Genomic DNA, 55,698 nt, shown 5'->3' with positions numbered 1-55,698 from the left:
CGATGTTTTCACCTGCACGACCTTCGTCAAGTAATTTACGGAACATTTCTACACCAGTTACAGTCGTTTTCGTAGTTTCTTTGATACCTACGATTTCTACTTCTTCACCTGTACGAATAACACCGCGTTCTACACGTCCTGTTACTACAGTACCACGACCTGAAATTGAGAATACGTCTTCGATTGGTAACAAGAACGGTTGGTCTACTGCACGTTCCGGTTCAGGAATGTATGTATCCAAGTAGTTTGCTAATTCAAGAATTTTTTCTTCCCACGCGGCATCACCTTCTAAGGCTTTTAATGCTGAACCACGTACGATTGGAGTATCATCACCTGGGAAATCATATTGTGATAGAAGTTCACGAACTTCCATTTCTACTAATTCTAATAACTCTTCGTCATCTACCATATCGCATTTGTTTAAGAATACGATGATGTATGGTACACCTACTTGGCGTCCTAATAAGATGTGTTCACGAGTTTGTGGCATTGGACCGTCTGTCGCTGCTACTACTAGAATCGCTCCGTCCATTTGCGCCGCACCGGTAATCATATTTTTTACATAGTCGGCGTGTCCCGGACAGTCAACGTGTGCATAGTGACGAGTTGGAGTATCGTATTCAACGTGTGAGGTGTTGATGGTGATACCACGCGCTTTTTCTTCTGGCGCATTATCGATTTGGTCAAATGCACGAGCTGCACCACCGTAGTGTTTTGCTAATACGGTTGTGATGGCTGCGGTTAAAGTTGTTTTACCATGGTCAACGTGGCCGATTGTACCCACGTTTACGTGCGGTTTTGTACGTTCAAATTTTTCTTTAGACACGATAATTTCCTTTTTAAATTAAAATCTGCAACCCATTAATAGGTTGCAGTTGTTACAATTATTTTGCTTTGCGAGCTTCAATTACTGCAGTTGCTACGCTAGCTGGTGCTTCAGCATATTTCAATGGTTCCATTGAGTAAGAAGCACGACCTTGAGTTTGTGAACGAAGATCTGTTGCATAACCAAACATTTCTGATAATGGTACTTCTGCATTAATCTTAGTAACAAATTCATTACTTTCTTGACCATTTACAAGAGCACGGCGACGGCTTAAGTCACCAATAACATCCCCTACATATTCCGCAGGAGTTTCTACTTCTACTTTCATAATTGGCTCAAGTAATACTGGATTTGCTTTAGCAAACGCTGCTTTAAACGCAATTGATGCTGCTAATTTAAATGCCAATTCTGATGAGTCCACATCATGGTAAGAACCGAAATGTAAGCGAACACCAATATCAACTACTGGATATCCTGCTAACGGACCAGCTTTAAGTTGTTCCTGAATACCTTTATCAACAGCTGGAATATATTCACCAGGAATAACACCACCTTTGATTTCGTTGACAAATTCGTATCCTGGTCCTTCTGGATCCAATGGATACAAGTCGATAACAACATGACCATATTGACCTCGACCACCAGATTGTTTTGCGTGTTTACCTTCAACATCGTTGACACGAGTACGAATAGTTTCACGATAAGCAACTTGTGGTTTACCGATATTTGCTTCCACTTTGAATTCACGACGCATACGGTCAACAATAATATCCAAGTGTAATTCACCCATACCGGAAATAATAGTTTGACCCGACTCTTCATCTGTATGAACACGGAATGATGGGTCTTCTTGTGCTAAACGACCTAACGCCAAGCCCATTTTCTCTTGGTCAGCTTTAGTTTTTGGTTCTACTGCAACAGAAATAACTGGCTCTGGGAATTCCATACGTTCAAGGATAATCGGATTATCTGGATCACATAATGTATCACCAGTTGTAACTTCCTTCAGACCAATTGCGGCTGCAATATCACCTGCACGGACTTCTTTGATTTCTTCACGTTTATTAGCGTGCATTTGAACAATACGACCAAAACGTTCACGCTTTTGTTTTACTGAGTTCATCACAGTATCGCCTGAATTTACTACACCTGAGTAAACACGGAAGAATGTTAAGTTACCTACAAATGGATCTGTTGCAATCTTAAATGCTAGTGCTGAGAATGGTTCATCATCACTCGCATGACGCTCACCTTCGGTATCATCAAGATTAATACCTTTAATTGCTGGTACATCAGTAGGAGCTGGTAAATAATCAATAACAGCATCCAACATTGCTTGTACACCTTTGTTCTTAAATGCAGAACCGCAAGTGATAAGAATGATTTCATTCGCTAATACACGTTGACGTAATGCTGCTCTAACTTCTTCTTCAGTTAGTTCTTCACCGCCAAGGTATTTTTCCATTAATTCTTCAGAAGCTTCTGCTGCTGATTCAATCAAGTTTTGGTGCCATTCATCCGCTAAGTCTTTTAAATCAGCTGGAATATCTTCATAGGTGAAAGTCATACCCTGATCAGCTTCATTCCAGTTGATCGCTTTCATTTTAAGAAGGTCAATAACACCTTTAAAGTTATCTTCCGCACCAATTGGTAATTGGATTGGCACAGCAGTTCCACCTAAACGGGTTTTGATTTGTTCAACAACACGTAAGAAGTTTGCACCTGTACGGTCCATTTTATTTACGAACGCAATACGAGGAACGCCGTACTTATTTGCTTGACGCCATACGGTTTCTGATTGAGGTTGAACACCACCTACCGCACAGTAAACCATTACCGCACCGTCAAGAACACGCATTGAACGTTCTACTTCGATAGTAAAGTCGACGTGTCCCGGAGTATCGATAATATTGATACGGTGTTGTGGGAATTGTTTTGACATACCTTGCCAGAAGCAAGTTGTTGCCGCAGAAGTAATTGTAATACCACGTTCTTGTTCTTGCTCCATCCAGTCCATGGTAGCCGCACCATCGTGCACCTCACCGATCTTATGACTTACACCGGTATAGAAAAGAATACGTTCTGTGGTAGTTGTTTTACCTGCGTCGATGTGAGCACTAATACCGATATTACGATAGCGCTCAATAGGAGTAGTACGTGCCACGATTATTTCCTCTCGCTAGGCTTAAAAAAAGTTAAACCAGCAAGCCTTAACAAGGCTTGCCGCATAATAAATGAAATTACCAACGGTAATGTGCAAATGCTTTATTGGCTTCTGCCATTCGATGAACGTCTTCACGTTTCTTCACTGCAGCGCCTTTATTTTCAACTGCATCTGACAACTCGTTAGCAAGGCGTAATGCCATAGATTTGTCACCACGTTTACGAGCTGCTTCTACAATCCAACGCATACCTAATGCATTACGACGAACCGGACGAACTTCTACTGGTACCTGATAAGTAGAACCACCAACACGGCGAGATTTAACCTCTACAGTAGGACGAACATTTTCCAATGCTGCTTCAAACGCTTCTAAATGTTCTTTACCAGTTCTTTGTGCTAATGTATCTAGAGCAGTATAAACAATTTTTTCAGCGATAGATTTTTTACCATCTACCATTAAAACATTAATAAATTTTGCAAGTAATTCTGATCCGAACTTTGGATCTGGAAGAATCTTGCGTTGACCAATCACACGACGACGTGGCATGGTTTTTTCTCCGTATATTAAATCTTCAGGTTATCCAAAACTCTATTTCTGGAGTCTTGTATGCTATCTATGTTCTAAATTAAACGTTTGGCCTTACTTAACGGAGAACCATTAAGCTTTAGGGCGTTTCACGCCGTATTTAGAACGACCTTGTTTACGATCTTTTACGCCTGCACAGTCTAATGCACCGCGTACGGTGTGGTAACGCACACCTGGTAAGTCTTTAACACGACCGCCACGAATTAATACAACGGAGTGTTCTTGTAAGTTATGACCTTCACCACCAATGTAGGAAGTTACTTCATAACCATTAGTTAAACGAATACGGCATACTTTACGTAATGCTGAATTCGGTTTTTTAGGTGTAGTTGTGTACACACGAGTACACACGCCACGTTTCTGCGGGCAAGCCTCTAATGCAGGAACGTTGCTTTTTACAACCTTTTTCACACGCGGTTTGCGTACTAATTGGTTGATAGTTGCCATTAAAAAGCTCCAGTTTAAATAAAATTATTCACTATTGAATGTTAAATTAACCCCATTCCATAGAAGAATGGACGATGAATTCTATTCTTTAACGATAACTATGTCAAGATTTTGTACAATTAGAATTTAGAGATTAATTTGAGGGTAATAATCCTCAGTGATCTGCACAGTTTGAGATAAATCGATACATTTTGCATTTGTAGCTATTTTACTCAAAACAGAGGAAATACCTCGCGCCATTACATCATTTTCCAATAAGAAATACTGTGTTAATTGATTAAATAATATTGGATACTTCAATGGTAACAATACGCCATCCTGCCATAATAAAATCACATCACATGGGGTTAATTGTTGGAAAATTTGCTGTAACCATTGAATATCATATTCACGATTGGCAAAGGTATAAAGCATAGCATTCCTTAAAATGTTAAAATTTTTTCTGCTTGGTACAATCGTTTAAAAAAATTTTCATTATCTAATACGACAACAGGTAAAGATAACGCTTCTTTTGAACATTGATAATGTTGCAAATCTTCTTCACAGACAAAGCATTGTTCAATTTCATATAACATTAATAATTTACTCATTGCTACCGTGTCTTTTTGTAAAATAGCATCCGCTTGTTGCTGTTTTAATAAAGATAATATGCCATCACGCCAAAAAAACACTCCGATTTCTTTTTCATCACAATAAGCGGACATCGCCAATAACGCATCAAGACCTTCTCTTACTTTGCTACTGCCATAAGGCGGATGGGTAAAAATAAATGCGACTTTCATAGTGTATTATTAAAAAGTAATGACTCGATCAACGGTTAAAACTGCTTGGCTGAATTCCCCCAATCCGGTAAGAACAAACCCTTCTGCCAAATTATTTTGTGTTCCATCTAACGAACAGGCTTCATCAACAATACCTCGACGTTGTGATGCGGCGATACATAGATTTAATGCAAATTGATGTTTTTTCGATAACTGTTGCCACTGCTTGACTAAATTTATTTCGTCATTAGCTGGGTAAACAAATAAATTACCATTTGTTACTCCCGATTGAGAAAAAAAAACCTGATCAATAATATGTCCGGCATTAAGTAATGCTTGTGCAAACTGATAGGCAAGATAACTTGCTTGTGAACCATAAACTGGTTGTGTAACAGAGAGTAGATAACGCATTATTTTAATTCATCCTGCTTAATCTGACGAATGTATAAATAAACTGTATGGCGAGAAATTTCTAACCTTTCCGCCACCTGATTAATAGCGTCTTTTATATCAAAAATCCCTTTCTCAAATAATGAATGAACGATCTGTTTATTTTTATTATTGTTCGACACATTACGATCATTAGTAACATCTTCAATTGTCTGTTCAACCGTTTGCGCTACTAACTCTTCCACTGATGAAGCAAAATTAACTTCCGAAGAACTTTCTTCCTGTTCGTGTGTCGGCATAAATCCTTGTACAAATTCCGCTACCGGTACGCTCAAATTAATATTAATACACAATAAACCGATAATACGTTGCTGAGGGTTTCGAATAGCAATACTAATTGATTTCATCAAACCATTAGTTTTAGCTCGCGTAAAATAAGGTTTAGAGACACTATCCGTTTTCATTTGATGTAATGATCGCAGTGCCAAATCAGTTAACGGAGAACCAACTTTACGATTAGTATTGTGTCCATTAGCGATACAAATGGCCGAATGTTTCAAATTCTCTAAAGAGTGAAGCACTATCTCACAATGTCCGCCGATTAATGCCGCAATGCCTTCCACTACAGGAATATAAGATTGAATAATATTATGATCTTCTTTACTAAATGGTTGTTGTTCCTGTAAAAAAATATCATCATCTAAATTCATTGCTATTGCCTTCCATTCTGTACATTAATACTTCTGATCGCTGATTCTTAAACTAAGAACGGACATTACTGTCCGTTTCTTATTTATTTTGTTTTTAATCACTAAAATTACTTACTATTTGATTTCACATCTAATAATTCAATATCAAAAATCAATGTTGAATTTGGTGGAATCTGACCGGTTTGCTGATCACCATAAGCTAAATTCGGTGGCAATACCAATTGAATTTTACCGCCTTTTTTGATTAAACCAATTCCTTCAACCCAACCTGGAATAAGCTGTCCCAATTGAAACTCAATCGGCTGGTTACGTTTATATGAACTATCAAATTCAGTACCGTCAATCAATTTTCCACGATAATTCACTTTTACCGTATCATTTTCTGTCGGTGAAGCACCTTCACCCATTTTTTCTATACGATAAAGAATGCCACTTTTAGTCTGTTTTACATCTTTTTCTTTCGCATATTTTTCGCGATAAACTTTGCCTTTTTCTTCATTCTCTTTCGCAACTTTTTCCAGCTCTACCTGAGTCGCTTTTGTTAATTGCGCATCCAATTCTTGCAACTGCTTTTGTAGCACTTCATCTGAAAGTGTTGTTTTTCCCATTAAGGTATCGCGCACACCATCCAAAATTTTATTATTGTCATATTCGATCAAGGATTTCTGCCCATCCAAAGATTGTTGAATATTTTTACCTAAAAATACGCCTATAGCATAAGAAGATTGTTCAATAAACTTTTTATCTTTTAATTGAGAATCTTCTGCAAAACTATGGCTGCTTATTGCTAACAACACAAAACCAGAAAGAAAAGCAAGTTTTTGAATAGATCGCATAATTATTTGTTCTCCATAAGAAAATAATAGATTTTTACTTCCATAAAAATTTTATTGAATAGATTAAAATGATTTAAGAAAATATACAATATATATTTAAAATTTAAACGAAATTATTAATTTTCCCTATACTTTATTCAGAATTTGGCATAACTATTCAATTCAACAATACAAAGTAGGTTACTCAAGAGGCAATTAATGAACCAATTTGATGATTTAATAGAAAGAATGAATGAACTAGAAACGAAAGTCACTTTTCAGGAAAACACCATTGAACAACTTAATCAAGCATTGGTTGAACAACAATTCATCATTAATAAAATGCAACTACAGCTTCGCTATCTCGCACAAAAACTAAAAGATGTACAACCATCCAATATCGCAACTCAGACAGAAGAAACACCTCCACCACACTATTAACTATCAAAAAGATAAAAAACCTCTGCAATCAACAGACGCAGAGGTTTTTTCAAGCTATAATTCACTATTCGTCATCTTTCAAAGGAACAACCAACATATCAACATTGATATTGTTCATTACTTGACGAGTTGAGGACATTAATTTACTCCAGAAATCCTGGTGATGTCCGACAATAAGAATATCAACATCATATTTGCTTACGGCATCAGCCAACACTGTACCAAGATCGCCATTACCACATAATGTTTCGGTAACCGGATAACCTGCTTGTTTTGCCAATTCAACAAGGGCATCGTGAGTCTCATCGGAAATACGATCTTGCATAGAAGACATATTTACATCGATTAACCCGGTATAGAGGTCGGAAAAATTAACATCTACGTGAATAATAGAAAGTTTAGCTCCATTGTTTTTAGCTACTTGAACAGCTTTAGCTAGTAAAACATTACTTTCTTCAGAAAGGTCTACTGCGACAAGAACGTGCTTATACATAATGATTCCTCCATTTATAATCAGCTAATCGAATAAGCTATGATGTTATACTAACATTAAAATTAAGTGAAAAATTTGCGGTTGATCACGCTATTAAAAATTCAATACAAATTAATTCTAAAATGGAGTATTAAATGACAACAAAATTAGAAAAATTTGCCAAGATTATCGCTAAATTACGCGATCCGAACGGAGGTTGCCCTTGGGATCTAGAACAAACCTATCAAACAATGCCACCTCATATCCTTGAAGAAGCATATGAGGTTGTCGAAGCCATTAATCAAGATGATCGAAAAGAATTAAAAGAAGAACTTGGCGATTTATTGATGCAAGTCGTATTTTTAAGCCAATTAGCTCAAGAAGAGGGAACATTTACGCTCAATGATGTGATTGACGGCATTACCGATAAAATTATCCGGCGTCATCCACACGTTTTCGGTGAAATAAAAGCAGATAATAGCGAGGAAGTACTGAAAAATTGGGAGAATATCAAACAGCAGGAACGTTATAAAAAAGCACAATATTCCATTTTGGATAATGTGCCGATAGCACTCCCTTCTTTACTTCGTGCTGCTAAATTGCAAAAGCGTTGTGCAAAAGTAGGTTTTGATTGGTCAGAATTGGAACCAACAATACAAAAAGTTGAAGAAGAGTTACAGGAAGTTAGAGATGAGATCTTAAAACAACCTCAAAATCCTCAGGCAATAGAAGAGGAGATAGGTGATCTACTCTTTGCTACCGTCAATGTTGCTAGACATTTAAAACTTAATCCAGAAGAGGCTTTACGCAAAGCAAACTTGAAATTTGAACGTCGTTTTCGTCAAGTTGAACAACGTATTCTTGACTCTGGTCGCCAACTGGAACAAGTATCTTTAGCAGAAATGGATTTAATTTGGGATCAAATAAAACGACAAGAAAAACAAGAGGATCATTAACGTACTATGTTATTAAATCGTATTTATAGCTGGTTTGAACATCGGCTTAATCCTTATCCGGATGAAATGCCTGAAGTACCGAAACACGGATTAATTAAATTTATTTGGTCCTGTACCGAAGGAATGCGTGGTTGGATTTTATTACTCACCATTATGGTCATCGGTATCGGTGCAATGGAAGCCATTTTATTTCAGTTTATGGGGGTATTAGTGGATTGGTTATCACAATATTCACCACAACAATTATGGCACCAAAAACAGTGGCAATTAATCGCAATGGCGGCTTTAATGCTGTTCAGTATTCTTTGGTCATTCATTGCCGCCAATATCCATCTGCAAACTTTACAAGGCGTTTTTCCAATGCGGTTACGTTGGAATTTTCACCGTTTAATGCTAGGACAAAGTTTAGGTTTTTATCAGGATGAATTTGCTGGACGTGTTTCAGCGAAAGTAATGCAAACAGCACTGGCTGTACGAGATACGGTTTTGACGATTTCTGATGTGATGACCTATGTTATCGTCTATTTCATTACTTCCGGTGCAGTACTAATCGCATTGGACGGTTGGTTTGTACTACCATTTATTATCTGGTTAGTACTGTTTATCATAATTCTGAAAATTTTTATCCCAAAATTGGCATACACAGCAGAACGTCAAGCCGATGCCCGTTCTTTAATGACCGGTCGTATAACTGATGCTTACGCCAATATTACTACAGTCAAACTCTTTTCTCACGGTTTACGAGAAGCTAGTTATGCTAAACGCTCAATGAAAGAATTTATGGTAACTGTTCACGCACAAATGCGATTAGCAACCTCTTTAGAAACGCTCACCTATTTAACCAATATTCTATTAACACTCAGCACTGGTTTTTTAGGTTTATGGCTATGGAGCAGAGGCAGCACTGGGGTCGGTGCTATTGCTACTGCTATCGCAATGGCATTGAGAGTGAACAATCTTTCTCGTTGGATTATGTGGGAAGCAGCTCGTCTTTTTGAAAACATCGGTACGGTGAATGACGGTATGCACACACTATCCAAACCGCATACGATAGTTGATAAAATCAATGCGACTGATCTAGTCGTACATAAAGGAGAAATTAAATTTGAACACATTAACTTCTCTTATGAAGCAGATAAACCGTTGCTAACAGATTTTAATCTCACCATTAAACCGGGAGAAAAAGTAGGTTTAATTGGTCGTTCCGGTGCTGGTAAATCCACTATCGTAAACTTGTTATTACGTTTTTATGAAGCAGATCAAGGCAATATCACTATTGATGGGCAGAATATTTGCAATGTCCGCCAAGAAAGTTTACGTAGTCAGATCGGTTTAGTAACACAAGACACCTCATTATTGCACCGTTCCGTGCGTGAAAATATTATCTATGGAAGACCTGATGCCAGTGAAGAAGAAATGATCTCAGCGGCGGAACGTGCCGAAGCAGCTGGGTTTATTCCAACTTTAAGTGATGCACAAGGTCGCCACGGTTATGACGCTCACGTTGGTGAACGAGGTGTTAAGCTTTCCGGAGGGCAACGTCAACGCATTGCCATCGCTCGTGTAATGTTAAAAGATGCACCAATTTTATTATTGGATGAAGCAACTAGCGCATTGGATTCCGAAGTTGAAGCCGCCATTCAAGAAAGTTTAGATAAAATGATGGAAAATAAAACCGTTATTGCTATTGCACACCGTCTTTCCACGATTGCAGCAATGGATCGTCTCATTGTGTTGGATAAAGGTCATATTGTTGAACAGGGAACTCACAGTGAGTTATTGGCTCAAAATGGACTTTACGCTAAATTATGGAAACATCAAAGTGGTGGTTTTCTTAGCGAGAATTAACTCATTTTCAATCAGCAAAAATAAACAGAGGGCTTTGTATCGCCCTCTGTTTTCTCTTACTCTATTCACATCCATCTATTGAAGTTACTGTTTTTTACACTGTGTAATAATATCCAATTCCTTTTTATATACCGAAGTATTCGGGTTCATATCCATTAAACCAAATAAGGTACTGTATAAATTATCGTGTGAATAAGATCGTTGCTGAGCATTTTGCTCTAAACAATCAAAATCAATATTTTCATTCTGTCTAAAGCGATCTGAGAACCACATTATCATTGGAATTCGGGTTTGCTGTTCTGGTGCAATAGCATAAGGAGTGCCGTGTAAATAAACACCATTTTCACCTAATGATTCTCCGTGATCTGATAAATAATAAACAGCAGCTTCCAGTTCTGGATGAGATTCCATTTTCTTAATTACATTATCTAAAAACTGATCAATATATAAAATGCCATTATTATAAGTATTCACTAATTGTTCATTGCTACACTTCTGAATTTCATTAGTATCGCAAGTCGGTGTAAAACGGCGGTACTGTTCGGAATAACGCTCATAATAAGTTGGTCCGTGACTACCAATTGTATGCAAAACTAGCACTGTGTCTTTATGCGTTTTTTTAATTACATCATCAATATACGATAATAAAATATTGTCCAAACATTCACCATCCTTACAATACTGAGGATCATTGGTTGCCGTAATATCTTTATTCAGAACACGTTCACATACTCCCTTACAACCGCTGTCATTATCTAACCAGATCACTTCTACACCAGCACGCTGCAACACATCCAAAATATTATCTTGATGAGATGCCTTAACTGCATCATAACCATCTCTTCCCATACCCGAAAACATACAAGGCACTGAAAGTGCGGTCGCTGTACCACAACTGGAAACATTTCTAAAATTAATTATCTGTTTTCCTCGAGCCGCCAACAATGGTGTAGTTTGTGGTTGATAGCCATTTAACCCCCAATTTTGTGCTCGAGTAGTTTCACCAACAACCAATACTGTAAAGTGACGATAGTCATCCGGTTTTTCCTGTGCTGCATCCAAACCTAATTGTGTATACGGCATATTAGCTTCACGAATTCGTTTAATCTCATTAATACCAGCACTAATAAAATTAGAAGGTACAATTAATGCCGGCACACTTTTGTTATTTCGTACAAATCCAGCGTAATCCTGATAGAAGACTTTTGCAATACCAACAATCACAACTGCTGAAAGCAAAATTAAACCAATGCGATAAGCAATTTCTTTATACCAAACACGATAATCAACTTTCACCAATAAATATAATAATGCCGGCACAACGCCAAAGCCGATAATCCAAGCAATATAAGGCAATGTCATCATTCGGGAGCTTTCAGCAAAATTAGTCTGCAAAACATTTTCCAACATATCGGTTGTAAAATAGACATCTAGAAAAACTTCGCTATAACCAATCGCTGCACTGATGATCAACAACGCTGGTATAAGCACTTTATGCAATAATGGTAGTGCCAAAATTTGAAATACCGCATTCAACACAAAAAAGACAAAGAAAGGTACAGTTAATAAGAAGTAATCCCCTGCCGCACCGGTAAAAGGATGGATTGAAAGCACTTTTGCATAAAATGCATAATTTAAGATCAGTGTAAAATAGAGTGCAACCAAACCAATTAAGCTGGACGATCGCATTGACAATGCTATTTTCTGCATAAAATAAAAATTCCCTAATCTAAATAAATCTGCCACGCTTTGACAATGGTTTTAATCCAATAGTTCTATTGCATAATAAAAAACTGCACACGATGGTGCAGTTTTTTCTAACTATAACTAAAAGAGAGCTTAAATTTCCTGAATAATGCGATAAACCCAATTTTCTAGTGGATCGTTGATTTTTTTCATCTCAAGCCACATTTCTTCCAGCATCTCTTTCTTCACTGAAGTATAACGCTTGTCATAAAAGAGATTTTCCATTTCCTCAGGATCTCTGACGATATCATATAGTTCACAAACATCGCTGGCATTAAAAACTAATTTATAATCTTTACGCCGCCACATTCGCTGTTCAAAATAAACAAAATGTCCGGCTAACTGTGCTAATAAGCCTTTCCGATTATTATTTTTATGTTGCCTTATTATTGGTAATAAACTGGCACCTTCAAATTCGGTAGGTATAGGCTGATTGGCAACATCATATACCGTCGAAGTTAAATCATGCAGGTAGACTAAATTATCATCTCGTTGATTAATTCGATCGGATAATGGGTCTTTAATAATTAAAGGAATATTATAAGTACTATCAAACATAAACTCCCCTTTCTCAATCATTCGATGATGTCCCATTGCATCACCATGGTCTGCCGTTATTACAATAAAGCTTTCTTCATATAATCCTTTTTCTTTTAAAAATTTAAACAATTCGCCTATTGCATCATCAATCAATGTAATATAACCCCAGAATTTTGTGATAACCTCTTTCCAATGTGCTTCACTTGCTTCCCACATTCCCCACATTTTAGAAATAGTTCTATAATGCCCAGGCTTCCCTTCTAGCGGCTTAAAAAAACTTTTATCCAATATCACATCTTTTGGATCATACATAGAATAATAGGGTTCAGGAACAATGCAAGGCGTGTGAGGCCCCCAGAAATTTATCCAAGTAAAGAATGGCTTTCCCTCATCCAAAGACTCTTGAATATAACGCTTTGTTTCATCAAGCAGAAAATATGGAATAGTTTGTTCTTTAGAACCCGATAATAAACCACATAATTCTTGAACTCGTAAATGTGGATTATCACCAAAATAGGCTCGACTAACTTCTGGAATATCAAATCCTTTTTCCATTAGCCATGATTGATAACGATTAGAATGAGTAGGTGGCTGATCAAAAACAAGATTTTTGTAAACTCGACTACCTGGGTATCCATAACCATCAAAATTATGTCCTTTAATACCATAATCAGCAGGTACTGATTTTGTGCCTACATGCCATTTCCCAACCACATAACTATTGTACCCTTCAAGATGAGTAATATTAGGTTGATTAACATCCACTTCACCGCTACCACCTTTTTCACCATTTCTAATAATGCCGTGAGAAGAAGGCATTAATCCTGTGAATAAAGAGGTTCTTGCTGGTCCACATACAGATGCAGGCGTAAAAGCATTATCAAAACAAATTCCCTCTTTCGCCAATTTATCTATATTAGGCGTTTTAACAATGCTATGCCCATAAGGACCTAGCATATCCTTTCTTACTTGATCTAATAAAATATAAATTATATTACGCATATTTAGCCTTCTGTTTATTTTTTCCTACCACCATAAATAAGACAACTTGAAGAATCAAATATCCTCCAATAATCCATAATGGTTTACCATTCATAGAAGCTAGTCCAATAGGAGATAATAGTGCATAAAGTGTTATCAATCCTAAAATGAGCGATGCCACGGTAACATTGACATATTCCCAATTACTTAGGTCAACATTACTTTTATTTTCAGAATTATCTTGATAAGGTGTTTTTCTTCTTAAGAATATACCTAAAAACAACATCACAGCAACATCAAAGACAAATAGTGCAGCCATCACATAGACGAAATTAATTTTTACATTAAATACCCATACGATTAAGAAATATAAAATAACATGGAGAAGCAACGCAATTCTTGCTGCCAAGCCTGAAACAGTTTTATTAAATAATCCTACTGCAAATAAAGCAACAATAGGAATATTCACAAAGCCAGCAAAACGTTTAGTAATTAAGAAAATACCATCTGTACCAAACATTAATAATGGACCAATAATAATGGTAATAATCGCCATAAATGCTGAAACTTTTTTCGCATATGTAATCAATTCTGAATCACTAAATGTTTTTTTGCTAATTGAAGGTAATAAATCCTTACAATAAATTGTTGCTGCTGAATTTAAGAATGAATTAAATGTACTTAAAATAGCACCGAATAATGCAGCAACAAAGAAACCTTGTAATACAGTTGGCAATACTCGGTTGACTAATTCCGGGTAAGATAAATCAATTGGATTCAAACCTTCACCAATAATGTGGAAACTAAGCAGTCCTGGTAAATTTAAAATTATTGGTAACAGTAATAAAAATAAGGCTGCAATTAATATTCCTTTCTGCCCTGCTTTTAAATCTTTAGCCCCTAATGCTCTTTGTACTATTGCTTGATTGGTTGTCCAATAAAAGAAGTGAACTAACATAATACCGGTAAAAATTGTCGGCCAAGGTACGGCATCTGTCGCACTGCCTATTGCATTAAACTTCTCTACATGAGTGGTGCCAATAATATGCACCCCTTCCATAAAACTACCATTTCCTAAATAAATCAAGGCAAAAATAGGAACCAAAATAGCACCAATCACAAGAATAATAGCATTAATTGTGTCTGAAACTGCCACAGCTTTTAATCCACCAAATATCGCATATGCAGCTCCAACAACCCCAATAGCAATTATGGTATAAACAATAGATTCTCCATAACTAATATTAAAAGCCGCTTCCAAATTAAATATTTTATTAAATGCAATGGCTCCAGTATAAAGAGCTGTTGGAATAACAATAAAAAGATAGAAAACTAAAAAAAGACCAGACATAATTAAACGTGTCTGTCTATCAAAACGGTTTTCAAAAAACTCCGGAATAGTAGTATATCCGTTTCTAATATACTTCGGTAACAAATATACTGCTAAAAAGCATAATGGAATTACTGTAGGTACTGTCCAAGCTATAATTGAGAAATTACCAATATAGGAATTGGCATTCACACCTATAATTTGTTCTGTAGATAATGAAGTTAATATCATAGAACAGCCAATGATAAAGCCACTTAATCTCCTTCCAGCAAGGAAATAACCTTTAGAGGTTGACAAATCATCGTGTCTAGTTTTTAACCAAGAAATAAGTGCCACTCCCCCTGTCACTAATAAAAAACTCAATATTGTTAATAACATATTGCCTCCTATCCTTTCCAAAATATACATATTCATATACAAGAATAGAAGTTTTTATTTTTATTAGTTATGATAATAATCATAGTTAATATGTGAGAAAGATCACAAATTCTAAAAGTAAATTTTATAAGTAATATATTTATGTAACAATTTTCTGTTTTTTATTTCGGTTAACGAGATAACATACTCATTATCTCTCTTGTACTTCTACCTTGTCGAATAATATCCCGAATACGTGACATTATTGGAGCACTATGACGGAAAAAGAAGTGGTATGAAGGACATAAATAATTTTGTTTAAATTGTTCTCCTTTCAAAGAAACAATACGATGTTTCGGACATCCACCATAACAAAAATGCCGCACCTCACATTTCTGACATTGTTTTGTTAACGTTTCCAATTTAGCGTTACCAAATCTTATCTGTTTAGGTGAATTAACGATATGAGTTAATGATTGATGATTCACATTACCTATTTTATAGGCGGGGTAAACAAAATGATCACAACTATAAACATCACCATTTGACTCTAATATCATCGCTCTACCACAGGTTTCCTGATGAACACAACTTCTTGATGGAAATCCTAACCATTGACCTAATAAATCATCAAACATATTAATAAAAATATGACCTATATCCTCTTTGATCCATTCATTAAATACATCCAATAAAAATTGCCCATATCCTTCTGCAGGAACAGAAAATGGTGTCATTCGATAGTTTTTACCTGGATTAAAATCTTGTCGTTGTGCTGAATAATTAGCAACTTCCACAATAGGAATAAATTGCATAAAAGTCGAGCCCAATGCTTTTAATGCTTGATAGGTTTCCTTTCCTTTATTCCAATTACGATCATTTACAACAGTTAACGTATTAAAATCAACTTGATATGCTTTTAATAATTCAATAGCGTGCTTTACGCGAGCAAAAGTAGGTTGCCCATTGATAGAAATGCGATATTTATTATGCACCTCCTCTAGCCCATCAACCGAGATTCCAATTAAAAATTTATTATCTTTAAAGAATTCGCACCATTGCCTATTTAAAGCCATCCCGTTAGTTTGAAAACTATTGCTAATTTGTTTAGTTCCAGCAAATTTTGATTGTAGGCTAACCACTTTCCTAAAAAAATCTAATCCCAATAAAGTTGGCTCACCGCCTTGCCACATAAAATCAATTCGTTCACCTGGAAATGAATCAATATAATTTTTAATGTAATTTTCCAATGTCTGTTCCGTCATTGAATTGATATGACGCGTAAACACCTGTTCTTTTTGTAAATAAAAGCAATATTCACATTTAATATTGCAATGAAAACTACTGGGTTTCGCCATCATATGGAAATAAATTTTTTTCTGTTTCGACATAAAATTAAAGCTCTCAAATAACATAATAAATTTAAATGAGTTGTAACAATAACATATATGATGCGATAAGAAGTAGAGTTAAACCTAATAACTTTTGGGATAATTCAGGCTTCAATTTACCTCGAATTTTCATAGAGAAGAAACTCATTACAAATGAGCTAAGCACAACAATTACAACAATACTAAAATTCACATAACCAACTTGCCATGAATGAGGGATAATAATACCTGGCGATTTAGATAAATAGCCATACAAATTACCAATACCTCCAATTACCATCATATAATTTGTATATACTGCGATTTGTCTAATATTGATACTTGGCAATTGAGCAATCAAAGGCGACATAATAGATCCACCGCCAATACCTGTGATACCTGCTATTCCCCCACCTAAAAAGCAAGCTAAAATACCTGGCAATGTATCGTTACTTTGCTCACGTTTTTTTCTGTCTCCTTTTATATCCAACAAGGTTTTAAGTGCTAATAACACTAAAGTTACAACAAAAATAGTCACAATGACGAAATCTGACACATCAAAACTAAGGTAGAAGCCAAGCTGCACCCCTACAATCATAGCCAATGACCAAAAAATCATCTTTTTTTTATCAATCTGAATTTTTTGTTTAATAAAATAGATTAAATTGATCACTGAAGTTCCCATTACAATCGTTAAAGAAGTCGCCGCAACCATCTGCAAAGGCATCTCTGGGAACATCGTATGCAACACTGGTACCATCAAAACGCCGCCGCCAATTCCAAATAAGGCAGACATCAGATTAGACAAAAATCCACATACGACTAATGTAATAATAATCGGTAAAGTCATATTCCATCCTAATAATTTTTCTTTATTATGAATGAGCTTTACACAATAACTTTATGATCATCATCATATTGATAAGTTATAAATATATAACCATTCACAATATAATACCCTATAAAAATTTGTGAAGTATCTCACAATAAGTTTATGATAATTATCATAATTATTTGGCTCCATTGCTTTTTATACTCAAATCATTATTAACTTTCTCACATAGTAGAAAAACTTTATGAAACAGAATCATCTTATGGAATATTATGTTGGTATTGATATTGGAGGCACTAATACTAAAATCGGTATTGTGGATAATCATTGTAATATCCTCATTGAACGCTCTATCAAAACACTATCCATACAAGGTGCACAACAAACATTTGCTCGTATTTGGCAGACAGTACAAGATATGGCAAATGCATTGAATATCTCTACTGATCAGCTACTCTGTATAGGTTTAGGCATTCCCGGTTTAGTCGTAAATCAGGCAATTATCTCGCGCGCCTCAAACTTCTCTTGGGGAGATAACTTTAACGCTAAACAATTAATGGAAGATATTTCTCAAAAATTCGTGAAAGTCGAAAAAGACGTGAATAATATCGCTTTAGGAGAATTATTATTCGGTAGTGGTCGGGGCTTTAATAATATTATTGTCATATCTATTGGTACGGGGTTGTCCGCCGGTATCATTATTGATCAAAAAATCTTATCTGGAGTAAATGGTTGTGCCGGTGAGTTTGGTCATATTGTGGTTAATGAAAAAGGATTAAAATGTGGTTGTGGTTTAACCGGATGTCTTGAAACTTATGCCTCTGCCACTGGAATTCTTAGAGAAACTAAAAGACTAATACTTGAAAAGAAAGTAGGAATGTTGAGTGAACAATTCTATCATCACTTATCTGACTTAGAAGTCAGCCATATATTTGATTTTTACAATAAAAATGATGAAATTGCGATTGAAGTAATAGAAAATTTCTGCAAATATTTAGCTTACGGATTGGGTGTATTGTTAAATACAGTTGATCCAGAACTTGTGATTTTAGCTGGAGGCGTTTCTAAATCAGCAGATTTAATCATACAAAAAGTAAAAATATATCTAACTCGTTATGCATTATCTACATCTTTAGAGAAAATCAAAATAAAACACTGTCAATTACTTGATTCTGCTGGTATAAAAGGCGCTGCATCACTCGTTATTAATGACTATAGGCATAGAACACACAATGAATCAAATATTATCTCCTTATGACTTGAAGTGTTGTCAATGTACCCCTTTACATACAGTACCAAAAGGCACAGTACTTTATCTTCAAGGCGATTCATCACACGAATTTTATTTTGTTGAAAAAGGGTTAGTTGGTCTATATCACATGCTAGAGAACGGCAAAGAAAGCTTAGTTAGAATTTATAAACAAGGCGATTATTTCGGTTTTAGAACGCTCTTTGGCGATGGTACATACCACTGTAGTGCAAGGATCTTAAAAAAATCTGAAATTATTAGGATTACACCTCAAGATTTAGATAACTTTTTTTTAGAAAATCCCCATACTGTCCATATGCTATTTCAAATACTGGCAAATGAACTAAGAGATGCTGAGAGTAGGCTAGCAAAAAGTGCTTATCTAAAAAGTTTAGATAGAATTATTGATAGCATCTGTTTTCTTAATGAAAACTTCCCTGAATATAATTGGACAAACCGTGAAATTGCAGAGTACACAGGTTGTGAAACCGAAACAGCAATCCGAATTACTAAAGAATTACGGCGTAAAAATCTACTCTAAATCATAAAAAACCTGTTTCTTTATAGAAACAGGTTTCTTTTTATTTTTCACTACATACTCTTGGGAAGAAAATCTCATTTTCGAAATAAATATGCTCGTGAAGATCGGCAATAAATTTCTCAATACCGCTGTAAAGCGCTTGCCAAGTGCCACAAGCTCCCTTAGGAAGCGTTAAATTACGCGTTAAAGTTAATAATGTTCTCACATCTTCTTCCGCTTCATCGTGTTCTGCCAACATTACTTGAATCGGCATTCTTGCCATTGCATATTGACCAGCTTTAATCATTTGGAACAGAATCTGCTCTTCTTTCCGCATATGCATATCAAGATCTTGATAAATTTTATCTAAAATAGACGAACTGCCTGCCGGGCAATTCGGACTGTCGGCGTGAACCTGTTCAACAGTTTGTGCCAATTTGATTAACTCCGGCAACTGTTGACGATGACGTTGGTGATAACCGTTTTCCACAAAAGCAATCACTTCGTGATAATCTGCCGTACACCATTTTTGCATATCTGAATCAGAAAAATAATTTTGTTGAGACGCTGCTGTCATAAATCTCTCCTCAGAGGTTATAAGGGCAATATCTGACTAAAATAGTAAGGTTTACTGCTCACAAAAACAATTACCCAATATGGTGTATTTCTTTTACTGCTTAAAATAACCACTTTGCTTAACGATATTCTTTATTCTTTTGATAAATAAAATTGATGAAATTAGCCGATCTCTATCTTTTTCTAGTACAATAGCTTGGTTTTGGTAAGTAAATATTTAAATGTTGATAGGTGTTTTGTGACTATTTTTCAAAATCTTATTGTTATTGTTGCTTTAATTGCCGCTTCAAGTTTTCTTTCCATTTCAGAAATTTCGATTGCCGGTGCACGCAAAATCAAATTAAAGCTTATTGCGGAAAGTGGCGATGAACGAGCAAATAAAGTATTGTTTTTACAAGAAAATTCAGCTGATTTTTTTGCCGCCTCACAAATTGGTTTAAATGCGGTTGCTATTTTAGGAGGTATCTTAGGGGAGTCTGCATTTCGCCCCTATTTTGTCAGCTTAGTTGAAGAGTTTTATCAGGGAGAATGGGCGGAAACAATCGGATTTACCTTATCATTTTCATTGGTAACTTCTCTCTTTATCATCTTTGCCGATTTAATGCCTAAACGTATGGCAATGATTGCACCAGAAAAAATTGCAGTGACATTGATTCACCCAATCAATATTTTTATTCTGATCTGTAAGCCTTTTACTTGGATCATCAATTCTATTGCTAATACTATTTTTCGTCTTTTCAAAATGAATATTAACCGTGAAGATAACATCACTTTCGATGATATTTCTGCGGTTGTAGATGCAGGAGCACAGGCAGGAGTATTACAACAGCAGGAACATCATTTCATTGAAAATGTGTTTGAGTTGGAAGAGCGTACAGTGCCGTCCAGTATGACCACTCGAGAAAATGTGGTCTATTTCACCTTAAAAGAATCTGAACAAAGTATTCGTCAAAAAATTGCTGATTATCCATATTCCAAATTTTTAGTTTGTAACGAAAATATTGATCAAGTCATTGGTTATGTCGATACCAAAGATATTTTGGTAAAAATTTTAAATAATCAATCAATGATCCAACTTAATGAATCAACTATTCGCAATGTTTTGATCATTCCAGATACCTTAACTTTATCAGAACTATTAGACCGTTTCCGTGCAACTAAAGAGAAATTTGCTGTAGTAATGAACGAATATGCATTAGTCGTCGGGGTTATTACATTATCAGATATTATGATGACAGTAATGGGAGACTGGGTTGCTCCTATTGAGCAGGATCAACAAATCATTAAACGTGATGAAAACTCGTGGTTAATTGAAGGATCAACGCCAATTGAGAATGTAAAACACGCTTTATCCATTAATATCGATTTTCCTGAATGGGAAAATTACGAAACCATTGCTGGATTTATGATGTATCGTTTAAGAAAAATTCCTCGTCCGGCGGATGCAGTCGAATTTGAAGGATTTAAATTTGAAGTTGTCGATATTGACCACTATAAAATAGACCAGTTACTAGTAACTCGTATCACACATCCACCATTGAAGATTAAAGAAGTTAGCGAATAATCTCAAAATGCCTACTTTCCGTAGGCATTATTTCTCTATATTCTCTTGATAATTTGACAACTCAATTAAATTACCATCAGGATCACGCAAATAAACAGAATGAATTTTTCCAACCGCACCTGTACGCTCCACAATACCAGCTTCGATGCTTAAATTCTGCTCTTTTAAATAACTCAGCACTTGTTCTAACGGTTCAGATACAATAAAACAAAGATCCGCACTTCCAGCCTGCACTTGTTTAGCCTTTGGCTCAAATTCTTTTCCTAATTGGTGCAAGTTAATTTTTTGTTGTCCAAACTGCAACGCCACTCTGCCACCCAAAAATAACTGCTTCTTCATTCCCAACTTTTGATAAAACGCCACTGAAACATCAATATCTTTAACGGTTAAAACCAAATGATCCAAATGAGTTATTTTGAGCATATATTCTCCTAATATCTATATAAATAATCCGCACATTTTTGTGCGGATTATTTACTTCTAGGGCTTAACCAACCATTTTAGGCTGTTGAAACACCGTAACCGCAGGGGCTTCACCGATGAATTTTTCTACCTGAACAATACAAGTATTTGGCGAGTTACCCTGAGCGAGTTTTGACGTACCTTCATCACGAGTTAGCACATTCGGACAACCGTTTTTACATAATGGTTTATCGGATTGTCCAAGGTCTGCTGGATCGTACCAAGCCCCTTCGTGCAAGGCTACTGTGCCTTTGATAATTCCATCAGTAACCACAGCCCCTGCCAGCACTTGTCCTCGTTGGTTATAAATTCTCACAATATCACCATCAACAATACCACGCGTTGCCGCATCATCTTTGTGGATCAACACTGGTTCACGATCATTCACGGCATATTTTTGACGTAATGAAGTATGCGCAAGCTGGCTGTGCAAGCGGTAATATGGGTGTGGCGTAACTAAAGCTAAAGGTGCTTCTGCGGTGGTGTTGCCAGCAAACTCTGCCGGTTCCATCCAGCTTGGATAGCCTTTGCAATCGTCATAATTCATTTTGGCTACCACATCAGAATAAATTTCAATTTTACCTGATGGTGTACCCAATGGATTCAACAATGGGTCATTGCGGAACGCTTCGTAACGCACCCATTTTTTCGCTTTTTCATTGGCTTTGAAAGTAATCGGTTTATTTTCTTCCCAGAATTTCTCAAATTTAGGCATTAATACACGGTTTTTGCGTGCCGCATCAAATGCGGTTTGGTAGAAACCTTTGAGCCAATCCATTTCTGATTTATTTTCGGTGAATTGTTCTTCAACACCTGCACGCTTCGCTAATTCGGTGAAGATTTCATAATCACTTTTCGCTTCAAATTGCGGTGGCACAACTTGTTTCATTGGGTAGATATTCATCATTGAATAATCGCCTGACATTGTTAAGTCGTTACGCTCATAACTGGTGGTTACAGGCAATACAATATCAGCCATTCGTGCCGTTGGCGTCCAGTTTACTTCATTCACAATAAAGGTATCTGGCTTATGGAAAGCTTTCACTAAAGTATTGGTATCTTGATGATGCACAAATGGATTACCACCTGCCCAATAAACTAATTTAATATCAGGATAGGTAATTTCCGTGCCATTATATTGAATCGTTTTGCCGGGGTTAAGTAAAGCATCTGCAATTCGAGCCACAGGAAATGCCATTTTTGAGGTTTCATCAAGCCACGTTTTTTCCCCTGCTTGTACGGCTGGATTTGCGGTGATCGAACCTAAAATTCCGCCTGTTGCGGTTGGTACGCCACCATTGGCATAGTGATAACTAAAGCCGAAACCGCCGCCCGGTAAACCAATTTGCCCGAGCATAGAAGCTAGCGTTACCATCATCCAGTGGCTTTGCTCACCATGGCGTTGACGTTGCATTCCCCAACCGCCCATTAACATTGTGCGTTTAGTCGCAAAATCATTGGCAAGTTGTTTAATCACCTCTACTGGCACGCCAGTTAATTTACTCGCCCAGGCGACATCTTTTGACTGCCCATCTATTTTGCCTAATAAATATTCTTCAAATTTATCATAGCCTGACGTGTATTTTTTCAAGAAGGCTTTATCGTGCTTGTCTTCACTCACTAATGTATATGCAATCCCTAGCATTAGTGGTACGTCAGTTGCCGTATTAATCGGAATCCACTCTGCACCTAAAAATTCGCAACTTTCGCTACGCACAGGATCAATACAAATAATACGTTTGCCGCTCTCTTTTAATTTTTTGAAATAGGCTAAGCCTTCTTGATCCGTAGATGTCCATGCAATGCGTAAAGTTGTGAGTGGATTTGCCGACCATAACACCACAATCTCTGAGCTTTCTAAAATGGTTTCCCAGCTGGTTTGTTGCTCATAAACTTCAATTGTGCCTAAAACGTGCGGCATAATCACTTGTGCAGCCCCAGTTGAATAATCCCCTTTTGAGCCAACAAAACCACCCGTTACATTAAGGTAACGATGTAGCAAGGTGCGTGCTGCGTGTAGTGAGCCTGAGCTGTACCAGCCATAAGATCCAGCATAAATCCCTGTTGCACCGTAGCTATCTCTCACCCGTTTCATCTCTTTTGCCACAAGATCAAACGCCTGTTCCCAAGATACGCGCACCCATTCATCACGTCCACGCAAAGTAGTATCTTTGTTGCCTTCTAAATAGCCCTTACGCACCATTGGATATTTAACACGGGTTTCGCTATAAAGCTGATCGGCAACCACAGACTGCAACTCATTGGTTAAAGGCGCAGGAATCGCAGGGCCTGATTTCACCACTTTACCCTCTTCCACAACCACGCCTAAAGGCCCCCAGTGTGCCGCAGTAACCACCGTGCTTTGTTCTGCTGCCACTGCTTTAGAAGATACCAACGATCCTACTACCCCACCTGATAAAGATGTTCCAGCAAGACCTAATGAAGAATGTTTAATGAAATCACGACGGCTTACATTGATTTTGTTTTGTTTTCTCATATTGAACCTCGTCAAATGATTTTTCACGTTCCATATACAATAAAAATTTTAACTTGGAAATATAACGTGAATATTAAAGTTGCGACACCTTTCTAAAACGAGTGGCATAATCATTTCTAACTATACCATTGTGCATTAAGCAGGCATTGCTTCCATATCTTTCGACTTAGGATCACAAGCTCGGAGTCAACCCTTTTCAGCTATCGATAAAACCGATAACATCAAAATCTCTCTCATTTCTATGCTTTATTTTTGAGAAACAATCATATCCTTACCATTACGTTGCAAATAAATTGTTAATGTGCGTACATCGTCCCCTGATAAAGAGGTACGATCTTTCATCGAATTTACCACGCCAATCCATTGATTGGCAGTATAATGATCTGCTCCAATCGGTGCGTGGCAACCACTACAATAAGTTTCATTCAAATTTTTACCAAATTGATTAAGTGCTGTTAAATTTGCCGTTAAATTATTTTTCGGTACAGCAACCACAAAGCGGATTTCTTTCCATTCTGACGCAGTTACCTCATCATAAACAGAACGCAAAATCTGAACGCTGTCTTTTGGCACGTCTTCTAACAACGCCACCATAATGCGTTTTCCTAAATTTTGATAAACAATGCTTTCCGCTCCCACTTGCTGCCAGCCTGTTAGCGTAGCTTGCACCTGATAGCCTGTCATTTTCCAATCATTTAGTTCCGCATAAGGCATTAAGCGAACACTGCCTCCGTCAACAATATTAGCATTACTCATCGCAAGGCTATATAAAGTTTTATCCTGCGGACTAAATTCACCACCGTGTTTACTTAATTCACCACTGGCTTCTTGATTATCAATTTCCATCTCAGGCATAAAATGCACTATGCCTTTATGGCAATCAATGCACGTTTGGTTGGTTTCCTGTGCTATTTTATGCATTTTCTGTGCCGCTTCTGACTGCTCTGAAAGCACCATTGCTTCCGCACTATGACAACTTTTACAAGTGGCAGAATCGTTTTCTTTCATCTCCGCCCAAACCTGTTTCGCCATTGCTAAACGATGAGTTTCATAGGCTTCTTGATCTGGCAATTTATCGACCACAACGGTATTCCACACATCTTTTAACGCCATCACCTTGGTTTTCACATAATGAAATGCGGAATCTTGCGGAATATGGCAATCTGCACATTCCGCACGAATGCCTTTACGGTTGGAAAAATGTACACTGCCCTCCCACTCTTCTTTCGGAATATTCATTGAGTGACAACTCACACAAAACGCTGTTGTGCTTGTTTGTTTCATCACATATTGTGTAACAGCTAAAATTACACCACCTAATATCACACCTATTAAACCGACGAACAAAAGTTTTTTATTGAGTTTCACTCCAATCCCTCACATTTAATTAAATACTTATTATAAATATAGGTAATTATATTAATCATTATGATCAACTCAATAAAGTAACATATGCTTTTCCAACAAATAATATAAGATATTGATTCAACTCAAAATTAATGAAATGAAATGTAGACTGGTTAAAGAAAGACTTTTGTCGTGTTGAAAGTAGAAATCTACAACTTGTTGTTTAAAGTTTTAGTTATATTTGGTCATAAAAAATCTGCACCTCTATTGTTGGATAATAAGTCCAACTTTAGGGGTGCAGATCATAGATAAGGCTTTTTTGACAAAATAAAAATCGAAATTGGATTATTCTGCTTCAGAAAGATCTAATTGCTCCGGAGAAAGAATAATGCCGGTTAAATCTGCATATACGAAATCTTCCGGTAAGAAAGAAACACCACCAAAGTTGACAGGAACATCCACTTCACCACTCGTCTGCTCATCTGCAGAAACCGGAATAGGAGCCAATGCCTGAATACCGATATTGATGTTTTCCAACTGGTCAATTTGACGTACTGCACCATAAACAATAATACCTTCCCAGCCGTTATCTGCAGCTAATTGAGCCAATTCAGCATCAATCAACGCTCGACGTACCGCACCACCACCATCGATTAATAACACTCGTCCCTGCCCCTCTTCTTCCAACATCTCAGCGATTAAACCATTACTTTCAAAGCATTTAATGGTTGTAATTTTTCCTGAAAAAGCTGAAACGCCTCCAAAGCTAGAAAAAATCGGGTCTACAACATCAACTTGATCCAAGTAAATATCGCAAAGTTCTGATGTGTCAATTCTCATCGCATTTTCCTTTTTTCAAAATGAACCGGGATTATCCCAAACAAAGTCCTAAACTAAAAATAATATTAAATAATAGTGCTAATTTAGCCATTTGTGCAAGCATTGGACGTAATTGCAGAGCATCTTGATGATTCATCACAAAAACAGCGTGTTTAGCTAATAGTGGGAACACTAAAATAAAAATAAAACTATACCAGTGTTGAAAATGATAAAGTGCAAACAGCAATGCAAACAATGCAGCCAAAAAAATCAGACTAATATGATAATAACGCCCCGCAACAGCACCGATTCTCACAATTAGGGTATTTTTCCCAGATTTTCTATCTTGCTCAATATCTCGTAAGTTATTGATATTTAAAACAGCAACAGCTAAAAGTCCAGACATCATTGCCGGCAATATCATTGCCCAATTTAAAAGATGTGATTGCAAATAAAAAGTACCGCACACACCGAGCAATCCAAAGAAGATGAAGACAGATACATCACCTAATCCCATATAACCATAAGGTTTTTTACCAACGGTGTAAGTAATGGAAGCAATAATCGCCAAAATACCCAACACTATAAATGCCAACACATCATTCCACGTTTGGCAAGCTACTGCAATCAATGCCACACCGGAAATCATACTGGCAAATGTGACTAGAATTAATCCTAACCGCAATTGGGAAAATGTAATTGCTCCTTGTTGAATCCCACGTAATGGTCCAATTCGTTCTACGGTATCTGAACCTTTTATATGATCGCCATAATCATTGGCAAAATTGGACACAATCTGCAATAAAGTTGCAGTAATCAATGCCAATAAAGCAATAGTAGCATCAAATTGATGATAGTAATATGCCAATGCCGATCCAGTAACAATTGAAGCGATTGCCAATGGCAACGTTTTCGGTCTTGCGGTTTCAAACCACATTTTGCATTTATTTGATTCCATTATTTCTCTAAATTTATTTTATAATCATCTCTTATTTCTTAAACGAGTTGGTAATTTTACCTGAATTCCTTTAATTGTAACTACTTATTTATTGGCATAACACAAATATGAGTATTACCTTACAACCAATTGCTACTATTTATACGCCCTATAGTGAAAAATTTTCTGTTCCAAGACAACCTGAACTAGCACCGCACGGTAAAGGTATTTTGCAATTACTTCCTCCTTATAATGTGCCGGAAGCTGTTCGTGGCATTGAGCAATTTTCACATTTATGGTTGATTTTCCAATTTGATCGCATTACCACTGATAAATGGTCACCAACTGTACGTCCACCTCGCTTAGGTGGTAATGAACGCATTGGTGTTTTTGCTTCTCGATCAACACATCGCCCAAATTCGCTTGGTTTATCCAAAGTAAAATTGGAGCGAGTTGAGATTCACGCACAACACATTTTATTACATTTAGGCAGTGTTGATTTAGTTAATGGCACACCGATTTTTGATATTAAGCCTTATATTGCCTATGCTGATAGCCAACCTGATGCTGATTCTGGCTTTGCCCAACAAAAGCCAACTCCCCAATTACAAGTTGAATTTACTTCTTTAGCTCAACAGCAATTAACTGTATTTAGTGTCATTTACCCCGATTTATTGCCATTAATCCAAGAGGTTTTACAACAAGATCCACGTCCGGCATATCAACGCAAACAACTTTCCGAACGGATATATGGAATGACGCTTTGGGACATTAATGTGCAATGGCGAATGAAAAGTAAAAATCTGGTTGAAGTGTTAAACTTAAATAAAAAATAATTACATAAAAATGGGGAGATTTTGATCTACCCATTACTTTGTTATTTTTGACTACAAACTGCAATAAAGTGCATTTTGTTTTGTGGATCATTAAAAAAACTGAACATTTTCTTGAAAGTTTCCCGATTTTCAGAACGCAATGCATTGCGCACAAGTTTTAATGTTCCCAGTACCCCTTCGTCATAGAGCATTCCTTTAGGTGATAACAATGTCATCTCACCAGAATAGGTATCAACATTGCTAAAACCAGCTTGCTTAAAGAGATCTTTCCATCCCTCTTTAGTTAATGGTGTAATGCTGACATTAATCACCTCACGCAAAGTTGCTAAAATTTGAGCCTCATTGTGTTCCAACAACATTACATCGTGAGTTAATAAAAAACCACCCGGTTTTAATACTCGGAAATATTCCGTTACCGCTTTACGTTTTGCTTCTAACGGCAACATTGTTAACATTGCTTCATTAATTACAATATCGAATGAATTATCTGCAAACGGCAATTTCATTGCATTGGCACGCTGTACGTGAATTAAATCATCCAATTTTGCTTCACTAATATTCTTTTGTGCCTTTGCTAACGCCTGCTCATCCAAATCCACACCTTCAATATGACAACCGAACCGCTCAGCTATACCTATTGCTGTCGTCCCCATATTGCAGGCGACCTCCAACACTTTTTTATCTTTATTGAAATCACCGTTTGCAATTAGCCAATCTGTCCCTTTTCTACCACCCGGACGTAAACGCGTTTTGCCTAAACGAGCTAAAAAATTATGCCCAATTTCATCTTTTTTCATTTTCTTTCGCCTTATAAAACTTATCTAGTTCCATAAACAACAATAGTTTTACCATGTGCAGAAATCAAGCCTTGGTCTTCCAGCATTTTTAAAATTCTACCTACCGTTTCACGAGAACAACCAACCATTTGTCCAATTTCCTGGCGAGTAATTTTAATCTGCATCCCTTCCGGATGTGTCATTGCATCCGGCATTCTCGCTAAATGCAATAATGTTTGTGCGATACGACCAGTAACATCAAGAAAAGCCAAATTACTCACCTGCTTTGAAGTGTTTTGCAAGCGACGTGCTAATTGCGAGGTCAAATACATCAAAATTTCAGGATTAACCTGAATCAGTTGACGAAACTTTTTATAAGAAATTTCAGCCACTTCGCAGGTTGTTTTCGCTTTAACCCACGCACTGCGCACTTTTACATCTTCAAATAGACCAAGCTCACCAAAAAAATCTCCTTGGCTCAAATAAGACAAAATCATCTCTTTGCCTTCATCATCTTTGACTGAAACCGCAATAGAACCTTTAATTAAATAATAGAGCGTTTCAGCTTTTTCACCAGCATTAATTAAGGTGCTTTTCGCTGGATATTTATGAATATGACAATGTGATAAAAACCACTCCAACGTAGGATCCGTTGTTGTTTCTTCTTGTTGTACTTCTATTTCTTCTTTCATATCCATACTGCCACCAACACCTATACAAATTACTAAAATGACAAAATTATAATGTTATAGCATATTTCATTTATGCTGTGTTAAAAATTCCCGTTTCAATTTCAAATCAAGCGTTTGATGCAGTTCAGACCAAACAATCACCACTTCCCCCGACTTAATCTGTTTTAGCAAACGAGCTTCTTTTTCTGCTAGCGTCAACTCTCTTGCGCCATAATCCGTACCTTCACGTAAAATAAAACTCTGCGTAATATTATGCAGTGCCGTTTCACTTAATTGTTGCCAAGGAATAATCATAATTAATCAAAAATCGATTCAACTAACTTCCACTGCGTTTCAAAATCCTGACTTGACAAATGCCTAAAGTTAGAACGCACATAACGCATAAACTGCCCCTCACATAATAATACCAAATAACCGGCAATAGCACGTTCATCCATTTTAAAACCTCTGCCCTCACGCAATTTTCGCATTTGTAATACATTAACTAATTGCAATTCTAAACGATCAAAAAAAGTCGCCACTCGCATTTGCAACGATTTATCTTCAAACATCAATGCATGCCCAGTTAAAATCCGAGTTAATCCCGGATTTTTCTGAGCAAAGGTCAACACCATTTGCAAAATATCGTGTACTCGTAATTTAGTATCCGTCTGCATTTTCATTGATTGTGTAATTCTCTGTAACAGTACTGTTTCAATCTGTTCAATCAATGCTTCAAAAATTTTTGTTTTGCTCGGAAAATAACGATATAACGCCGCTTCCGATACACCAACCGCTTCTGCTAATTTTGCCGTAGTAATCCGTTCCATTCCTTGATCTGAATGCAGTAAATGCGTCACAATCGCTAATACTTGCTGGCGACGTGCTTCTATAGAACGTTTTTCAACCTTTTTCTTCGGTTTATTTTCCTGTATGACCAAATCCACCGCTGCCTCTTTCTGTCTGCTCAAAATCAATCACAATGTTAAATTCAGCTTGTACAACAGGCACAAACACAAGCTGTGCAATACGATCTCCAACTTCTATCGTAAAAGGTTGTTGACTCCGATTCCACGCAGAGATCATTAACGGCCCTTGGTAATCTGAGTCAATTAACCCAACCAAATTCCCCAATACAATGCCGTGCTTATGTCCTAATCCGGAACGAGGTAAAATCACCGCCGCTAAATTTGGATCTCCGATATAAATGGACAATCCGGTCGGAATTAACTGTGTTTCACCAGGTTGTAACACAATTTTTTCTTGAGCCAAAGCTCGTAAATCAAGACCAGCAGCTCCTTCAGTAGCATAAGTCGGTAACGGAAATTCATTGCCCAAACGGCTATCAAGAATCTTAACATCAATTTTCTTCATTATTTTTCTTCTCTGCTTGATAAAGTTGCATAATATGTTGTACTAGCTGTTGTGCCAATTCGCTTTTATGGGCTAGCGACAACGATAAACTACCTTGTCGCCAGAAAAGTTGCAATGCATTATTATCACTGCTAAAACCTTGCCCAGCGATTGAAACATCATTAGCACAAATTAAATCTAAATTTTTACACACCAATTTATCTTTTGCATAATTTTCAACATCTTGCGTTTCTGCGGCAAAACCAACCGTAAATGGACGTTGCTGTTTAAGATGACCAACATCAGCAATAATATCTGGATTTTTCACCAATTTTAGTATCAATTCTTCGTCCGATTTTTTAATTTTTTGCGTAGCAATTTCAGCTACACGATAATCCGCAACAGCTGCACAACCGATAAAAATATCATTCAACACTGCTGCCTGCATTGATTTCTGCCACATTTCTACCGCTGTTTTTATCCAAACTACATTCACGCCATTCGGCGCAGCCAAATTCACTGGCCCACTGATTAATGTCACTTCTGCACCTTGTTTGGCAAAAGCTTCAGCAATCGCATACCCCATTTTCCCAGAACTATAATTGGAAATATAACGCACCGGATCAATCGGCTCTTGAGTTGGGCCGGCAGTAATCACTACTTTGATCCCTTGCAACGGTTGCTCAGTGAAAAACTGCTGTGCTAATACTTCAACAATTTTCTGTGGTTCAGACATCCTGCCTGCACCAACGTCACCACACGCCTGCACACCACTGTCCGGTCCAATAATCAACACACCACGCTGCCGTAAACTATGCAAATGTTGTTGAAGAACTGCTTGTGCATACATCTGTTGATTCATTGCAGGTGCAATCGCAATTGGTACTGCGGTCGCTAAACAGAGCGTTGTTAACAGATCATTTGCTAACCCCAAATTAAAACGGGCAATAAAATCCGCCGTTGCTGGAGCAATCACAACATAATCTGCCCATTTTGCCAGTTCAATATGCCCCATCGCTAATTCTGCTTGCGGATCAAACAATGAATGTGACACTGGATTAGTAGAAATCGCTTGTAATGTCAGTGGAGAAACAAAATGAGTAGCGGCATCGGTCAATACTACACGAACTTCCGCCCCCTGTTTACGCAATAAACGAATCAACTCAATAGCTTTATATGCTGCAATACCTCCAGTAATGCCAAGTAAAATTCGTTTATGTTGAAGAGATGAATTCATTAATTGAACGCCTTAGAACATCAAAATGAAAGATACATCATTTTACTGAATATTTGTCACCCTGCCAAATTAAGCACCGCCTATTTTCACTGAAAAATTTTATATTTTCCGATCCTGATCGTAAAAATGGAATCTTGTCACAATTATCAATATGCGAATGATTAAAATAACACTATTTGCAATAAATGAGATACAAGCAATGACAAGGTTAATGCCACGTGAAAAACTTTTACAACAAGGCGCCGATAAATTAAGCGATCAAGAATTATTAGCTATTTTTTTACGCACCGGTTTTAAAAACTGTTCAGTTATGACATTGGCTGAAAACAGCCTACATCATTTCGGATCTCTACGAGAATTATTAGCTGCTTCAAAAGAAAATTTCTGTGAAGTCAAAGGGCTAGGTATAACACAATACATTCAGTTACAAGCTTGTATTGAAATGACGAAACGCTATCTGACACAAGAAATAAAACAACAACCCCTTTTCAATAATATCGAGTTTGCCAAACTTTATATGCAGACAGAATTATCCAATCAACAAAGGGAGCTTTTTATGGTTCTTTTTCTAGACAATCAACATTATTTAATTGAACAGGAAACCTTATTCCAAGGAACCATTAACAGTACACAAGTACATCCACGAGAAATTATTAAATCAGCCTTAAAATATAATGCTGCTGCCATTATTTTGGCTCATAATCATCCTTCTGGCATTACTACGCCTAGTAAAGAAGATATTGCTGTTACCGAACAGATCCAACAGGCGTGCAAACTGATTGATGTCAGAGTATTGGATCATTTAATTATTGGCAAAAACCAGGTTTTCTCTTTTTGTGAAAAAGGCTTAATCGATTTTCGATAAAAGAATCATTCTATGAACAAAATTCAACATTCCGAGCAAGAAAAAATCCGGCAAATGCCGGATTTTGTGGTAATAAATGACTCATCTTTAGCTTAAAAGATGGTTAATACGTTTAATAAATGCGGTTGGATTATCCAAAGTACCGCGTTCCGCTAACATAGCTTGATCCAACAATAACTCAATCCACTCAGCGAATTGCTGCTCATCCGCAATATCTGCCACTTTTTTCACTAAATGATGTTCCGGATTAAGCTCAAATGTATATTTCACTTCCGGCATTTTTTGTCCCGCAGCGGCAAATAATTTCGCCATTTGGGTAGTCATTTGATCGTTATCAGTCGATACAATCGCCGGAGTTTCGCTCAAACGATGAGTTAAACGTACGTCTTTTACTCGATCACCTAACAACTTTTTCACGCGTTCAATAAAAGAAGCAAAAGTTTGTTCTTCTTCTTTTTGCTTACTTTCTTCTTCTTTATCTGCTAAATCACCTAAATCTAAATCTGATTTAGTAATGGTTTGTAGCGGTTTACCATCAAATTCAGTTAAATAGCTTAACATCCATTCATCAATGCGATCAGAAAGCAACAACACTTCAATGCCTTTCTTATTAAAGATTTCCAAGTGTGGACTATTTTTCGCTGCTGTATAACTATCAGCCGTGATGTAATAAATCGCTTTTTGCCCCTCTTTCATTCGTGCAACATAGTCAGTTAACGATACTGTCTGTTCACTGCTATCATTATGTGTTGAAGCAAAACGTAACAACTTCGCAATCTCTTCTTTATTTGCCGGCTCTTCTGCCGGACCTTCTTTCAAGACTAAACCAAATTCTTGCCAAAACTGTTGATATTTGCTTTTATCCTCATCTTTCGCCAATTTTTCCAACATTCCTAACGCACGTTTGGTTAATGCTTTACGCAATGCTGCGGTTACTTTATTATCTTGCAAAATTTCTCGCGATACATTTAACGGCAAATCATTAGAATCAATTAACCCTTTGATAAACCGCAAATAATTCGGCATAAACTGTTCCGCATCATCCATAATAAAGACACGTTGTACATACAGTTTCAAGCCGTGTTTTTGTTCACGATTAAAGAGATCCCAAGGCGCTTTCGCCGGCAAATAAAGCAAGCTGGTATATTCCTGTTTTCCTTCAACTTTATTATGAGCCCATAACATTGGGTCGGCAAAATCGTGGCTTAAATGTTTATAAAATTCCTTATATTCGTCATCACTGATTTCTGATTTTGAACGTGTCCAAAGTGCTTGGGCTTTATTGATTTTTTCCCATTTAACACCTGTTTCTTTACCTTCATCATCATATTCTTTTGTTAAAATTTCTACTGGTAAACCAATATGATCAGAATATTTTCCAATGATTTCGCGTAAACGCCACTCATTCAAAAACTCTTTTTCATCTTCACGCAAATGTAAGGTAATCTCTGTACCCCGATCCTTCTTCTCAATATCGGCAACAGTAAATTCTCCTTCTCCTGCTGATTCCCAAAGTACGCCTTTGTCTGCACTTTCACCAGCAGCACGTGTTTTCACGGTTACTTTATCAGCAACAATAAATGCAGAATAAAAACCAACCCCGAACTGTCCAATTAATTGACTGTCTTTCGCTTGTTCCGCCCCTAATGCGGATAAAAACTCTTTTGTACCTGATTTAGCAATTGTACCCAAATGTTCAATTGCTTGTTCACGCGTCATTCCGATGCCGTTATCACTGATGGTTAACGTACCTTTATCAGCATCCACGCTGATACGCACTTTTAGATCACCATCACCTTCATAAAGCTCTGGAGCAGAAAGTGCTTTAAAACGTAATTTATCCGCCGCATCCGATGCATTAGAAATTAATTCACGCAAAAAAATCTCTTTATTGGAATAAAGTGAATGGATCATTAATTGCAGAAGTTGTTTTACTTCTGATTGGAAACCTCTCGTTTCTTGATTAGTACTCATATTTTTTTCCTCATTAATCAAAAAAGACAAAAATATCTTTTCATTAAAATTGCTTACGATGGCAAAAAATAGGTATAAAAACCGATTTTTCAAGGTTTGGAGGTATAAAAAATGCAATCTATCAAGATCGCATTTGGGAGAAATTAAAAAAGCTCAATTAGAAAGTATATCTTAAACCAGCTTTCATTCCGTATTGTTTAAGTTTTACATCATCTTCCTTACCAAGGATATTATATTCTGCCGCAACATCCACTGCTAAATTCGGCATTAAATCATAAGAGGCACCAACTACTGCACCATAACCCAATTTTGTAGAGCTTTCACTTGCATCTTTTTCTACTTGATTATAAGTCCCACCATTATTCTGTTTGTATACAGAACTACTTGACGATTTCACTTTATTACTTGCTACGCGAACACCAACATATGGCTTGATATTAGATTGTAAATCGATGTCATACAACGCAGAAAAACCGACACCATGAATTTTAAACTCATCCTTACCCTCAGTATATCCATCCGCGTCGTACAATCTATAATGATCATTAATATTGCCATAATGGGAATAGTCCAATGCCAAACGAATATCACCTAATTTATAACCTATCGCCACACTAGGTGTAGCTTTACTTTTATTAAGATTTCCATCTTCTAAACCGGATGTCTTAATCTTGGAATAACCCAAATTACCTTGTACATACCATTCTGCTTGAGCTGTTGAAGCTAAAACTAACGTACCAAGTGCTACAACCAATAATTTTTTCATTTTTGCCTCCATTTGATGTTTCAGTTGCCCTCTCTTTCACTGCCACGACAACCAATAATAACAGTTAAGAAAGAGTAACGAAGTGTAACTGCTTTTTGCACTTTTTACAAAAATATTGTATGCCTTGCTGCTGAATTTTTTGATGACGGCGTGCCGTCAAATGGTGCGTTTGACAAGCACATTGATAAGGAAAAGTTTGCCCCTGAACACTTTTTATCTCAAATTGATGTCTGGTTTCTGCTGGTACACCAAACACATTTTGCATCACATCCTGCCACTCCCTACCGTGCGGTTTCACTCTTCCAAATTGTTGATAAACCAATAAATGCGCCAATTCGTGTGGCACAACTTGCTCAATAAAACGTTGGCCATTTTCCAATAATAAAATCGGATTTAAACGGATTTCCCACTGCTGTAAATAAGCCACTCCTGCTTTTACACCACGCAATTTATAACTAATATTCGGTCGCACAAAGCTACAATTAAAGTGGCTTTCAGCCAATAACAAACATTGTGTTAATTTACAGTTTACTTGAAGATTAAGGTGTCGAAGTTGTTGTTTTTGTTGCTGTTCCATTATCACCTTTTCATTCTTGTTAAAAAGTGAATGATATTAATCTATCCCCTATCTTTTTCAACAATAATAATGTGCTTTCTTTTATATTCAATTTTTTGCATATATTTTTTATTTTCCTCTTGAAACAATTTAAAACGTACCCATTTTATCTCCCGTGAATGACGAAACATCGTCTAGGAGGATTATATGAATTTTGAAAAATTAACAACCAAATTCCAACAGGCATTGGCTGAAGCACAATCTTTAGCATTAGGCAAAGATCAGCAATATATTGAGCCAGTGCATTTAATGAGCGCATTATTGAATCAAGAAGGTGGTTCCGTTGCGCCGTTGCTTACTGCTTCCGGTGTTAATGTTGCTCAATTACGCCAAGCAATTAGCCAAGAGATCGATCGTTTACCTCAAGTTTCGGGTAACGGTGGTGATGTCCAGCTTTCGCCGGCATTAGCCAGAATGTTGAATTTATGTGATAAATTTGCGCAACAACGCAATGATAAATTTATCTCATCTGAACTTTTCGTATTAGCCGCTTTGGAAAGTTCCGACAAACTAAGTGATGTATTGAAGAAAAGCGGTTTAACCAGACAAAATTTATTAGCGAGTATTGATAAAATGCGTGGTGGCGAAAACGTCAATGATGCCGGTGCGGAAGAAACCCGTCAGGCATTACAAAAATATACTATTGATTTAACCGCAAGGGCAGAAAGCGGTAAATTGGATCCGGTTATCGGTCGTGATGATGAAATCCGCCGTACCATCCAGGTGTTGCAACGTCGTACCAAAAATAATCCGGTGTTAATCGGTGAACCAGGGGTTGGTAAGACTGCTATCGTTGAAGGTTTGGCACAACGTATCGTTAATGGGGAAGTACCTGAAGGATTACGACATAAACGTGTACTCTCTTTGGATATGGGAGCATTAATTGCTGGTGCAAAATATCGTGGTGAATTTGAGGAACGCTTAAAAGCAGTACTAAATGAAATCGCAAAAGAAGAAGGTCGAATTATCCTATTTATTGATGAAATTCACACTATGGTCGGTGCTGGTAAAACAGACGGTGCAATGGATGCCGGTAACTTGTTGAAACCATCATTGGCACGTGGTGAATTACACTGCGTCGGTGCGACAACATTGGATGAATATCGTCAATATATTGAAAAAGATGCAGCATTAGAACGCCGTTTCCAAAAAGTGTTGGTTGATGAACCAAGCGTGGAAGATACCATCGCCATCTTGCGTGGTTTGAAAGAGCGTTATGAAATTCACCACCACGTACAAATTACCGACCCGGCGATTGTAGCGGCAGCAACACTTTCTCATCGTTATATTTCGGATCGTCAGCTTCCGGATAAAGCGATTGACTTAATTGATGAAGCGGCTTCAAGCATTCGTATGGAAATCGATTCAAAACCACAACCATTAGATAAATTGGAACGCCGTATTATTCAATTAAAACTTGAACAACAAGCGTTACAAAAAGAAGAAGACGATGCTAGCCGTAAACGCCTTGAAATGTTGGAAAAAGAGTTGGCAGAAAAAGAGAAAGAGTACTCTGAACTTGAAGAGGTTTGGAAGAGCGAAAAAGCAGCACTTTCCGGCGCACAACATATCAAAGCGGAATTGGATAATGCCAAAACTAAAATGGAACAGGCTTATCGTGCCGGTGATATTGCGAAGATGTCTGAATTGAAATACAGCACCATTCCGGCGTTGGAAAAACAATTAGAACAGGCTGAAAGTGCAGAAGGCAAGGAAATGAGCCTATTGCGTTACCGTGTTACCGACGAAGAAATTGCTGAAGTGCTTTCTCGTGCAACCGGTATTCCTGTAGCCAAAATGATGGAAGGTGAAAAAGAAAAATTATTGAGAATGGAAGAAGAGTTACACAAACGTGTTATCGGACAAAATGAAGCGGTTGAAGCAGTAGCAAACGCAATTCGTCGTAGCCGTGCCGGATTATCCGATCCGAATCGTCCAATTGGTTCATTCCTATTCTTAGGACCAACTGGTGTTGGTAAAACCGAATTGTGTAAAACTTTGGCTAACTTCTTGTTCGACAGTGAAGATGCAATGGTCAGAATCGATATGTCAGAATTTATGGAAAAACATTCTGTTTCTCGTTTGGTCGGTGCGCCTCCGGGATATGTCGGTTATGAAGAAGGCGGTTACTTAACCGAAGCGGTTCGTCGTCGTCCATATTCTGTCGTTTTACTTGATGAAGTGGAAAAAGCACACCGTGATGTTTTCAACATTTTATTGCAAGTGCTTGATGACGGACGTTTAACTGATGGTCAAGGTCGTACAGTTGATTTTCGCAACACTGTGGTAATTATGACTTCCAACTTGGGTTCAGATTTAATTCAATCTCAGGCTGGTGATCTTAGTTATGGCGAAATGAAGGAATTAGTGATGTCTGTGGTTGGACAACATTTCCGTCCGGAATTTATCAACCGTATTGACGAAACTGTGGTCTTCCACCCACTTGCCAAAGAAAACATTCGTGCGATTGCGTCAATTCAATTACAACGTTTGATCAATCGTATGAAAGAACGTGGTTACTTGTTGCATTTCAGCGAACAAGCATTGGATTACTTAGGTCAAGTCGGTTACGACCCGGTTTACGGCGCAAGACCATTAAAACGTGCAATCCAAAATATTGTGGAAAACCCACTTGCCCAACAAATCTTATCAGGTGAACTATTGCCAGATAAGACTATTGAAATCAACTTTGTTGATGGAAAAATGGAAGCTAAACAATAATACATAAATCCCTCCTTTTAACCGCTATCCGCAAGATAGCGGTCTGAGTCCGATCAAAGATCGGACTTTTATTTTCTATGAATCGTGTCAAAGTTGCCCAGGCTCACTTACTGAAATCACTATATCCTACTCACCCACAAAGTTGTCTTGATATTTGCAAATACCAGCGTGTTGCTAGCTAGCATCTTCGTAACATATGAAGCTGAAGACCACTTCGATCATTTACGATTGGTTGAATACGTTAAGATACGCCAGCAGTTGGAAATTTTTTTGAATTAAGTCTGTTATGCTAAAAAAGTGCAAGCTTGGGCGGTGGCGGAAATTTATGATGGAACACACCAAACACCTAATTATAAAAAGTCAGGGATAATGCTTTTAAGTGTTGAAAATATTGAAACTATGATTTCTGATAAGTTTATATCAGAAGATGACTTTAAGAGAGAGTTTAAAACATATCCTACTCGCGGTGATGTTTTAATGACAAGAATAGGTGATATAGGAACAACTAATATAGTCAATACAAATCAAAAACTTGCTTATTATGTAAGTCTAGCTTTACTAAAGTCTAAATTAGTTTTATCTGAATATCTAAAGCCATTAATAGAAAGCGATCTAATTCAAAAAGAACTTTGGAAAAGAACGCTACACGTTGCACTTCCTAAAAAAATCAATAAAGGTGAAATTGAAGAAATTCCTATTATTCACCCACCCTACCCGAACAACAAAAAATCGGTGCACTTTTCAGACGGCTAGATCGGCTCATTACTCTTCATAAGAGTAAGTTATTAGAAAAATATAATAAAAATAATACAAAATTCTTGCAAAATGTAACTCATCAACAAAGTGTTCTTAAATTGTGTTGTATAACTTTTAACCCAATAATAGAGAGGACATCATTATGCAATTAACTAATCAAGAACTTTTTCACCGCTATTTCAAACGTTGGATCAGTATTTATAAAGAAGGTGCGATCCGCCCCGTAACCCTCGCTAAATACCAAATGAGCCATACTTGGTTGATTCGCCTCGCTCCCAAATTACGGCTGTGCGATCTCAACCGCATTAGCTATCAACAACTGCTCAATGACTACGCCAACAACCACGAACGCCAAACCGTGATGGATTTTCACCATCAAATCAAAGGGGCTATTTTAGATGCTGTAGATGAGGGGTTAATTATTCGGGATCCTACCCGTAAGGCGATTATTAAAGGTAAAATCCCGCGTGAGAAAAAGCCTAAATATTTAAGCCAATACGAACTACAAACCCTGATCCATCAGCTTAATTTAAATGAAAAACTCAGTTTTGATTGGCTTATTTTGTTAATTGCTAAAACTGGATTACGTTTTTCTGAGGCTCTTGCGGTTACGCCAAAAGATTTTGATTTTGCACGGCAAACACTGACCATCAATAAAACTTGGGATTATAAAAATGAAGGTGGATTTTTACCCACTAAAAATCGCTCTTCCATTCGCAAGGTTCAGTTGGATTGGCAAACCATCATTCAATTTGCACAATTAATTCGCCATTGTCCGGAAAATATTCCGATTTTTCTGCCTAACTACGAAAAAGTTTATAACTCTACAATTAATGATCTCATTGAACGTTATTGTAAAAAAGCAGCGATTCCGATTATTACGGTACACGGATTACGCCACACCCACGCTTCACTACTGCTTTTTGCCGGCGTTTCTATCGCCAGTGTGGCAAGACGATTAGGACACGCCAGCATCACTACCACACAAAAAACCTATCTGCACATTATTCACGAGTTGGAAAATAAAGATGTGGATTTGGTGATGCGATCACTGTCGAGTTTGAATATAGGATAAATGCAAAGTTAATCAAAATATTTTTAATAATTAAATCATCAACTTTTGCTGCAAGGAGAATGTATTTAATATGGAAGAGGTATAACCCCTTCCAAACCAAAATAATTCATAGAGCAATACGTTATGTATTCTTCTGTGAATTGCAACATAAATATGCTTATCCTCTTCCCATTTCCAACCATCACCGCCTATAATTGGGCGGTGATTTTTTACTAAAGAATGAAAAAGTGATGTTAAACCAAACTATTAGCCAAATTATTGCGGATGAGCTAAATGTTCAAAGCAGACAAATTCTTGCCGCCATCAATTTATTGGATGAGGGCAACACCATTCCTTTTATTGCGCGTTATCGTAAAGAGGTAACCGGTGGCTTGGATGACACCCAATTACGCCATTTTGAAAGCCGTTTAACTTATTTACGTGAGCTGGACGACCGTCGTCAAACTATTCTTAAATCTATTGAAGAACAGGGGAAATTAACTGATGACTTACGCCAAGCTATCGAACAGACGCAAAGTAAAACTGAATTAGAAGATCTTTATCTTCCTTATAAACCTAAACGCCGCACTCGTGGGCAAATTGCAATTGAAGCAGGGCTTGAACCCTTGGCAGAATTATTATGGAATGAACCACAATATCATCCTGAAAACGAGGCGGAAAAATATATTGATGATACTAAAGGCATTACTGATGTGAAATCAGCTTTGGACGGGGCTAGATATATTTTAATGGAACGTTTTGCAGAGGATGCACAACTGTTAGCAAAAGTACGTCACTATCTCAGTAATAATGCAGAGTTGGTATCAACAGTTATTACTGGAAAAGAAAAAGAGGGTGAGAAATTCCAAGATTATTTTGATCATCGTGAATTATTGAAAAATGTGCCTTCTCATCGTGCATTGGCTATGTTGCGTGGTCGTAACGAAGGCATTCTAGCTTTATCATTGAATGCTGACCCGATGCAGGAAGAGGGTAATTATAGTTATTGCGAAGACATTATTCGTACCCATTTAAATGTTCAGTTTAACGGACAGCCTGCTGATAGTTGGCGACAACAGGTTATTGCTTGGACGTGGAAAATTAAAGTTGCACTTCATTTGGAAACTGAATTAATGTCCGCTCTACGTGAGCGTGCTGAAGAAGAAGCAATTAATGTTTTTGCAAAGAACTTATCCGCTCTATTAATGGCTGCTCCCGCAGGTGCGAAAACTACAATGGGGTTGGATCCCGGTTTACGAACCGGTGTAAAAGTGGCTGTAATTGATAATACCGGGAAATTGTTAGATACCACTGCGATTTATCCACATACAGGACAAGAGAGCCAAGCAGCAGCATCGCTTTATCAGCTTGGTAAAAAATATAATGTTGAATTGATTGCTATAGGTAATGGAACTGCTTCTCGAGAAACAGAACGTTTTGTTGAAACATTATTAAAAGCAAAACCAGATTGGAAAGCACAAAAAGTGATTGTCAGTGAAGCCGGTGCTTCTGTCTATTCCGCCTCTGAATTCGCTGCACAAGAATTTCCTCAACTTGATGTCTCTTTACGCGGAGCAGTTTCAATCGCTCGCCGTTTACAAGATCCGTTAGCTGAATTAGTAAAAATTGAACCAAAAGCGATTGGTGTCGGTCAATATCAACACGATGTTAATCAAACACAATTGGCCCGTAAACTTGATGCTGTTGTAGAGGATTGTGTGAATGCTGTTGGTGTTGATCTCAATACTGCTTCTTCCCCACTACTAGCTCGAGTTGCGGGAATGAGCAAAACATTAGCACAAAATATTATTAATTATCGTAATGAAAACGGACGTTTTTCCAATCGAGAACAATTAAAGAACGTGCCTCGTCTAGGGCCGAAAGCCTTTGAGCAATGTGCTGGATTTATGCGCATTATCGATGGGAATAATCCGCTTGATGCTTCTAGCGTTCATCCAGAAGCCTACCCTATCGTTGAGAAAATTTTGCAAGCAACAAATTCATCTTTAGGAGAATTAATGGGTAACTCCTCTGTATTACATCAATTAAGTGCGACACAATTCACTGATGAGCGCTTTGGTTTACCAACTGTAACCGATATTTTAAAAGAATTGGAAAAGCCGGGACGTGATCCTCGTGGTGAATTTAAAACCGCAACTTTCTTAGAAGGAGTAGAACAAATTAGCGATCTCAAACCGGGAATGGTCTTAGAAGGAACCGTTACCAATGTTACCAACTTTGGGGCATTCGTAGATATTGGTGTCCATCAAGATGGCTTAGTGCATATTTCTTCTTTAAGCGATAAATTCGTTGAAGATCCGCATAATGTAGTAAAAACTGGCGATATTGTTAAAGTTAAAGTATTGGAGATTGACGTAGATCGCAAACGTATTGCTTTGACAATGCGTTTAGATGAGCAAACAAACCGTTCTCATACAACGCATAAAAGCAGTATACCCCAATCAACTGCAAAACGCCGTCATTCACCATCTGTTTCAACAATGGGCAACGCCTTTGCTAATGCCTTGAAAAATTGGAAGAAATAATCATCTGGAACATAACCTTGTCCGAAAAGATAAGGTTATGTTTCTCCTAGCTAGTTAAATTTTCTTTGACGCACTTCAAATTTTTAAATTCCCTCGCTTTACCCATTACCCAATTCCCTTATAATTCTTGCGTCTTTAACCTTGGTTAAGACAATTAAAATTTAATTTTAGTTATTTTGATCTCGACAACTGCTTTGTCCTCCCCAAAATAACGTCCATTTTTCTGATATCACAAGGGTCTAATTATGAAAATTTTCACTTGGCCTGTGGTTGCAGGTGCTGCACTTGGTATCATTGCTCCACTTCTAACCTATGAAGGCAATCCCGGCAATATGGGGTTCTGCGCTGCTTGTTTCTTACGAGATACATCCGGTGCTTTAGGGCTTCATCGTTCCGCTCCTCTGCAATATATCCGTCCGGAACTTATCGGCTTGGTTTTCGGTGCGCTAATCAGTGCATTTTTTGCCAAAGAGTTCAAACCTCGAGCTAGCTCCGCGCCAATCACTCGAATTTTGCTCGGTTTTTTCGCTATGCTTGGTGCATTGATTTTCCTAGGCTGTCCGTGGCGAGCATTTCTACGTTTAGGCAGCGGCGATTTAACCGCAGTTGCCGGCATTGCCGGACTTATTGCTGGTATTGTTGGTGGGATTTTCTTTGCTAATCGAGGATTCTCTTTAGGCAAAGTTAGCGAACAAAGCAAATCTTCTGCTATTATTCCAATCCTATTTGTTGTCGCCTTGTTTATTTTCTTAATCACTGAATTTAAATTTGGCGAGAATCTTCCTATTTTCTTCTCTGAAAAAGGTCCAGCCGCCCAACACGCCAATCTTTGGCTATCACTTGGTGGTGGTGTAATTATCGGCATTGTAATGCAAAAATCCCGTTTCTGTTCTATCGGCGCATTCCGCAATTTTATTCTGTTCCGCGACAGTCATTTACTAAACGGCGTTTTGGCGCTTATTCTCTTCACGGTTATTACCAATGTAATTCTGGGGCAATTCCATCTTGGTTTTGATAAACAACCAATTGCACATAATGATGTTATTTGGAATTTCCTTGCAATGGCATTATGTGGTCTCTGTTTCTCCTTAGGCGGCGGTTGCCCGGGTAAACAGTTGGTACATATCGGCGAAGGTGATAATGATTCAGCTCTGTTCATTCTCGGAATGTTACTCGGTGCTGCAGCTGCTCACAATTTCTCCCTTGCAGCTTCCGGTGCCGGTGTCAGCCAATTTACACCGTATGTGGTGATCATCGGATTTATCTTCTGCATTTATGTCGGTTTAAGTAACCGCATTAAAGTCTAATTAAAAAAGTACGATGTTTCTAAAAACATCGTACTCTATTTTTCACTATATTATTTAGCACTAACCATTGAATCGCACCTCAAATAATCCTAAAATTAGGCAATTTTTGCCCTGTGAGGCAGGAAGCTATTATTCTAGTTTTAATGATGTTGCCAGTGAGCAACAAAAGGACGATTTATGATACAAAAAGTTAATGCCTATGGCTGGAAAGCCTTGCTTGGTTCTGCCGTCGGTTATGCTATGGACGGTTTTGATCTTCTTATTTTGGGCTTTATGCTCACCGCTATTTCCTCCGATCTACTTCTCACTCCAGCACAAGCCGGTTCATTAGTCACTTGGACACTTATTGGCGCTGTCGCTGGTGGTATTATTTTCGGCGCATTGAGTGACCGCTATGGACGTATTCGAGTTTTAACGTGGACAATCGTGTTATTTGCAGTTTTTACTGGTCTATGTGCCTTTGCACAAGGTTATTGGGATTTATTGATTTATCGTACTATTGCCGGCATTGGTTTAGGTGGTGAGTTTGGTATCGGGATGGCATTGGCAGCAGAAGCGTGGCCGGCTCGTCATCGAGCTAAAGCCTCAGCTTACGTGGCACTAGGCTGGCAAGTTGGCGTATTAGCAGCCGCCCTGCTAACTCCGCTATTATTACCCTATATAGGTTGGCGCGGAATGTTTTTAGTCGGTATCATCCCTGCTTTTGTGGCGTGGTATTTACGTTCACACCTGCACGAACCGGAAATTTTTGTACAAAAACAAAACCCACAAACACAAACCTCTTTATTCACATCGTTCAAGCAATTAATTAAAGACAAAGCAACCACTAAGGTAAGTTTAGGCGTGGTTGTACTGACTTCCGTACAGAATTTCGGCTATTACGGCATAATGATTTGGCTACCGAATTACCTTTCCAAACAGCTAGGTTTCAGTTTAACAAAATCCGGTTTATGGACAGCTGCTACTATTATCGGAATGATGTTCGGCATTTGGTTATTCGGACAATTAGCAGATCGTTTTGGACGCAAACCAAGTTTTCTATTATTTCAGCTTGGAGCAATTATCAGTGTCGTGCTTTATTCTCAGCTCACCACACCGGAATTAATGTTGATTGTTGGTGCATTTTTGGGAATGTTTGTTAATGGAATGATGGGTGGGTATGGTGCCTTGATGTCTGAAGCTTATCCAACCAAAGCACGTGCAACTGCACAAAACGTACTTTTCAACTTGGGGCGTGCCGTTGGTGGCTTTGGACCTGTTGTAGTTGGCGCATTGGTTGCTACCTACTCATTTAAGTTCGCTATCGCCTTCTTGGCATTAATCTATTTTATCGATATGCTCGCCACGTTATTCCTTATTCCGGAATTGAAGGGGAAGGTGTTGGAGTAATTAAACAAAAATCCGTACCTCTACATACCCACTTATTGAGGTACGGAATTCTTGAACATTTATCTTAAATACTGCCGCCAATTCCTTTAAATTTCTCAATAAAAGCAACAATCTTCTCAAAAACAGTCTGTTTTTTAGTACGATATGCAGGATTAAGCGGACTGAGTTTTGGTAAAGTTTCATTTAGTTCTGTACCATTTTCACTCGCATAACCACGTTTTAATGAGATAGCAATATAGCGTTTTGCCGCATCCTTATTTAAACTTTCATCAGTAATAAGCGCATTAGCCTCCTTTTCTTGCTCTATCTGTGCAAATTTAAAGAAAGCCTCAATAATACTCACCTTATCACCAATTTCATTAAGATCGGTTTGATTAATAAAATCAACAATCAGACTTTCTTTAGCCCGATTACCAACGCTGGCTCTAATAGTCCGCCTAATTTCCTCAATTAAAGCCTCTTTATTATTTAATTTTTTATTCTGCTCAAAAATTAATTCCAAAATATAATCTAAATTAATTTCTTGAGATTTTAATAAGTCCACTTCAAAAACAACGTCATCCCAATCAATAGTGGATTGTTCTTCTCCTTTTCTATCACGCCTTAACCAATCACGAATATCATTGTAGGTTGAAAGATAATTTTGTAGATGCTGTCCCGATAATATACTCGGTTGCTCGGTGCCTGAGTAAGTGCCATTTTCTTCTTTTGCTGTTGTTATCTCGGCTAAATTTTCATTTATCAAATCAGCGTATTCATCATAATTCTGTAACACGTTATCAATACGCAAATATTCACCAAATAATTTAACAAAGGCTTTCTTATCCGCTTCTTTTTCGATGGCAGCAGGATCAGGAAATTTACTTTGTAACTCTCGCACAATATCCTGATAACCTCTCACAAATTCACCACTACTATTCACATAACCATTCATATAATCTTGATAACTACGTTCCAACACAATATTCCGCGTATTCGCATTACCGAACAGCGTCAAAGCATCAATTGTGGCTTGTTCCAAATCACGGAAAGTAACAATATTACCGAATTTTTTCACATCATCAAAAATACGGTTGGTACGGGAATAGGCTTGAATAAGACCGTGATAACGCAAGTTTTTATCAACAAATAAGGTATTTAAACAAGGTGCATCAAAACCGGTTAAGAACATACCAACCACAATCAATAAATCAATTTCTTGATTTTTGACACGCTTGGCTAAATCTCGGTAATAATTTTGAAATGCTTTACTTTCTACACTGTAATTAGTCTGAAAATAGGAGTTATAGTCATTAATGGCTGCCTGTAAGAACTCCTTTGCCGAACTATCCATTGCGGTAGGTTCAAAACTTTCATCAGCAATATCACCTTTGGCATTTTGTTCCTCATTAGCCGCAAAAGAGAAAATAGTAGCAATTTTTAATGAATTCGGACTATCTTTTTGTAAATCTTTAAAAATTTCATAATACAGTTTGGCAGCATCCACACTGTTCACCGCAAACATCGCATTAAAACCTTTTCCGGAAACATTTAAGCGGTGGGTTTTCTGCTTGAAATTTCGCAAAATATATTGAGCGATTTCTCGTAACCGTTGCGGATGCAATAAGGCTTGTTTATTTTCCAATGCGGATAATTTTTCCAAATTTTGTTCTTGTTCCAACGATTTAAATTGCGGACGCACATCGTTGTAATCCACCTTAAATTTCAGCACTTTTTCATCACGAATCGCATCAGTAATCACATAAGAGTGCAATTCCCGGCCAAAAACACTAGCGGTTGTTTCTGAACCCAGTGCATTTTCTGGAAAAATCGGCGTGCCGGTAAAACCAAATTGGCAGAATTTTTTAAAGTTCTTTTTCAGATTTTTTTGTGCTTTACCAAATTGTGAACGATGACATTCATCAAAGATAAAAACAACTCGCTTTTGATAAAGCTCCAAATTTTCTTCCGACTTAATTAAGTTATTAAGTTTTTGAATGGTGGTTACAATGATTTTATTATCATCACGCTCAATATTACGTTTTAAGCCTGCCGTACTTTCCGAACCGTTGACGCTATCAGGAGAAAATCGCTGATACTCTTTCATGGTTTGATAGTCCAAATCTTTGCGATCAACCACAAAAAACACTTTATCAATAAATGGTAATTCAGTTGCCAAGCGAGCTGCCTTAAAACTGGTGAGCGTTTTACCCGAACCGGTAGTATGCCAAATAAAACCACCGCTCTCGGGTTTGCTCCAATTTTTATTTTCGTAAGTGCTTTTAATTTTCCATAAAATCCGCTCGGTGGCAGCAATTTGATAAGGTCGCATAATCAGCAAGGTGTCACTGACATCAAAAACGGAATAATGCAATAACACGCTTAACAAACTGTTTTTACTAAAGAAAGTGGCAGTAAAATCTTTTAAATCTTTAATAAGACTGTTATCCGACTTCGCCCAATTCATCGTAAAGTCAAAACTGTTTTTATTGCGCTTAGTGGTGTTGGCAAAATAACGGGTATCGGTGCCGTTGGAAATCACAAAAATTTGCAGGTATTTATATAAAGACGCTTCGCTGTTGAAACTCTCTTTGCTGTAGCGATGTAACTGATTAAATGCCTCTCGAATAGCAACACCACGTTTTTTCAACTCAATTTGTACCAACGGCAAGCCATTGACTAAAATAGTGACATCATAACGGTTGCTGTGTGTGCCGGTTTGCTCAAACTGGTTGATCACTTGCAACACATTGCGGTGAATATGCTTTTTATCCAGTAGATAAATATTTTGGATATGCCCGTCATCAAAAACAAAATCATAAATATGGTTATGATGAATTTTTCGACTTTTATCAACCAAACTCTCTGCCGGTTTATCCAAATATTCCACCAGAAAACGCACCCACTCCGCATCACTAAACTGCACATTATTCAATTTTTGTAATTGATCACGCACATTGGCAAGCAACTTGTCAGGTGTATTTAAATCCTTGCGATATTCATATCCTTGTTGCTGCAAATCGGCAATCAATTCACGCTCCAAATCAGCTTCGCTTTGATAACTGCCAGATTGCTCAATTTTTTCGTATTTATCTAAAATAATAAAATTGTTGGTTTCGGCGATGGGGGTGGTTTGTTGCATATGATTATCCATTTTATGATTTAAATTTATAAGTTTCATTAAGCAATTTAATTAAATTTCCTATAACAGCTTTATTACGTTCTATTAGCATTGATACCTCCTCAGTTGAATGCTGAGAATGGCTAGAAAGATTAATAATTCTTGCTTCTGTAGGGTTAGAGCCATCTGGATCTTTGGGTAATAATTCTCCCCATTTTTCATATCCTAAGAAGGTTGCTGTTTTTTCTAAAATATTTCTTAAGTAATTAAAATGATATTTCTGCAATTCATCATTACTTAATGCTCGTTCAATTTCAGCTTTTAAAAAAAGATGATAAGAAAAAGGAGAGTCATTCTTTTGCTCTAATAATTCGTACCCTCCGGCTTCATATTTTCTTAAAATATATCTTTTTGATCGAGTTAATTCATTACACAATACATTATAAAAAAGTGGATTATGAGTAGTTATGATGAATTTTAAATCTGATTTGCTGGATTTAATTAATTTAGCTATATCTGTTGCCATTTCAATCAAATGATTTTCATCTAAGGAGCTAACAGGATCATCAATAAAAATATATTCCAATTCATTGAATTGATCTGTTTCCCTATCCGTGTGTTCTGGAATATTTAGTTGCTCTATCACAAGGTGTAATAACGAAAAAAACACACACCATATAAAGTTGCTTTCTTCACCCTTAGAAATTTTTATATTGCTTAAATCTTCTTCCTCATCATTTCCACGCTCAAGGGAAAATGTTACTTCAGAATTAGCCCTAACTATTGAATTGGGGTCTTTCGGATCTTTTAAATATTCTGCATTAAATTTAGGTGTTAATTTATCATTTGTATATCGCTGAAAATGAGAAATAATGTTTTGATCCTGCCCTTGTTCTTGTAAGATCCAATCTGTAAAGGAGTTTGGATGTATTTTTAAAACTCTGTTTTGATTTCCTTCCAAATCATTGTCCCAATAAAACAAATCTTCAGTAAAGGCATTATAGTAGAGAAATCTATGGCGGGTTAAACTGCTATCATCATCAGAACCTGTAGTAACAATTTTTTTTAATTCCATTGATAACCGAGTTTTACCTGTACCATTAAAAGCATAAATAAGCTGCACCTTAGCATTAGTACTCTTTAATTTTTGAGCAATATCATTTAGATTTTTTTCCATCATTTACTCTACTTTAAATTATCAAACCCAAGCAACAAATCCCGATAATATTCATACTGCTTCTGCCGCAGCTTAATTTCTTTGGGAAAGCCCTCTGAAAGCGAATGTGCCAGCGTATGGAATTTATCTAAGATGCCCGCAATACGCTTTTGTTCCTCTATGGGTGGAATTGGTACTGGAAATTTTAAAAACATAGGTTTTCTTAAAGATGTTACGGAAGAGGAAACCGACGCTTTCTGAATATACGAATAAAAATTAGCTAATATATAGTGGTAAATGTACCGAGCAGAAATTTTAGAAGTTGGAACAATTCTATATGCTCTTTGATGTAATGCATATTTACCTTCCGCCCAATGGAATACCTTTCCAACTCCAACACCGTCACCAGCTGTAATAATTGCTATCTCATCAAAATCATATGTATTGAGCCTTAATGGGGAAATCCCTCTAGCATAGAAAATATAATCCCCATCATCTATGGCATCTTTTGTATCATGGCTACCTGTACCAATAATAGCCACTTCCCCCAACGTCTTCCACGCCACTTCATCGCCAAAGGTGAGCAATTGGTCGCGATAGTGTTGATATTGTTTCTGGCGTAGCGTAAGCTCGCTGGTAAGCTCGCTGGTAATCGCTGTAAATGCGTCTAAAATTCGGGCGATTTCTTTTTGTACAGCCAGCGGGGGAATGGGGATTTTTATTTTTGAATACTTAGAAATCCACTGCCTTGCGTGGTCTGCGGGTTTATAGTTAATATATTGCATTGCATAAAAAATATACTTAAAATGCTCATTTGCCTTTGATGAGAGCATTTTTATGGCGGAAGATTTGACTTTAAAAGGAAAATCAACCCAATGAAAGGAGGTTGTAAAATCATCAAAAATAATTACAGGATTTTCTTTTGAGGCTTGATAAATCCCATCTGTTTCGTTGGTGTAGCCCAAAATAAAACTTTGCCCAGCAGTGAGAACTGGCGTTTCATGCTCATCTGAATACTCTTTGGATTTTACTAAAAAGGGTGTAGGTTGCTCATAATCTAAAACCTCTTCGAGAGCCTTCCATTCCACGGGGGCGCCTTGTAGTAGTTTTTCTAAATAGTTCATAGCTGTTTCTTCTTCGTCTTTTGGGTTAATGTTTTAATTTCTTTCAGGTAGTCTTCTTCTACGGGGCTGAGGGTTTTTGCCTTGTATTTACGGAGTTCGGCTTTGGCTTTTTCTTGCGCTCGGGCAGAAGAGATTTTGCCAGCATTTTCCAGCACTTTTCTACCCGTTGATGCCAAAATGGTATCCAGTTCGCGTAAGAAGTCTGCCATACGCATTTCGCGCTCTTCTAGGGCGTTGAGTTCGGCTAGGTCAAAGTAGGCGGCAACAAGGTTGTTGAGGATTCTGAGTTCTTTTTCTTCCAAGAAGTTTTTGGCAATCATCGCTTCTGCCTGCGTGGGCTGTGTGCCTTTAAAGTGGGTTAGGCCGGCAAAAGGCTTGTCGCTGTCTACACGGTAGTAGATAACTTCGCTGGCGGTATGGCCGTGGGCGGCATAGTGCAGTTTGTTTTGTACGGTTTGAAAGAATTGTTTGCTGATGTCGCTTTGTGGGTCGTAATCGGTGGCGGTGGCATAGAGATCCAGCACTTGGCGGTACATCACTTTTTCGCTGGAACGAATGTCTTTGATGCGTGCTAAAAGCTCTTTCCAATAGCTGCCGCCACCGAGGTTTTTCAGGCGTTCATCGTCCATAGTGAAGCCTTTGATCAGGTATTCTTTAAGCCGTGCCGCTGCCCATTGGCGGAAGTGTGTTCCTTGCACGGATTTCACGCGGTAACCTACAGAGATGATGACATCAAGGTTGTAGTGTTCTACTTGGTAGGTTTTCCCATCGCTGGCAGTTGTTGCAAAATTTGCAACAACTGAATCTCGCTGCAGCTCTTCTTCCTCAAAAATATTTTTGATATGGCGGGAAACGGTGGATTTGTCTCTGCCAAAAAGCTGTGCCATTTGGTCTAGGGTCAGCCATACGGTTTCATCTTCTAGGGTTACCTTGATTTGTATGCCACCATCTGCAGCGGTGTATAAAATCATCTCGCTCATGCTTCTATCTCTTTAATTATTTCGGCAATCTCCCCACGCAGCTGGCTGATTTTGGCAACGGTTTCCTCAATTTCGGCATTGAGTGCGTTAATATCAATCACTTCGTGGGTATCTTTCGCCTCCACATAGGTACTAACGGACAGGTTATAATCGTTATCAACAATCATCTGATAATCTACTGATTTCGCCAAGTGCGGCACGTACATTTTTTCCCTAAATAATTGGATAATTTTGGTGATATGCTCATCGGTCAACACGTTATTATTGGTTCCTTTTTTAAATAATTCGCCGGCATCAATAAACTGCGTCATCATATCGGTTTTATGTTTTGATAAAACCAAAATATTCACCGCAATAGATGTACCAAAAAACAGGTTCGGTGCCAATGCAATTACTGTTTCTATAAAGTTATTATCCACCAAATATTTACGAATTTTTTGCTCAGCACCACCACGGTAAAAAATACCCGGAAAGGTAACAATCGCCGCCCGCCCTTTGGCGGATAAATAACTTAACGTATGTAAAATAAAGGCAAAATCGGCTTTGGATTTTGGCGCTAATACACCTGCAGGCGCAAAACGATCGTCATTAATTAAGGTTGGATCATCACTTCCAATCCATTTCACCGAGTACGGCGGATTGGAAACAATAGCATCAAAAGGTTTATCACTGCCAAATTGCGGATTTAATAAAGTGTCGCCCAAACTGATATTGAATTTGTCGTAATTAATGTTATGCAAAAACATATTCATACGAGCAAGATTGTAGGTGGTGTGGTTAATCTCTTGTCCGAAGAAACCCTCTTCAATAATATGTGCATCAAATTGTTTTTTGGCTTGCAACAACAACGAACCCGAACCGCAAGCCGGATCGTAGATTTTATTGACTGTGCTTTGTCCGTGCAACGCCAGTCGTGCAATCAGCTTGGATACATTTTGTGGCGTAAAAAATTCACCGCCCGACTTACCTGCATTGGCAGCATAATTGGAAATCAAAAACTCGTAAGCATCACCGAAGAGATCAATTTGATTATCCTCAAAATGTCCAAAATCTAATTCTGCCACACCTTTTAATACAGCTGCCAAACGTTTGTTTTTATCAGCAACGGTATTACCTAAACGGTTACTGGTGGTATCGAAATCGGCAAACAAACCTTTAATATCCGGTTCTGACGGATAACCAACCGCTGAATCTTCAATCTCATTAAATATATTTTTTAAATCGGTATTCAAATGTTCATTACTATTGGCGTTTTTAACAATATTCACGAATAGTTGGCTAGGATAAATAAAATAACCTTTCACTTTAATGACATCATCTTTGATTTCATTAGTGATAACATCATCCGTTAAATCCGCGTAATTGGTTTCTTCATCATTAAAAAAACTGGCAAAATTTTCGCTAATAAAACGATAAAATAGTGTGCCTAATACATATTGTTTAAAATCCCATCCATCAACTGAACCACGAACATCATTAGCGATTTGCCATATTCTACGCTGCAACTCTGAGCGTTGTTGAGCACTTGTCATTAAGCATCCTTATAAATAAAAATTAAGAAATTTTGATATCTTATAACATAAAAAAGCCTAGCAATAGCTAGGCTTAAAAATTTTTAGTTTCTCTTAATGAGTTTAAAGCACATCCAACAACTCAACATCAAACACTAGAGTGCTGAACGGTGGGATTGAGGCGCCTGCGCCACGTTCACCGTAGGCAAGGTGGTGAGGAATAACCAAACGCCATTTTGAACCGACAGGCATCATACTTAATGCTTCGATCCATCCAGCGATAACACCGTTTACTGGGAACTCTGCTGGTTGTCCACGTTGTACTGAGCTATCGAAAACGGTACCGTCAATTAAAGAACCGGTGTAGTGAACACGCACTTTATCGGTTTTTGCCGGAATTTTACCTTCGCCTTTGGTTAAAATTTGATATTGCAAACCGCTTTCTGTTTCAACGACATCCGGATGTTGGCGATTTTCAGCCAGAAATGCTTTACCTGCCTCTTCGATTTCTTTAAATAATAATTTTTGTTTTTCTTCAACACGTTGATGAAGTTCTTGCAATGCAGCAGTGATTTGTTGTTGATCCAGGGCTGCTTCATTTTGATTTAGCGCATCAAAAATGCCTTTCGCTACAGCAACTTCATCAATATCTAACTGACTTGAAATTAATTGTTGTCCGATTTGCAAACCGATACCGTAGCTGCCTTTTGCCTCTACGCTTTCTAAACTGACTTGATCAAAAAATTGTTTCGACATAATGTTTCCTTTATTGTTGTGGTAAATGATTATTCTACTTTTCGTGCAAGCAACTCACCGACTTTTACGGCAGTATCTTGATGTAAATATTGGGCAAATTCTACCTGATCCGGTGCGAACAGATTGATAACAGTTGAGCCCAGACGGAATGCCCCCATCTCTGCTCCTTTTTCCAAAGTAACGGCGCCGCTTTCCCCTTTTTCCGGATAAGACCAAGATTTAATCTCTCCCGGACGCGGTGGATTGATAACACCTACCCAAACCGTGCTGATACTAGCTGTAATGGTTGCACCAACTAAAATTTGCACCATCGGACCGAATTCAGTATCAAAGAGACAAATAACACGTTCATTTCGTGAAAACAGATGAGGAATATGTTCCGCTAAAAATGGATTTACAGAATAAAGCTCACCCGGCACATAAATCATTTGGCGTAATGTGCCTGTACACGGCATATGTACTCTGTGGTAATCTCTCGGTGAGAGATAAGTAGTGATAAATTGCCCATTTTTGAACAACTCACTCATTTGGTGTTCACCTGCCAACAGTTCAGTTAAACTAAAATAGTGACCTTTCGCTTGAATAAGGCGATCTTGCTCGATCTTGCCAAGTTGGCTCACTCTACCGTCCGCCGGCAAACATAACGCTTTCGGATCTTGAT

51 protein-coding genes and 1 riboswitch (1 of these 52 cut by a window edge) are annotated in these 55,698 nt (G+C 37.6%); of the genes, 14 read left to right on the top strand and 37 right to left on the bottom strand.

The window, feature by feature from the left end:
- The 9 genes from tuf to fkpA all read right to left on the bottom strand — a co-directional run.
- The coding region (gene tuf, locus JP36_RS07305) for an elongation factor Tu (protein WP_039173487.1) at positions 1 to 826 on the bottom strand (826 nt) is incomplete at its 3' end.
- Positions 827 to 884: 58 nt separating this feature from the next.
- The gene (fusA, locus tag JP36_RS07300) at positions 885 to 2,990 is read right to left on the bottom strand and encodes an elongation factor G (RefSeq protein ID WP_039133333.1); all 2,106 of its coding nucleotides are present in this window, start codon (positions 2,988 to 2,990) and stop codon (positions 885 to 887) included.
- A 76-nt stretch (positions 2,991 to 3,066) separates the two neighbouring features.
- On the bottom strand, positions 3,067 to 3,537 hold the full coding sequence (rpsG, locus tag JP36_RS07295; RefSeq protein ID WP_039133337.1) for a 30S ribosomal protein S7: 471 nt from the start codon (positions 3,535 to 3,537) through the stop codon (positions 3,067 to 3,069).
- Between the two features lie 111 nt (positions 3,538 to 3,648).
- A complete protein-coding gene (gene rpsL / locus JP36_RS07290; protein ID WP_013745731.1) occupies positions 3,649 to 4,023 on the bottom strand; it encodes a 30S ribosomal protein S12 in 375 nt (124 codons plus the stop codon).
- A gap of 126 nt (positions 4,024 to 4,149) precedes the next feature.
- Positions 4,150 to 4,437 (bottom strand): DsrH/TusB family sulfur relay protein, encoded by a 288-nt coding sequence (locus JP36_RS07285; RefSeq protein WP_039133340.1) that lies wholly within the window; start codon positions 4,435 to 4,437, stop codon positions 4,150 to 4,152.
- Positions 4,438 to 4,445: 8 nt separating this feature from the next.
- The gene (tusC, locus tag JP36_RS07280) at positions 4,446 to 4,805 is read right to left on the bottom strand and encodes a sulfurtransferase complex subunit TusC (RefSeq protein ID WP_039173483.1); all 360 of its coding nucleotides are present in this window, start codon (positions 4,803 to 4,805) and stop codon (positions 4,446 to 4,448) included.
- A gap of 9 nt (positions 4,806 to 4,814) precedes the next feature.
- Positions 4,815 to 5,195, bottom strand: a complete 381-nt coding sequence (gene tusD, locus JP36_RS07275) for a sulfurtransferase complex subunit TusD (protein WP_039173480.1) — start codon at positions 5,193 to 5,195, stop codon at positions 4,815 to 4,817.
- Positions 5,195 to 5,884, bottom strand: a complete 690-nt coding sequence (locus JP36_RS07270; protein ID WP_039133349.1) for a helix-turn-helix transcriptional regulator — start codon at positions 5,882 to 5,884, stop codon at positions 5,195 to 5,197. The genes tusD and JP36_RS07270 overlap by 1 nt, the downstream gene beginning before the upstream one ends.
- 107 nt (positions 5,885 to 5,991) lie before the next feature.
- Positions 5,992 to 6,720 carry an FKBP-type peptidyl-prolyl cis-trans isomerase gene (gene fkpA / locus JP36_RS07265; protein WP_039173477.1) on the bottom strand — a complete coding sequence of 243 codons (729 nt, stop codon included), beginning with the start codon at positions 6,718 to 6,720 and terminating at the stop codon, positions 5,992 to 5,994.
- A 198-nt stretch (positions 6,721 to 6,918) separates the two neighbouring features.
- Between fkpA and JP36_RS07260 the strand changes: the two genes are divergently transcribed.
- Positions 6,919 to 7,140 carry a SlyX family protein gene (locus JP36_RS07260; protein ID WP_039173476.1) on the top strand — a complete coding sequence of 74 codons (222 nt, stop codon included), beginning with the start codon at positions 6,919 to 6,921 and terminating at the stop codon, positions 7,138 to 7,140.
- Between the two features lie 64 nt (positions 7,141 to 7,204).
- On the opposite strand, the gene uspA is transcribed toward JP36_RS07260, so the two are convergent.
- On the bottom strand, positions 7,205 to 7,633 hold the full coding sequence (uspA, locus tag JP36_RS07255; protein WP_039087649.1) for a universal stress protein UspA: 429 nt from the start codon (positions 7,631 to 7,633) through the stop codon (positions 7,205 to 7,207).
- A 134-nt stretch (positions 7,634 to 7,767) separates the two neighbouring features.
- Here uspA and mazG point away from each other — a divergent pair, with 134 nt between their 5' ends.
- Positions 7,768 to 8,568: a nucleoside triphosphate pyrophosphohydrolase gene (mazG, locus tag JP36_RS07250; protein WP_039133359.1), complete on the top strand. Its 801-nt coding sequence runs from the start codon at positions 7,768 to 7,770 to the stop codon at positions 8,566 to 8,568.
- Between the two features lie 6 nt (positions 8,569 to 8,574).
- The gene (locus JP36_RS07245; RefSeq protein WP_039173473.1) at positions 8,575 to 10,416 is read left to right on the top strand and encodes an ABC transporter ATP-binding protein; all 1,842 of its coding nucleotides are present in this window, start codon (positions 8,575 to 8,577) and stop codon (positions 10,414 to 10,416) included.
- Positions 10,417 to 10,500: 84 nt separating this feature from the next.
- On the opposite strand, the gene JP36_RS07240 is transcribed toward JP36_RS07245, so the two are convergent.
- The 5 genes from JP36_RS07240 to JP36_RS07220 form a co-directional block, all read right to left on the bottom strand.
- Positions 10,501 to 12,126: a phosphoethanolamine transferase gene (locus JP36_RS07240; protein ID WP_039173470.1), complete on the bottom strand. Its 1,626-nt coding sequence runs from the start codon at positions 12,124 to 12,126 to the stop codon at positions 10,501 to 10,503.
- Positions 12,127 to 12,255: 129 nt separating this feature from the next.
- On the bottom strand, positions 12,256 to 13,704 hold the full coding sequence (locus JP36_RS07235) for a sulfatase-like hydrolase/transferase (RefSeq protein WP_039133366.1): 1,449 nt from the start codon (positions 13,702 to 13,704) through the stop codon (positions 12,256 to 12,258).
- Entirely contained in the window at positions 13,697 to 15,391 is a 1,695-nt protein-coding gene (locus tag JP36_RS07230) for a solute:sodium symporter family transporter (RefSeq protein WP_039133370.1), read from the bottom strand. The genes JP36_RS07235 and JP36_RS07230 overlap by 8 nt, the downstream gene beginning before the upstream one ends.
- A 170-nt stretch (positions 15,392 to 15,561) precedes the next feature.
- Positions 15,562 to 16,761, bottom strand: a complete 1,200-nt coding sequence (locus JP36_RS07225) for an anaerobic sulfatase maturase (protein ID WP_039133374.1) — start codon at positions 16,759 to 16,761, stop codon at positions 15,562 to 15,564.
- Positions 16,762 to 16,792: 31 nt separating this feature from the next.
- Positions 16,793 to 17,590: a sulfite exporter TauE/SafE family protein gene (locus JP36_RS07220; RefSeq protein ID WP_039133377.1), complete on the bottom strand. Its 798-nt coding sequence runs from the start codon at positions 17,588 to 17,590 to the stop codon at positions 16,793 to 16,795.
- Positions 17,591 to 17,816: 226 nt separating this feature from the next.
- On the opposite strand from JP36_RS07220, the gene JP36_RS07215 reads away from it, so the two are divergent.
- On the top strand, positions 17,817 to 18,830 hold the full coding sequence (locus JP36_RS07215) for an ROK family protein (RefSeq protein ID WP_231924179.1): 1,014 nt from the start codon (positions 17,817 to 17,819) through the stop codon (positions 18,828 to 18,830).
- On the top strand, positions 18,805 to 19,362 hold the full coding sequence (locus JP36_RS07210) for a Crp/Fnr family transcriptional regulator (RefSeq protein WP_013745747.1): 558 nt from the start codon (positions 18,805 to 18,807) through the stop codon (positions 19,360 to 19,362). Before JP36_RS07215 ends, JP36_RS07210 begins: the two co-directional genes overlap by 26 nt.
- Before the next feature lie 40 nt (positions 19,363 to 19,402).
- Here JP36_RS07210 and JP36_RS07205 read toward each other — a convergent pair whose 3' ends face one another.
- Positions 19,403 to 19,918 (bottom strand): hemerythrin domain-containing protein, encoded by a 516-nt coding sequence (locus JP36_RS07205; RefSeq protein WP_039173468.1) that lies wholly within the window; start codon positions 19,916 to 19,918, stop codon positions 19,403 to 19,405.
- Positions 19,919 to 20,155: 237 nt separating this feature from the next.
- Between JP36_RS07205 and JP36_RS07200 the strand changes: the two genes are divergently transcribed.
- Positions 20,156 to 21,481 (top strand): hemolysin family protein, encoded by a 1,326-nt coding sequence (locus JP36_RS07200; protein ID WP_039133386.1) that lies wholly within the window; start codon positions 20,156 to 20,158, stop codon positions 21,479 to 21,481.
- Between the two features lie 27 nt (positions 21,482 to 21,508).
- Here JP36_RS07200 and JP36_RS07195 read toward each other — a convergent pair whose 3' ends face one another.
- From JP36_RS07195 to JP36_RS07175, 5 genes are all read right to left on the bottom strand, one after another.
- Entirely contained in the window at positions 21,509 to 21,904 is a 396-nt protein-coding gene (locus JP36_RS07195) for a VOC family protein (protein WP_039173464.1), read from the bottom strand.
- A 64-nt stretch (positions 21,905 to 21,968) separates the two neighbouring features.
- Complete coding sequence (gene torA / locus JP36_RS07190) at positions 21,969 to 24,440, bottom strand: trimethylamine-N-oxide reductase TorA (RefSeq protein ID WP_039173460.1); 2,472 nt, start codon at positions 24,438 to 24,440, stop codon at positions 21,969 to 21,971.
- A gap of 69 nt (positions 24,441 to 24,509) precedes the next feature.
- A riboswitch (molybdenum cofactor riboswitch) is annotated at positions 24,510 to 24,638 on the bottom strand.
- Between the two features lie 48 nt (positions 24,639 to 24,686).
- On the bottom strand, positions 24,687 to 25,808 hold the full coding sequence (locus tag JP36_RS07185) for a NapC/NirT family cytochrome c (protein WP_039173457.1): 1,122 nt from the start codon (positions 25,806 to 25,808) through the stop codon (positions 24,687 to 24,689).
- Between the two features lie 324 nt (positions 25,809 to 26,132).
- Positions 26,133 to 26,627, bottom strand: coding sequence for a ribonuclease E activity regulator RraA (gene rraA / locus JP36_RS07180; protein ID WP_039173454.1), 495 nt, complete (start codon positions 26,625 to 26,627; stop codon positions 26,133 to 26,135).
- 31 nt (positions 26,628 to 26,658) lie between these two features.
- Positions 26,659 to 27,564: a 1,4-dihydroxy-2-naphthoate polyprenyltransferase gene (locus JP36_RS07175; protein ID WP_039173452.1), complete on the bottom strand. Its 906-nt coding sequence runs from the start codon at positions 27,562 to 27,564 to the stop codon at positions 26,659 to 26,661.
- A 107-nt stretch (positions 27,565 to 27,671) separates the two neighbouring features.
- Between JP36_RS07175 and tsaA the strand changes: the two genes are divergently transcribed.
- Positions 27,672 to 28,379 (top strand): tRNA (N6-threonylcarbamoyladenosine(37)-N6)-methyltransferase TrmO, encoded by a 708-nt coding sequence (gene tsaA / locus JP36_RS07170; protein ID WP_039133400.1) that lies wholly within the window; start codon positions 27,672 to 27,674, stop codon positions 28,377 to 28,379.
- Positions 28,380 to 28,420: 41 nt separating this feature from the next.
- On the opposite strand, the gene JP36_RS07165 is transcribed toward tsaA, so the two are convergent.
- From JP36_RS07165 to coaBC, 6 genes are read right to left on the bottom strand one after another with little or no spacing between them, the layout of a single operon-like run.
- Positions 28,421 to 29,176, bottom strand: coding sequence for a class I SAM-dependent methyltransferase (locus JP36_RS07165; protein WP_039173449.1), 756 nt, complete (start codon positions 29,174 to 29,176; stop codon positions 28,421 to 28,423).
- 20 nt (positions 29,177 to 29,196) lie between these two features.
- Positions 29,197 to 29,853 (bottom strand): cAMP-activated global transcriptional regulator CRP, encoded by a 657-nt coding sequence (crp, locus tag JP36_RS07160; RefSeq protein ID WP_156106928.1) that lies wholly within the window; start codon positions 29,851 to 29,853, stop codon positions 29,197 to 29,199.
- Positions 29,854 to 29,913: 60 nt separating this feature from the next.
- Positions 29,914 to 30,141 (bottom strand): YheU family protein, encoded by a 228-nt coding sequence (locus JP36_RS07155; RefSeq protein WP_039133405.1) that lies wholly within the window; start codon positions 30,139 to 30,141, stop codon positions 29,914 to 29,916.
- Between the two features lie 2 nt (positions 30,142 to 30,143).
- Entirely contained in the window at positions 30,144 to 30,773 is a 630-nt protein-coding gene (slmA, locus tag JP36_RS07150; RefSeq protein WP_039133408.1) for a nucleoid occlusion factor SlmA, read from the bottom strand.
- Positions 30,748 to 31,200 carry a dUTP diphosphatase gene (gene dut, locus JP36_RS07145; protein ID WP_039133411.1) on the bottom strand — a complete coding sequence of 151 codons (453 nt, stop codon included), beginning with the start codon at positions 31,198 to 31,200 and terminating at the stop codon, positions 30,748 to 30,750. The genes slmA and dut overlap by 26 nt, the downstream gene beginning before the upstream one ends.
- Positions 31,187 to 32,416, bottom strand: coding sequence for a bifunctional phosphopantothenoylcysteine decarboxylase/phosphopantothenate--cysteine ligase CoaBC (gene coaBC / locus JP36_RS07140; RefSeq protein ID WP_039173446.1), 1,230 nt, complete (start codon positions 32,414 to 32,416; stop codon positions 31,187 to 31,189). The genes dut and coaBC overlap by 14 nt, the downstream gene beginning before the upstream one ends.
- Before the next feature lie 199 nt (positions 32,417 to 32,615).
- Between coaBC and radC the strand changes: the two genes are divergently transcribed.
- The gene (gene radC, locus JP36_RS07135) at positions 32,616 to 33,281 is read left to right on the top strand and encodes a RadC family protein (RefSeq protein ID WP_039133416.1); all 666 of its coding nucleotides are present in this window, start codon (positions 32,616 to 32,618) and stop codon (positions 33,279 to 33,281) included.
- An 87-nt stretch (positions 33,282 to 33,368) separates the two neighbouring features.
- Here radC and htpG read toward each other — a convergent pair whose 3' ends face one another.
- The 3 genes from htpG to JP36_RS07120 form a co-directional block, all read right to left on the bottom strand.
- Positions 33,369 to 35,255 (bottom strand): molecular chaperone HtpG, encoded by a 1,887-nt coding sequence (gene htpG, locus JP36_RS07130; RefSeq protein ID WP_039173443.1) that lies wholly within the window; start codon positions 35,253 to 35,255, stop codon positions 33,369 to 33,371.
- 157 nt (positions 35,256 to 35,412) lie between these two features.
- On the bottom strand, positions 35,413 to 36,033 hold the full coding sequence (locus JP36_RS07125) for an opacity family porin (RefSeq protein ID WP_234702167.1): 621 nt from the start codon (positions 36,031 to 36,033) through the stop codon (positions 35,413 to 35,415).
- 52 nt (positions 36,034 to 36,085) lie between these two features.
- Positions 36,086 to 36,598 carry a SprT family zinc-dependent metalloprotease gene (locus JP36_RS07120; protein WP_039133425.1) on the bottom strand — a complete coding sequence of 171 codons (513 nt, stop codon included), beginning with the start codon at positions 36,596 to 36,598 and terminating at the stop codon, positions 36,086 to 36,088.
- 186 nt (positions 36,599 to 36,784) lie between these two features.
- On the opposite strand from JP36_RS07120, the gene clpB reads away from it, so the two are divergent.
- The 6 genes from clpB to JP36_RS07090 all read left to right on the top strand — a co-directional run bounded on the left by clpB (position 36,785) and on the right by JP36_RS07090 (position 46,410).
- Positions 36,785 to 39,358 carry an ATP-dependent chaperone ClpB gene (gene clpB / locus JP36_RS07115; RefSeq protein ID WP_039173439.1) on the top strand — a complete coding sequence of 858 codons (2,574 nt, stop codon included), beginning with the start codon at positions 36,785 to 36,787 and terminating at the stop codon, positions 39,356 to 39,358.
- 297 nt (positions 39,359 to 39,655) lie between these two features.
- Positions 39,656 to 40,111, top strand: coding sequence for a hypothetical protein (locus JP36_RS07110; RefSeq protein WP_052119461.1), 456 nt, complete (start codon positions 39,656 to 39,658; stop codon positions 40,109 to 40,111).
- A gap of 145 nt (positions 40,112 to 40,256) precedes the next feature.
- Entirely contained in the window at positions 40,257 to 41,189 is a 933-nt protein-coding gene (locus JP36_RS07105; protein WP_039173436.1) for a site-specific integrase, read from the top strand.
- A gap of 230 nt (positions 41,190 to 41,419) precedes the next feature.
- On the top strand, positions 41,420 to 43,714 hold the full coding sequence (locus tag JP36_RS07100) for a Tex family protein (RefSeq protein ID WP_039173433.1): 2,295 nt from the start codon (positions 41,420 to 41,422) through the stop codon (positions 43,712 to 43,714).
- A 245-nt stretch (positions 43,715 to 43,959) separates the two neighbouring features.
- Positions 43,960 to 45,021: a YedE family putative selenium transporter gene (gene yedE / locus JP36_RS07095; protein ID WP_039173430.1), complete on the top strand. Its 1,062-nt coding sequence runs from the start codon at positions 43,960 to 43,962 to the stop codon at positions 45,019 to 45,021.
- Positions 45,022 to 45,198: 177 nt separating this feature from the next.
- A complete protein-coding gene (locus JP36_RS07090) occupies positions 45,199 to 46,410 on the top strand; it encodes an MFS transporter (protein WP_039173427.1) in 1,212 nt (403 codons plus the stop codon).
- Positions 46,411 to 46,474: 64 nt separating this feature from the next.
- Here JP36_RS07090 and JP36_RS07085 read toward each other — a convergent pair whose 3' ends face one another.
- The 7 genes from JP36_RS07085 to asd all read right to left on the bottom strand — a co-directional run.
- Positions 46,475 to 49,531 (bottom strand): type I restriction endonuclease subunit R, encoded by a 3,057-nt coding sequence (locus JP36_RS07085; RefSeq protein ID WP_039173496.1) that lies wholly within the window; start codon positions 49,529 to 49,531, stop codon positions 46,475 to 46,477.
- 13 nt (positions 49,532 to 49,544) lie between these two features.
- Entirely contained in the window at positions 49,545 to 50,687 is a 1,143-nt protein-coding gene (locus JP36_RS07080) for an AAA family ATPase (RefSeq protein ID WP_039173425.1), read from the bottom strand.
- Between the two features lie 8 nt (positions 50,688 to 50,695).
- The gene (locus JP36_RS07075) at positions 50,696 to 51,790 is read right to left on the bottom strand and encodes a restriction endonuclease subunit S (protein ID WP_039173423.1); all 1,095 of its coding nucleotides are present in this window, start codon (positions 51,788 to 51,790) and stop codon (positions 50,696 to 50,698) included.
- Complete coding sequence (locus JP36_RS07070; protein ID WP_039173421.1) at positions 51,787 to 52,770, bottom strand: virulence RhuM family protein; 984 nt, start codon at positions 52,768 to 52,770, stop codon at positions 51,787 to 51,789. Before JP36_RS07070 ends, JP36_RS07075 begins: the two co-directional genes overlap by 4 nt.
- Positions 52,767 to 54,302, bottom strand: coding sequence for a type I restriction-modification system subunit M (locus JP36_RS07065; RefSeq protein WP_039173418.1), 1,536 nt, complete (start codon positions 54,300 to 54,302; stop codon positions 52,767 to 52,769). Before JP36_RS07065 ends, JP36_RS07070 begins: the two co-directional genes overlap by 4 nt.
- Positions 54,303 to 54,404: 102 nt before the next feature.
- On the bottom strand, positions 54,405 to 55,037 hold the full coding sequence (locus JP36_RS07060) for an FKBP-type peptidyl-prolyl cis-trans isomerase (protein ID WP_013745781.1): 633 nt from the start codon (positions 55,035 to 55,037) through the stop codon (positions 54,405 to 54,407).
- 29 nt (positions 55,038 to 55,066) lie between these two features.
- Positions 55,067 to 55,698, bottom strand: the 3' portion of a protein-coding gene (gene asd / locus JP36_RS07055; RefSeq protein WP_039173414.1) for an archaetidylserine decarboxylase. 253 nt of this gene lie beyond the right edge of the window; 632 of the gene's 885 nt are visible here — the last part of the coding sequence; its start codon lies off the right edge, out of view; its stop codon occupies positions 55,067 to 55,069.

It is taken from the genome of Gallibacterium genomosp. 1, assembly GCF_000771875.1.
Lineage (GTDB): Bacteria > Pseudomonadota > Gammaproteobacteria > Enterobacterales > Pasteurellaceae > Gallibacterium.
Note: the sequence above shows the minus strand (reverse complement) of the source record. Positions and strands in the feature narration are given on the sequence as shown.

Coding starts and splice junctions, on each gene's coding strand:
- rpsG (WP_039133337.1), bottom strand. CDS start 3,537: ATGCCACGTCGTCGTGTGATTGGTCAACGCAAGATTCTTCCAGATCCA.
- rpsL (WP_013745731.1), bottom strand. CDS start 4,023: ATGGCAACTATCAACCAATTAGTACGCAAACCGCGTGTGAAAAAGGTT.
- JP36_RS07285 (WP_039133340.1), bottom strand. CDS start 4,437: ATGCTTTATACCTTTGCCAATCGTGAATATGATATTCAATGGTTACAG.
- tusC (WP_039173483.1), bottom strand. CDS start 4,805: ATGAAAGTCGCATTTATTTTTACCCATCCGCCTTATGGCAGTAGCAAA.
- tusD (WP_039173480.1), bottom strand. CDS start 5,195: ATGCGTTATCTACTCTCTGTTACACAACCAGTTTATGGTTCACAAGCA.
- JP36_RS07270 (WP_039133349.1), bottom strand. CDS start 5,884: ATGAATTTAGATGATGATATTTTTTTACAGGAACAACAACCATTTAGT.
- fkpA (WP_039173477.1), bottom strand. CDS start 6,720: ATGCGATCTATTCAAAAACTTGCTTTTCTTTCTGGTTTTGTGTTGTTA.
- JP36_RS07260 (WP_039173476.1), top strand. CDS start 6,919: ATGAACCAATTTGATGATTTAATAGAAAGAATGAATGAACTAGAAACG.
- uspA (WP_039087649.1), bottom strand. CDS start 7,633: ATGTATAAGCACGTTCTTGTCGCAGTAGACCTTTCTGAAGAAAGTAAT.
- mazG (WP_039133359.1), top strand. CDS start 7,768: ATGACAACAAAATTAGAAAAATTTGCCAAGATTATCGCTAAATTACGC.
- JP36_RS07245 (WP_039173473.1), top strand. CDS start 8,575: ATGTTATTAAATCGTATTTATAGCTGGTTTGAACATCGGCTTAATCCT.
- JP36_RS07240 (WP_039173470.1), bottom strand. CDS start 12,126: ATGCAGAAAATAGCATTGTCAATGCGATCGTCCAGCTTAATTGGTTTG.
- JP36_RS07235 (WP_039133366.1), bottom strand. CDS start 13,704: ATGCGTAATATAATTTATATTTTATTAGATCAAGTAAGAAAGGATATG.
- JP36_RS07230 (WP_039133370.1), bottom strand. CDS start 15,391: ATGTTATTAACAATATTGAGTTTTTTATTAGTGACAGGGGGAGTGGCA.
- JP36_RS07225 (WP_039133374.1), bottom strand. CDS start 16,761: ATGTCGAAACAGAAAAAAATTTATTTCCATATGATGGCGAAACCCAGT.
- JP36_RS07220 (WP_039133377.1), bottom strand. CDS start 17,590: ATGACTTTACCGATTATTATTACATTAGTCGTATGTGGATTTTTGTCT.
- JP36_RS07215 (WP_231924179.1), top strand. CDS start 17,817: ATGAAACAGAATCATCTTATGGAATATTATGTTGGTATTGATATTGGA.
- JP36_RS07210 (WP_013745747.1), top strand. CDS start 18,805: ATGAATCAAATATTATCTCCTTATGACTTGAAGTGTTGTCAATGTACC.
- JP36_RS07205 (WP_039173468.1), bottom strand. CDS start 19,918: ATGACAGCAGCGTCTCAACAAAATTATTTTTCTGATTCAGATATGCAA.
- JP36_RS07195 (WP_039173464.1), bottom strand. CDS start 21,904: ATGCTCAAAATAACTCATTTGGATCATTTGGTTTTAACCGTTAAAGAT.
- torA (WP_039173460.1), bottom strand. CDS start 24,440: ATGAGAAAACAAAACAAAATCAATGTAAGCCGTCGTGATTTCATTAAA.
- rraA (WP_039173454.1), bottom strand. CDS start 26,627: ATGAGAATTGACACATCAGAACTTTGCGATATTTACTTGGATCAAGTT.
- JP36_RS07175 (WP_039173452.1), bottom strand. CDS start 27,564: ATGGAATCAAATAAATGCAAAATGTGGTTTGAAACCGCAAGACCGAAA.
- tsaA (WP_039133400.1), top strand. CDS start 27,672: ATGAGTATTACCTTACAACCAATTGCTACTATTTATACGCCCTATAGT.
- JP36_RS07165 (WP_039173449.1), bottom strand. CDS start 29,176: ATGAAAAAAGATGAAATTGGGCATAATTTTTTAGCTCGTTTAGGCAAA.
- crp (WP_156106928.1), bottom strand. CDS start 29,853: ATGGATATGAAAGAAGAAATAGAAGTACAACAAGAAGAAACAACAACG.
- JP36_RS07155 (WP_039133405.1), bottom strand. CDS start 30,141: ATGATTATTCCTTGGCAACAATTAAGTGAAACGGCACTGCATAATATT.
- dut (WP_039133411.1), bottom strand. CDS start 31,200: ATGAAGAAAATTGATGTTAAGATTCTTGATAGCCGTTTGGGCAATGAA.
- coaBC (WP_039173446.1), bottom strand. CDS start 32,416: ATGAATTCATCTCTTCAACATAAACGAATTTTACTTGGCATTACTGGA.
- radC (WP_039133416.1), top strand. CDS start 32,616: ATGACAAGGTTAATGCCACGTGAAAAACTTTTACAACAAGGCGCCGAT.
- htpG (WP_039173443.1), bottom strand. CDS start 35,255: ATGAGTACTAATCAAGAAACGAGAGGTTTCCAATCAGAAGTAAAACAA.
- JP36_RS07125 (WP_234702167.1), bottom strand. CDS start 36,033: ATGGAGGCAAAAATGAAAAAATTATTGGTTGTAGCACTTGGTACGTTA.
- JP36_RS07120 (WP_039133425.1), bottom strand. CDS start 36,598: ATGGAACAGCAACAAAAACAACAACTTCGACACCTTAATCTTCAAGTA.
- clpB (WP_039173439.1), top strand. CDS start 36,785: ATGAATTTTGAAAAATTAACAACCAAATTCCAACAGGCATTGGCTGAA.
- JP36_RS07105 (WP_039173436.1), top strand. CDS start 40,257: ATGCAATTAACTAATCAAGAACTTTTTCACCGCTATTTCAAACGTTGG.
- JP36_RS07100 (WP_039173433.1), top strand. CDS start 41,420: ATGTTAAACCAAACTATTAGCCAAATTATTGCGGATGAGCTAAATGTT.
- yedE (WP_039173430.1), top strand. CDS start 43,960: ATGAAAATTTTCACTTGGCCTGTGGTTGCAGGTGCTGCACTTGGTATC.
- JP36_RS07090 (WP_039173427.1), top strand. CDS start 45,199: ATGATACAAAAAGTTAATGCCTATGGCTGGAAAGCCTTGCTTGGTTCT.
- JP36_RS07085 (WP_039173496.1), bottom strand. CDS start 49,531: ATGCAACAAACCACCCCCATCGCCGAAACCAACAATTTTATTATTTTA.
- JP36_RS07080 (WP_039173425.1), bottom strand. CDS start 50,687: ATGGAAAAAAATCTAAATGATATTGCTCAAAAATTAAAGAGTACTAAT.
- JP36_RS07075 (WP_039173423.1), bottom strand. CDS start 51,790: ATGAACTATTTAGAAAAACTACTACAAGGCGCCCCCGTGGAATGGAAG.
- JP36_RS07070 (WP_039173421.1), bottom strand. CDS start 52,770: ATGAGCGAGATGATTTTATACACCGCTGCAGATGGTGGCATACAAATC.
- JP36_RS07065 (WP_039173418.1), bottom strand. CDS start 54,302: ATGACAAGTGCTCAACAACGCTCAGAGTTGCAGCGTAGAATATGGCAA.
- JP36_RS07060 (WP_013745781.1), bottom strand. CDS start 55,037: ATGTCGAAACAATTTTTTGATCAAGTCAGTTTAGAAAGCGTAGAGGCA.